The 57671-nt window shown below is 58.9% G+C and carries 52 protein-coding genes and 1 pseudogene (1 of these 53 only partly in view); 28 read left to right on the plus strand and 25 right to left on the minus strand.

Features of this window, described 5'->3' with window-relative positions; translation table 11 throughout:
- Window positions 1-454 precede the first annotated feature (454 nt).
- Entirely contained in the window at window positions 455-745 is a 291-nt protein-coding gene (locus NR126_RS03485; protein ID WP_256829676.1) for a hypothetical protein, read from the plus strand.
- Here the strand turns inward: NR126_RS03485 and NR126_RS03490 are convergent.
- Complete coding sequence (locus tag NR126_RS03490) at window positions 742-1224, minus strand: DUF4231 domain-containing protein (protein WP_256829677.1); 483 nt, start codon at window positions 1222-1224, stop codon at window positions 742-744. The two genes, NR126_RS03485 and NR126_RS03490, sit on opposite strands and share 4 nt — an antisense overlap.
- A 273-nt stretch (window positions 1225-1497) precedes the next feature.
- On the opposite strand from NR126_RS03490, the gene NR126_RS03495 reads away from it, so the two are divergent.
- Complete coding sequence (locus NR126_RS03495; RefSeq protein WP_256829678.1) at window positions 1498-8832, plus strand: CHC2 zinc finger domain-containing protein; 7335 nt, start codon at window positions 1498-1500, stop codon at window positions 8830-8832.
- Between the two features lie 493 nt (window positions 8833-9325).
- Here the strand turns inward: NR126_RS03495 and sutA are convergent, their stop codons facing one another.
- From sutA to glnK, 4 genes are all read right to left on the minus strand, one after another.
- Window positions 9326-9652 (minus strand): transcriptional regulator SutA, encoded by a 327-nt coding sequence (sutA, locus tag NR126_RS03500; protein ID WP_027616847.1) that lies wholly within the window; start codon window positions 9650-9652, stop codon window positions 9326-9328.
- A 101-nt stretch (window positions 9653-9753) separates the two neighbouring features.
- Complete coding sequence (locus tag NR126_RS03505) at window positions 9754-10179, minus strand: secondary thiamine-phosphate synthase enzyme YjbQ (protein WP_256829679.1); 426 nt, start codon at window positions 10177-10179, stop codon at window positions 9754-9756.
- 215 nt (window positions 10180-10394) lie between these two features.
- Complete coding sequence (locus NR126_RS03510; RefSeq protein WP_027616845.1) at window positions 10395-11732, minus strand: ammonium transporter; 1338 nt, start codon at window positions 11730-11732, stop codon at window positions 10395-10397.
- Window positions 11733-11767: 35 nt separating this feature from the next.
- Entirely contained in the window at window positions 11768-12106 is a 339-nt protein-coding gene (glnK, locus tag NR126_RS03515; RefSeq protein WP_002555808.1) for a P-II family nitrogen regulator, read from the minus strand.
- Window positions 12107-12523: 417 nt separating this feature from the next.
- Between glnK and NR126_RS03520 the strand changes: the two genes are divergently transcribed.
- Complete coding sequence (locus NR126_RS03520) at window positions 12524-12784, plus strand: accessory factor UbiK family protein (RefSeq protein WP_027616844.1); 261 nt, start codon at window positions 12524-12526, stop codon at window positions 12782-12784.
- 117 nt (window positions 12785-12901) lie between these two features.
- Window positions 12902-14395, plus strand: coding sequence for a YifB family Mg chelatase-like AAA ATPase (locus NR126_RS03525; RefSeq protein WP_256829680.1), 1494 nt, complete (start codon window positions 12902-12904; stop codon window positions 14393-14395).
- Here NR126_RS03525 and NR126_RS03530 read toward each other — a convergent pair.
- The gene (locus NR126_RS03530; RefSeq protein WP_027616842.1) at window positions 14389-15312 is read right to left on the minus strand and encodes a LysR substrate-binding domain-containing protein; all 924 of its coding nucleotides are present in this window, start codon (window positions 15310-15312) and stop codon (window positions 14389-14391) included. The genes NR126_RS03525 and NR126_RS03530 overlap by 7 nt on opposite strands.
- A gap of 150 nt (window positions 15313-15462) precedes the next feature.
- Here NR126_RS03530 and NR126_RS03535 point away from each other — a divergent pair, with 150 nt between their 5' ends.
- Window positions 15463-16860: a NorM family multidrug efflux MATE transporter gene (locus tag NR126_RS03535; RefSeq protein WP_105753729.1), complete on the plus strand. Its 1398-nt coding sequence runs from the start codon at window positions 15463-15465 to the stop codon at window positions 16858-16860.
- Here the strand turns inward: NR126_RS03535 and NR126_RS03540 are convergent.
- On the minus strand, window positions 16857-18527 hold the full coding sequence (locus NR126_RS03540; protein ID WP_027616840.1) for a bifunctional diguanylate cyclase/phosphodiesterase: 1671 nt from the start codon (window positions 18525-18527) through the stop codon (window positions 16857-16859). The genes NR126_RS03535 and NR126_RS03540 overlap by 4 nt on opposite strands.
- Before the next feature lie 260 nt (window positions 18528-18787).
- On the opposite strand from NR126_RS03540, the gene rep reads away from it, so the two are divergent.
- The gene (rep, locus tag NR126_RS03545) at window positions 18788-20797 is read left to right on the plus strand and encodes a DNA helicase Rep (protein ID WP_105753728.1); all 2010 of its coding nucleotides are present in this window, start codon (window positions 18788-18790) and stop codon (window positions 20795-20797) included.
- Window positions 20798-20854: 57 nt separating this feature from the next.
- Window positions 20855-21427 carry a xanthine phosphoribosyltransferase gene (locus tag NR126_RS03550; RefSeq protein ID WP_027616838.1) on the plus strand — a complete coding sequence of 191 codons (573 nt, stop codon included), beginning with the start codon at window positions 20855-20857 and terminating at the stop codon, window positions 21425-21427.
- On the opposite strand, the gene NR126_RS03555 is transcribed toward NR126_RS03550, so the two are convergent.
- The 6 genes from NR126_RS03555 to dadA form a co-directional block, all read right to left on the minus strand.
- Entirely contained in the window at window positions 21417-23363 is a 1947-nt protein-coding gene (locus NR126_RS03555) for an acetyl-CoA hydrolase/transferase C-terminal domain-containing protein (protein WP_256829682.1), read from the minus strand. The genes NR126_RS03550 and NR126_RS03555 overlap by 11 nt on opposite strands.
- A 135-nt stretch (window positions 23364-23498) precedes the next feature.
- Complete coding sequence (locus NR126_RS03560) at window positions 23499-23912, minus strand: cytochrome c5 family protein (protein WP_033865970.1); 414 nt, start codon at window positions 23910-23912, stop codon at window positions 23499-23501.
- 182 nt (window positions 23913-24094) lie between these two features.
- Window positions 24095-24643, minus strand: coding sequence for a cupin domain-containing protein (locus NR126_RS03565; RefSeq protein WP_027616835.1), 549 nt, complete (start codon window positions 24641-24643; stop codon window positions 24095-24097).
- Window positions 24644-24771: 128 nt separating this feature from the next.
- Entirely contained in the window at window positions 24772-25845 is a 1074-nt protein-coding gene (gene alr / locus NR126_RS03570) for an alanine racemase (RefSeq protein WP_027616834.1), read from the minus strand.
- 89 nt (window positions 25846-25934) lie between these two features.
- Window positions 25935-26288 (minus strand): RidA family protein, encoded by a 354-nt coding sequence (locus tag NR126_RS03575; protein ID WP_027616833.1) that lies wholly within the window; start codon window positions 26286-26288, stop codon window positions 25935-25937.
- Window positions 26260-27564, minus strand: coding sequence for a D-amino acid dehydrogenase (dadA, locus tag NR126_RS03580; RefSeq protein ID WP_027616832.1), 1305 nt, complete (start codon window positions 27562-27564; stop codon window positions 26260-26262). Before dadA ends, NR126_RS03575 begins: the two co-directional genes overlap by 29 nt.
- Window positions 27565-27720: 156 nt before the next feature.
- On the opposite strand from dadA, the gene NR126_RS03585 reads away from it, so the two are divergent.
- Window positions 27721-28209 (plus strand): Lrp/AsnC ligand binding domain-containing protein, encoded by a 489-nt coding sequence (locus tag NR126_RS03585; protein ID WP_003206849.1) that lies wholly within the window; start codon window positions 27721-27723, stop codon window positions 28207-28209.
- Window positions 28210-28218: 9 nt separating this feature from the next.
- On the opposite strand, the gene NR126_RS03590 is transcribed toward NR126_RS03585, so the two are convergent.
- Window positions 28219-28572: a YkgJ family cysteine cluster protein gene (locus NR126_RS03590; protein WP_256829684.1), complete on the minus strand. Its 354-nt coding sequence runs from the start codon at window positions 28570-28572 to the stop codon at window positions 28219-28221.
- A gap of 147 nt (window positions 28573-28719) precedes the next feature.
- On the opposite strand from NR126_RS03590, the gene NR126_RS03595 reads away from it, so the two are divergent.
- Window positions 28720-30030: an FAD-binding oxidoreductase gene (locus NR126_RS03595; protein ID WP_256829685.1), complete on the plus strand. Its 1311-nt coding sequence runs from the start codon at window positions 28720-28722 to the stop codon at window positions 30028-30030.
- Window positions 30031-30039: 9 nt separating this feature from the next.
- Here the strand turns inward: NR126_RS03595 and NR126_RS03600 are convergent, their stop codons facing one another.
- The gene (locus NR126_RS03600; protein WP_027616829.1) at window positions 30040-30285 is read right to left on the minus strand and encodes a DUF1127 domain-containing protein; all 246 of its coding nucleotides are present in this window, start codon (window positions 30283-30285) and stop codon (window positions 30040-30042) included.
- Window positions 30286-30454: 169 nt separating this feature from the next.
- Here NR126_RS03600 and NR126_RS03605 point away from each other — a divergent pair, with 169 nt between their 5' ends.
- A complete protein-coding gene (locus NR126_RS03605; RefSeq protein WP_105753575.1) occupies window positions 30455-31888 on the plus strand; it encodes a PLP-dependent aminotransferase family protein in 1434 nt (477 codons plus the stop codon).
- A gap of 55 nt (window positions 31889-31943) precedes the next feature.
- Window positions 31944-33509, plus strand: coding sequence for a phospholipase D family protein (locus NR126_RS03610; RefSeq protein WP_256829686.1), 1566 nt, complete (start codon window positions 31944-31946; stop codon window positions 33507-33509).
- 2 nt (window positions 33510-33511) lie between these two features.
- Here NR126_RS03610 and NR126_RS03615 read toward each other — a convergent pair whose 3' ends face one another.
- Complete coding sequence (locus NR126_RS03615) at window positions 33512-34654, minus strand: MFS transporter (protein WP_105753573.1); 1143 nt, start codon at window positions 34652-34654, stop codon at window positions 33512-33514.
- 112 nt (window positions 34655-34766) lie between these two features.
- On the minus strand, window positions 34767-36260 hold the full coding sequence (locus NR126_RS03620; RefSeq protein ID WP_027616825.1) for an aldehyde dehydrogenase: 1494 nt from the start codon (window positions 36258-36260) through the stop codon (window positions 34767-34769).
- Window positions 36261-36494: 234 nt separating this feature from the next.
- On the opposite strand from NR126_RS03620, the gene NR126_RS03625 reads away from it, so the two are divergent.
- The 3 genes from NR126_RS03625 (at window position 36495) to NR126_RS03635 (ending at window position 37482) form a co-directional block, all read left to right on the plus strand.
- Window positions 36495-36857 (plus strand): cupin domain-containing protein, encoded by a 363-nt coding sequence (locus tag NR126_RS03625; protein WP_256829687.1) that lies wholly within the window; start codon window positions 36495-36497, stop codon window positions 36855-36857.
- A gap of 84 nt (window positions 36858-36941) precedes the next feature.
- Window positions 36942-37145, plus strand: a complete 204-nt coding sequence (locus NR126_RS03630) for an I78 family peptidase inhibitor (protein ID WP_027616823.1) — start codon at window positions 36942-36944, stop codon at window positions 37143-37145.
- Window positions 37146-37263: 118 nt separating this feature from the next.
- Complete coding sequence (locus NR126_RS03635) at window positions 37264-37482, plus strand: I78 family peptidase inhibitor (RefSeq protein ID WP_027616822.1); 219 nt, start codon at window positions 37264-37266, stop codon at window positions 37480-37482.
- A gap of 81 nt (window positions 37483-37563) precedes the next feature.
- Here the strand turns inward: NR126_RS03635 and rpmG are convergent, their stop codons facing one another.
- Window positions 37564-37719 carry a 50S ribosomal protein L33 gene (gene rpmG, locus NR126_RS03640; protein WP_003177274.1) on the minus strand — a complete coding sequence of 52 codons (156 nt, stop codon included), beginning with the start codon at window positions 37717-37719 and terminating at the stop codon, window positions 37564-37566.
- Window positions 37720-37730: 11 nt separating this feature from the next.
- Window positions 37731-37964, minus strand: coding sequence for a 50S ribosomal protein L28 (gene rpmB / locus NR126_RS03645; RefSeq protein WP_003177273.1), 234 nt, complete (start codon window positions 37962-37964; stop codon window positions 37731-37733).
- Between the two features lie 469 nt (window positions 37965-38433).
- On the opposite strand from rpmB, the gene NR126_RS03650 reads away from it, so the two are divergent.
- The gene (locus NR126_RS03650; protein WP_027616821.1) at window positions 38434-40020 is read left to right on the plus strand and encodes an ABC transporter substrate-binding protein; all 1587 of its coding nucleotides are present in this window, start codon (window positions 38434-38436) and stop codon (window positions 40018-40020) included.
- A gap of 105 nt (window positions 40021-40125) precedes the next feature.
- On the opposite strand, the gene radC is transcribed toward NR126_RS03650, so the two are convergent.
- Window positions 40126-40800, minus strand: coding sequence for a DNA repair protein RadC (radC, locus tag NR126_RS03655; RefSeq protein ID WP_105753570.1), 675 nt, complete (start codon window positions 40798-40800; stop codon window positions 40126-40128).
- A 134-nt stretch (window positions 40801-40934) separates the two neighbouring features.
- Here radC and coaBC point away from each other — a divergent pair, with 134 nt between their 5' ends.
- The 4 genes and pseudogenes from coaBC to argB all read left to right on the plus strand — a co-directional run bounded on the left by coaBC (window position 40935) and on the right by argB (window position 45166).
- Entirely contained in the window at window positions 40935-42143 is a 1209-nt protein-coding gene (gene coaBC / locus NR126_RS03660) for a bifunctional phosphopantothenoylcysteine decarboxylase/phosphopantothenate--cysteine ligase CoaBC (RefSeq protein WP_027616819.1), read from the plus strand.
- A gap of 5 nt (window positions 42144-42148) precedes the next feature.
- Window positions 42149-42604: a dUTP diphosphatase gene (dut, locus tag NR126_RS03665; RefSeq protein ID WP_027616818.1), complete on the plus strand. Its 456-nt coding sequence runs from the start codon at window positions 42149-42151 to the stop codon at window positions 42602-42604.
- A gap of 262 nt (window positions 42605-42866) precedes the next feature.
- Window positions 42867-44243, plus strand: a pseudogene (locus NR126_RS03670) (phosphomannomutase/phosphoglucomutase); the annotation flags it as partial.
- A 17-nt stretch (window positions 44244-44260) separates the two neighbouring features.
- Complete coding sequence (gene argB, locus NR126_RS03675; RefSeq protein WP_027616816.1) at window positions 44261-45166, plus strand: acetylglutamate kinase; 906 nt, start codon at window positions 44261-44263, stop codon at window positions 45164-45166.
- A gap of 108 nt (window positions 45167-45274) precedes the next feature.
- On the opposite strand, the gene pyrE is transcribed toward argB, so the two are convergent.
- Window positions 45275-45919, minus strand: coding sequence for an orotate phosphoribosyltransferase (gene pyrE / locus NR126_RS03680; RefSeq protein WP_027616815.1), 645 nt, complete (start codon window positions 45917-45919; stop codon window positions 45275-45277).
- Window positions 45920-46001: 82 nt separating this feature from the next.
- On the opposite strand from pyrE, the gene NR126_RS03685 reads away from it, so the two are divergent.
- Window positions 46002-46781, plus strand: a complete 780-nt coding sequence (locus tag NR126_RS03685) for an exodeoxyribonuclease III (RefSeq protein WP_003176915.1) — start codon at window positions 46002-46004, stop codon at window positions 46779-46781.
- A 104-nt stretch (window positions 46782-46885) separates the two neighbouring features.
- On the opposite strand, the gene gltS is transcribed toward NR126_RS03685, so the two are convergent.
- The 3 genes from gltS to rph all read right to left on the minus strand — a co-directional run bounded on the left by gltS (window position 46886) and on the right by rph (window position 49591).
- Entirely contained in the window at window positions 46886-48091 is a 1206-nt protein-coding gene (gltS, locus tag NR126_RS03690) for a sodium/glutamate symporter (RefSeq protein WP_105753568.1), read from the minus strand.
- 379 nt (window positions 48092-48470) lie between these two features.
- Window positions 48471-48839 carry a DUF4870 domain-containing protein gene (locus tag NR126_RS03695; protein ID WP_027616813.1) on the minus strand — a complete coding sequence of 123 codons (369 nt, stop codon included), beginning with the start codon at window positions 48837-48839 and terminating at the stop codon, window positions 48471-48473.
- A gap of 29 nt (window positions 48840-48868) precedes the next feature.
- A complete protein-coding gene (rph, locus tag NR126_RS03700; protein WP_027616812.1) occupies window positions 48869-49591 on the minus strand; it encodes a ribonuclease PH in 723 nt (240 codons plus the stop codon).
- A 269-nt stretch (window positions 49592-49860) separates the two neighbouring features.
- Here rph and NR126_RS03705 point away from each other — a divergent pair, with 269 nt between their 5' ends.
- From NR126_RS03705 to NR126_RS03730, 6 genes are all read left to right on the plus strand, one after another.
- Window positions 49861-50724 (plus strand): YicC/YloC family endoribonuclease, encoded by an 864-nt coding sequence (locus NR126_RS03705; RefSeq protein ID WP_027616811.1) that lies wholly within the window; start codon window positions 49861-49863, stop codon window positions 50722-50724.
- Window positions 50725-50736: 12 nt separating this feature from the next.
- Complete coding sequence (gene gmk / locus NR126_RS03710) at window positions 50737-51357, plus strand: guanylate kinase (RefSeq protein ID WP_027616810.1); 621 nt, start codon at window positions 50737-50739, stop codon at window positions 51355-51357.
- Window positions 51358-51525: 168 nt separating this feature from the next.
- Complete coding sequence (rpoZ, locus tag NR126_RS03715; protein WP_003177259.1) at window positions 51526-51789, plus strand: DNA-directed RNA polymerase subunit omega; 264 nt, start codon at window positions 51526-51528, stop codon at window positions 51787-51789.
- Window positions 51790-51846: 57 nt separating this feature from the next.
- On the plus strand, window positions 51847-53952 hold the full coding sequence (gene spoT, locus NR126_RS03720) for a bifunctional GTP diphosphokinase/guanosine-3',5'-bis pyrophosphate 3'-pyrophosphohydrolase (RefSeq protein WP_027616809.1): 2106 nt from the start codon (window positions 51847-51849) through the stop codon (window positions 53950-53952).
- Between the two features lie 24 nt (window positions 53953-53976).
- Window positions 53977-54357 (plus strand): RidA family protein, encoded by a 381-nt coding sequence (locus NR126_RS03725; protein ID WP_003229509.1) that lies wholly within the window; start codon window positions 53977-53979, stop codon window positions 54355-54357.
- A 55-nt stretch (window positions 54358-54412) separates the two neighbouring features.
- A complete protein-coding gene (locus tag NR126_RS03730; RefSeq protein ID WP_027616808.1) occupies window positions 54413-55153 on the plus strand; it encodes a hypothetical protein in 741 nt (246 codons plus the stop codon).
- A 40-nt stretch (window positions 55154-55193) separates the two neighbouring features.
- Here NR126_RS03730 and NR126_RS03735 read toward each other — a convergent pair whose 3' ends face one another.
- Window positions 55194-56054 carry an SDR family oxidoreductase gene (locus NR126_RS03735; protein WP_256829689.1) on the minus strand — a complete coding sequence of 287 codons (861 nt, stop codon included), beginning with the start codon at window positions 56052-56054 and terminating at the stop codon, window positions 55194-55196.
- A gap of 188 nt (window positions 56055-56242) precedes the next feature.
- Between NR126_RS03735 and exbB the strand changes: the two genes are divergently transcribed.
- Both exbB and exbD read left to right on the plus strand, forming a co-directional pair.
- A complete protein-coding gene (gene exbB / locus NR126_RS03740) occupies window positions 56243-57247 on the plus strand; it encodes a tonB-system energizer ExbB (RefSeq protein ID WP_256829690.1) in 1005 nt (334 codons plus the stop codon).
- A gap of 6 nt (window positions 57248-57253) precedes the next feature.
- On the plus strand, window positions 57254-57671 hold the 5' portion of the coding sequence (exbD, locus tag NR126_RS03745; RefSeq protein ID WP_027616805.1) for a TonB system transport protein ExbD. The gene runs 11 nt beyond the window's last position; the window shows 418 of its 429 coding nt (coding positions 1-418); the start codon lies at window positions 57254-57256; its stop codon lies off the right edge, out of view.

Here is a 57671-nt window from a genome sequence, read left to right on the forward strand (position 1 = left end):
TTGTCGCGCTTGAACGCCATTTTCAAAACAGGTTTTTTTTTGGTTTTTTTGGGGGAGGAGGTGTTTTTGCGAGATGAAGTATCTGAGATTTTTCGTGGCTGAGATGGCTGATTTAGAGGGGTTGAGTCGAGATTTGCAGGTTTTCTCTCGGGTCCTTGGTGGTTTCAACATATATCCGCGCAACGCCTCTAGAACGTTGTTTGTAGAAGGTTGTGAATTAGAAATAGTTATATTTCCATTTGCAAGCTATTGGCCAGGCAAAATCAATGTGTGTGCAGTCCTGTAATTTCTAATGAAATCAATGATCTGTGCACTTAGAAAGTGGCAAAATACCGGCCACGGACGTGCGGGTTTTGTGCGCGGCTAGATAAAAAGGTTACTCGCTTGGATTGTGCTTAACTGGCGAGGTGTGGTGAGAAAAACGAAGGCGCCGACAAGGTGTCAGGAGGTGTAAATGCCAGCCCGTAAAACACCGCAACGCCAATGGGAAAAAGACAGGCGCACAGCCACTTTGTTGATGAAGAAGCTGGAGGCATGCATCGACGGGAAAATCGTGCTGACCACATCTCAGGTGGCAGCAATCAAGATCATGCTGAACAAACTGCTGCCGGACCTCAAAGCCATCGAGCACAGTGGCAACCCCGACCATCCGGTAATCACTGAGATTAGGCGCGTGATCATTGATCCGAAGTGCCCTGTCACGGCGCAATCCCACCTGGGTGATCCATCGCGCAAAGTTCATTAGGAGGCTTCGCCCCACTGATTTACCTGTTTAGCCTGCATATGTTCATGCACAGCTTGGGGTATGTGCGGAGACTCTAGTGCCAGAGAATCAATACGGACTCTAAGATCATCGACCTTGGCGGAGCTAACCTCAGGTAGCGCCATCATCAATTCAATTTCTCTGCCAAGGGCATTGTATTTTGCCCCGGCACCACGATGCTTCTCAGCCAGCTCCTGGTAACGAAGAGTCGATTGCAACGCGGTGAGGATTGCAGCCAGTACGCTCATCGCACCTACGACGAACTGTAACCAAAAGGATGATTGCTGCTGAAGCGTCGCGAACACTGCCGTGCCTACTGCTGCTGAGAGTGCCACGGTGGGTAAAGCAATCCAAAAATGCAATCTGGAATACCTAAGTGCCGCCCGGTAGTGCCCTACTGCGACGACTGATGTTCGCTCGTACCATTGAACTAACACTTGTAGCGCATCGTTTTGACTCATCTCTGGAACCATGGCGGTTAGGAATGGATGGACATCCTAAGGGCAGCAAAAGGATTTGGCATCGAGATTCTTAGGGTATGAGTCAAGGAGGCAGGAAAGCATCACTACTTTCCGCAAGGTCCTTTATGGGTCGGCCTCTCTCGGTTACGACAGGCAGAAATCCAGGATCTTGCTACGGCTGGCTGTGGGTAAAAGACTCTTCCTTGACTGGGACTGTTATCCTCTGTGATTTTGAACAATTAGTGGAAATGCTTGCGACAGCTCGGAGGTTGCGTGGACGTATATGACATCAACGAAGTCCTAGACAAGGCCCCGTTGCACGATGTGGCTCGGTCTCTCGGCATGGTGTTGGAGCAGCGGGGAACAACACTAAAGACTGTTTGTCCGTTTCATCAAGACAGTAAGCCATCGCTCAATCTATTCCCTGCGGATGCTCAAGGGCCTGCACACTTCCACTGTTTTGCATGTGGCGCGCATGGCTTTGCGATTGATCTTGTAAAACAAGTCCAAGGAGCTGAATTCCTCCCGGCTGTTCAATGGCTGGCGAAAACGTTCGGAATCCAAAGCAAGCGGCAGAACGTGACTGGCCGTGCCACTGAGAAGAGTGTGACAGAGCACGCGCTTGCATTCGCTCAGAAAACCTTCAATAAGCATCACGATGCAGTGCGCTTCCAAGCATGGTGCGTTGAGCGCTCCTTTGATCCCGAATTCCTTTATCGAGAAGGTCTGCGATGCATCACCCACTCGGTATTGGTTTCAGAACTGGACACGATGTCGCATGGTGTTCGTCTAGAAGTAGTTGATGGGTTATTGTCACTTGGTCTTCTGGTACGACTGCGCAAGCAGACCAACTCAAGCCAGCTGAAATTGACGCTCCCGGATCAGTTTCGGGATTACTTCCACGATGGAAGAATCCTCATCCCAATTCGTAGCGGCCAAGGACTCACCTCAAAAGTCGAAGGGTATGCAGGCCGAAGCCTTGACGCAGTACCAGCCGAAGGTGTCGCCAAATACCTACTAAGCCCGGGTTTGCGCAAAGCAGACCAATTGTTCAATGCACATCAAGCACTCCCCGAGACCGCCAAAGAGCTCAAGGCGGGTCAAGACACCACGCTCTATCTAGTCGAAGGTTTCCTAGACGCCTTGCGCTTTCAGTTTTTGGGATTGCACGCCGTTGCACTCATGGGGACGTCCCTCAGTGATCTTCAGTTTGATCAGCTTAAGCAATTAGTGGAGAGCCTTCCGGCCGGGCAGGAGCAAGCTGAGTTCAACGTCGTCATCATGATGGACAATGATCGAGCCGGCCTTACAGGAGCGGATCGCTTGGTGCGTCGCCTATTGGCTTGGCGTGGGGTGAGATTACGCTGGGTAGGGTTTGATCAAAACGCCGTAAGTAGTTTGGGGAAGGATCCGGATACCTGCCTACAGAAGCAAGTATCAGGAGCAACTGCCAAAGATCTCTTGGATAAATACACCTTACCTGCGGTTGCAGTGCTCTTGGTGGCGGAGCTCGAACGCACCGATGCGACCGAGCTACAAGACGAAAGCTGGACAGCGATGACTCTCTCCCGAAAGGAGCGCGCTTTATTTCGGGTAGCGCGAAGTATTCGTCAATTGGCCGGACGTCAGTCCTTACATCAGCTGCAAGCATGGCTTGATGCCCACTTAAAAGGACATGCCGGGATATGGTGGCAAGATCTCCATGATCTTTTGCTTGATCAAGAGACTGCAAAAGAGCGATTTAAGGCATCCGAAGTATTCCTGAATGGTCAGGCAGAACGTCTACGTCAAGCACGAGTGCTTGCGTATCACGGTGCGCGCCGCGGAGAGTTACCCTGCGACGAAGAAGCCTGGCTTACACTGGACGTGAGCGCGAGGCTGTTTGATCAATTAGCAACCGAGCGGTTGCGGCAGTCACGGTGGGAGTCGGCAGGTCTCTACGATGCTGTGCACTTACCACGTAAGCTCAGCGCGGACGCCAAAGTGCTGGATGACCCCCGCCTAAAGGTCATGCCTCATCCAGCCGACTTGCATTTGCAACAGGTTTTGCTGAACGAGCTTTTAACCCAGCGACATGATCAATTGACCGCTGCGGGCAAGATGTTTTCGGAGTACATCCCGGCCGTCCGCTGGTACTCCTCCCAGCAAAGAGTTGAGGTCACTGGAAACGAGGATGAACTCGTAGCGCTCGAAGGTGAGGTGCCTGCCCTCAGCTTCGGTTACCAAGTAGACATGGATGTCTTAGAAGGTCGACGTCCTCCTTCCGATCAAGGCATGTTCAGGCCTTATGGGCAGTGTTGGCGCGCGTTTATGGAGTCGCTTTACAAACAGAGCAGCGCCATTGGCAATCGCGTGCACGTCTTACGCTTGGACGCGAAACGGTATTACGACTCCATCCAACGCTATGTTGTGCGAGATGCACTGCTAAATCCGGTGAAACAAGCGCTGATTGGGAACGGTACAGATTTCTTTCAAACGTTGCTGGGCACCCCCCAGACAGCAAGCCCCGAATCAGTTGCCGAGCGTTTGGTGGACATGCTGTGCGACAGCTTGTTTGCCTATCGCTACCCGGATCCAGACTCTGGCGACAGCAAGGTTAGCCAAGAATCGATTGGTATACCGCAGGGGCCTGTTATATCGGCATACATCGGCACAATCGCCCTATTTCCGGTGGATTTGGCAGCACGTCGATTCATGCGCGGGCACGTCTATCAAGGGCCAGATCAGAGCCCCCTGCCTCGTCTGGGCTATGCCCGCTATGTTGACGATATCGTATTGCTTGCAGACAGCGAAGAATTGTTAAGCGAGCTGCGCCAAACCTTACAGGTCGCAGCATCGAGACTCGATATTACCTTGTTGCTTAAGGGTGATTCGGTCGAATCCGGCACGCCGGACGAAATCATGCAACAACTAAACGAAGGGCGTGGGTTCGCGGCATCTTTACCCGCCTGGGAGCCTCCATTTGTAGGAGACGGCGAGTCTGGGTGGGGTCTTGGTGGTGATTTGCCGCAAATGGATCGCCAATGCGCTCTACGTCTACTTCGTCATCCTGGTTTGATGGATAACCCCTCAAAAATTCACGAGAAGATCAAGGAGGCCATATTGGCCCCGGATCTGAGACCAACTGATCTTGGACTTTGTGCCCGATGGATATGGTGGGAGGTTGCAACTGAACTGACACAAGATGCCAACCCAGTGAAGGTATGGGACCGGTACTGGCAGCTCTGGCGCTTTGTTTGCGAAGAACATGATTGGGCGTCCGAGTTTGAAGTGCGAGGCTATAGCTGGCTTTATGCAGTTGAAGGACTGGACAAACTTCTTGCCCCGAACCCATGGATGGAGAACGAGCAATCCCAGAGCCAGGTTCCAGAAAATCGCGCAACTCTAAGCACTTTGGCAAGTGTCGTAGGTACAACGAACTTCTTTGATAAATTGCCACCTCACTTGGTAAATCACATTCACGTGCGTCACCGCTCGCGTCTGGTGACGATGAAGGCTCGAAGGCTAGCTCGACCGCACGAAATGCCGCCCGCGTCACCTCCTCAAGGGACTCGTCAGCTGACTCAAATCGAATGGCTTTGTTTTGCTGCGGAGCAGCTTCGCGAGCCCCACGCGAATGCCCATCCAATTAACCCTTTAGCAGGGAGAGAACCTGTAGGGCGCGGGGTTTTAGTTGCCCAGCAAATCTGCGGTCTACTATTGCCGGTCCAAGGCCAAAATGCCTCAGCAGATATGGACGAGGCTCGAGATCTCGCCTTGGACATGGTTATTCGCAACGTTCAGAGCATCAGGCTGAATGATGTTATCCGGCATTTTGGACACCTTCTGAAAATAAACGGCGAAATAGACGCTATCAGCATTTTGCCCAGCCTGCCGCTCAGCGATCAGGAAGCATTTTGGGGCTACTCAGGACGCCCCGAAGAATATTGGTTACATCGATTCTCAAAGGGTGCCCCAACGAAGCAGGCGATCCTTTTTTGCGTGGAGCTTGCAGAGGAAGGAACACCTGTTTCAATGCCGCAAGCTCAGGAACTAGAACATACGAAACTAAATGAACTGCTCACTCGCAGCACTACTAGCGAAACCGTTCCGTGGAAAACATTCGACGCCAGTCAAGTTGGCCGTGCCCGCAGAACCCATCTCGCCGCTAATCTGTTTAGGTCTCTCCTAGCACTGCAACGACAAAGTGAGGACCTTAATGGAAATGTTGCTGTGCCGGTGGTGCAGCATCTATTTGTAAGCACTGAGCAAGACGAGCGAAAAATACTGCATTTGCTAGCAGATCTTGTCCCACATGATGAGCTTGGTGTCAGCGCGTGGCATGGTGACTCAGACGGCCGTCTGCGCGTGGTCAATGTCCCACATACAGGAGCAGACTTCTGGCGTGTTGGATGGGCGGTAGCAGACGCCCTTGGGCTAGCCGAAGATATGGCGGGCGAAGCTGGAGTGCGTGATGAGACCCTGGGCGAAACGAGGACCTCTGTTGAACATTACGTTTTGCGGCAGCAGCTGCGGAAGCTACAGGGAGTCTACCTGTCAGAAGCCCAGATTTGGTCCACAGATCCAGATGGTATACCGAACACAATAAAGCGCGCCCTGGACTTACTTCTAGCATTTGACTCGAAGGCATCTCCCGACCAACAGATCAAACAATTATTCGAAATGGAAGCCGAAACTCGTGCCATGGCATTAAGGCTCCAGCAGTTCGGAGTGGGGCTCCGCCGCCAGCTGCACGAGCTACCATTACGCGTACTGAATCGCCTACCATTATGGGCCTTGCAAGATCTCCACCTATGCAAACAGGAGCCCGGTCTGCGTCCAGACCTCGCTCTGATGCTAGCTCTCGCCTCTGCCATTGATTGCAAAGAGGCAGCTCCCGCCGAACACGCAACGGGAGCGGCGCAAGCCTTGCGAGCCTCGCTGGCTTTGGCCGCGACGGCTGTAGGACTAAGAGGATGTGTCGCCTCCCTTTGGGGACTATCGCGAGAGAGAGGCGCACGACGCATGCCGGATAGGCTACCGATTCCGGCGGATTGGAATCCTCCTGATGCGGTTCACCAAGATCCTCAACCCGACTACACCGCGATACGCAAATGGTTGAACGACGGAGATTGGGCAGCCCTATCAATCGCCAGTCCGTGGCATTGGATGCTGGCACTACTAGGCACGCTAGAAGGTACCTGCCCGCAGGCCTTTGACTTAATGCCTTTGCGAAAGATCTATTCAGTAATCTTGGCCTGGCAGAGCGATCCTTCCACTGTAGGAGAGCAAGCTGTATGGCCGTATGACGGCCTACCCTCGCTACCGGCGGACAGTTGGAGGGAGCTACTTCAAGCCTTACCTGCTGCTGTTAAGGGGTTGGATCAGCTATTGGGAATCCAAGTTGTGAGTGCAACGGCTCCTCAATATCGTCGCAACCCCCACACTGATGAGTTCACGGATGCCCTCAGTGAGGAGTGGTCACTCAGCAAGCCACAATATACCGGCATAGGCGCAGCGGATCGGGTGGCGCGAGTTCGTAGTGGTGCTCGCAATATGAGCATATGGACCGAAGTGCGAAGAAAGACAGATAACGAGCTGCTATCCGTTCATACCCTAGATCGTAAGCTGGCCGATTGTTATGGAATGGCTGCCCCGGCTGGCGAGACCGATGAGCGACTCGATGTAACAGCGGCTGACAGCATAACTTCCGCCCCTCCTGTTTCTGAAACGCAGACAGATCCTGCTACTGGCCAATCTGAGCCAACTAGCGAGGTCGATTCAGTTGAAAAGGATTCTGGCCAAAATAATTCTAGGGATCGCGAGGCCGGCGACGCTGACTTACAAAATTTTGATCGCGAGTTCAGGGAATCACAGAGAAACTCCTGGAAAAAGCGTGGTAAGGCTAAGTCACCCGCGCAAATGCGGGTGGCGCTCTTTCAATGGAAGATCGTTGATACTTACTCCCATCCTCTCGCAGAAGCGGGCTTAGCCGGGCTCGACTTGCCCCGCTGGGTCAAAGATGAGCTCGAAGAACTCTGTGTCGGTGATTTCAAGGAGTTGAGTGAGGCCTCCAAGCAAGGCCAGGAGTCCAAATGGAAGGAACAGCGAAGTGTTGAGAGTTGGCCAGAACACCGACGAAGGGCCCTACTAAAAAAAGCTCTGGAGGCTTGTACCGACCTAGGCGTTGACCTCCTCGTTCTCCCAGAAGTATCAGTCAGACCCGATACGGTGGAATGGTTAAGAGACAAGGCGTTAGCCAACCATAAGAATCTTTGGGTCTTGGCCGGCACTTATAGGAGATTTGAACCGAACAACTCGGATAAACACCTGATGGAGCCGCTCACTCTGCTGTGGCACCCACCAGAAGCCTTGGCACGACAACTAGGAGTGGACGAAGCCAAAACTTTCGAGTTTGTCAGGGGTAAAAAATATCGAGCCGTAGCGGCTAAGGAATTCTTCCAACCACAGTGGGACCCGCTAAAGCCGCTCTTTTCTAAAGAGCGACTGTTGCAGGAAGTCCTTGAAACTGTGGGCTGGGCATCCTTCGGTGACAAAACGTTGGTGGACCTAAAGGCACTTTTGACTGCCCTTGATGAAAAATCACCAGTAATGCAGTACTGCATGGAGCTCATTTGTTCGGAGCTTTTTTTGATGACCAGCCCCGCCAACATTCGGCCACTACAGTACGAAATTGCGGCACTCCTAGAACGCTTTCCCAATAAGCAAGCCGACAAGGCAAGCGAAATTGTTCTGGAGGACTTCAAGGCTCTAGGAGAACTACTCGATGTGGCCCAAATTGAGCGCCCTCGGCGCTCCGTGCTCCTGGTTCCGGCCGCTACGTCTCGGACCAATGACTACTGGCATGCTGGTCAAGCGAGCGTTCTAGCGTCTGGGACAGCAACAGTATTCTGCAATGCGGTTTTGGATAGGGCATTTGTAGGCGGGAGTTGCTTCATTGGCATCGATGCAGTGTCGCAAGCGACAAGACATGCGGGACAAGTAAGTGCTTTAACCCCCTACCACGGGTGGCATAAAGGTATCTATTTGGGGCGTGCATCCGACGCGCTTTCGACAGCAGACCAAGCATTAGTTGTTGTGGATCTAGACCCTATTCACGTCGTCAGCGGAAAACCGCGCCCACAATTGTTGGCCGAACCAATGTCGATGGTGGCTTACCTACCCGTTGTGGAAGTACTGGATCGAGAAAAAAACCGCCTCGAATTAACACGCTTGTTGAGCGGGAAAGTAAATTCACGTTTTCGCGATCGACTTAATGAGCTCATGAAGCATGTGAGCCATCGAACCAAGCAAAGTCCGAAGGGTTTTTACTCTACTCTCGAAAAACTGCTTGAACAGAGAAATAGTCCGCTCCTAGAAAGAGAGGAGCTTGAGGATTTCACGAAATCCTTCTCTGACGATTACTCCGTTCGTGAGCGTCTCATTGCATGGCAAAACGACCGTCACCAGCAGCCAACTTCATTGTCATTCCCTTTGGGCCTAGAGCCTGCATGGCTTGATTATTTAGTCGCGGATTTAACGGTAGGTGGTGACTTGGCTACTGTGACCGTGCCGTCCTGGACCGCCGAAGACACTGGTCATCCTGGAGAAATGATGTCTGAACAATAAGGCAGCACTCGTTTTGCACTTCCATGCAAACGAGCCGCTAGCTCATTAACAATAACAGCTCATAGACTTCCACCTGTGCTCAAAGCATAGGAGGAAGCCTATTTAGGCTGGGTATTCCAAGCACAGGTGTAACTGAATCGTATCGGACAGCTAAAATCGACCGCTCTGCGGTACAAAACGGTACAGCGCCCAGCTTTTACCCATCTAAAGCAATACTTTCAGCTAACTGCACCTGCGCTGAACCACAACGATTTCACAGGGCTTGTAGCGTTTCTAGGCAACTCATAATCCATTAATCCACGGTTGAAGACCATGTGGGCCCACCATATGAAATGGACAACTTAGGTCAAAAAGTAGCTTCACGCGGGCAATAACTGTGGGGGTGAGTGTGGGGCTAGAGGCCTAACTTATCTTAGATCCACGTATTTAGCGGCCTCCAGAATGAAAAAGCCCGCAGCGACGGCGGGCTTTTTCAGCAAGCAAGGAGCAGTCCTTAGATAGGACGGCTGCCGTACTTGTTATCAGGCTTCTTTGGCGGATCCGCCACCACGTTGGCCTCGACTTCCTGAACCTTGCCACCTTTGGCCAGGAACTCTTCCATCGCGCGGGCCAGAGCATCACGCTCTTTGTTCTTGGCTTCGACACTCGGCAGCTCGTCTACCGACACCGCGGCCTTGGCCTTGCCCTTGGCGGTCGGGGCCGGCGTGTCATCACCGCCATCGTCGTCGGCAACGTCTTCGGCTGCCGCTTCAAGGCCTTCTTCGGTCTCGTCTTCGTCGCCTACTTCGAGGTCGTCGTTTTCCAGATCATCGTCGCTCATGTTCTACCTCATGACTTGCGAAAAGCAGATTAGTTATAGCCCAGCCTGGTCGCCTGTCGACGACTGCCAGAAAAAATTCAACATCCACCGGTAACCAGTGGTTATGCCCCTTCACCGTGCAGGGTGACGAGGACTTTGCGAGCACCGCCATGATCGCGGTGCTTGCCCAGATAAACACCTTGCCAGCTGCCTAACGCCAATCGGCCCGCCGTGATGGGCAAACTCAACTGACAGCCTAGCAAACTGGCCTTGAAGTGCGCCGGGAGGTCGTCCAGGCCTTCGTCGTTATGTTCATAGCCGGCTGCGCCTTGTGGGATCAGCCGATTGAAGAACCGTTCGAAGTCGCGACGGACCGCCAGATCGGCGTTCTCGTTGATGGTCAACGACGCCGAGGTATGCTGCAGCCACAAATGCACCAGACCGACCCGGAATGCCTTGAGTTCAGGCAAGCCGGCGAGTAACTCGTCCGTTACCAGATGAAAGCCCCGAGGCCTGGCCCGCAGGGTTATCAGAGTCTGTTGCCACATACAGTTCTCCGCACGTTCGGGGCGCATTCTAGCGCGCTCTGGAAAAAAACAAAGACCCTAATATTCCTTCGTTGCTGTAAGCCATCGCCCCTACAAAAACCTGCAGTAGAAACCCCGGTAAAGGTCCAGGAAAAATCCTTTCAGCCAGCTCTGCAGTGAAATATTCCGGACAAAAAAATGCCCGGCAAGCCGGGCAAGTTTTTTCTGGCGCCAGCTTACAAGTTGTAGCCGCGCTCGTTGTGTTGAGCCAGGTCCAGGCCGACTGCCTCTTCCTCCTCGGTGACACGCAGACCCATGACGGCATCCAGCACCTTGAGGATGATGTAGGTAACGATACCGGTGTAGATCACCGTGAAACCTACGCCTTTGCACTGAATCCAGACTTGTGCGGCGATGTCAGTCACAGTGCCGAAACCGCCCAGGGCCGGTGCTGCGAAGACACCGGTCAGGATCGCGCCGAGGATGCCGCCGATACCGTGCACGCCGAAGGCGTCGAGGGAATCGTCGTAACCCATTTTGCGTTTCAGGGTGGTGGCGCAGAAGAAGCACACCACGCCCGCCGACAGACCGATCACCAGAGCGCCCATTGGGCCCACGGTGCCTGCCGCTGGAGTGATCGCTACCAGGCCGGCTACCACGCCCGAGGCAATACCCAGTGCGCTTGGCTTACCATGGGTCAACCACTCGGCCAGCATCCAGCCCAGGGCTGCAGCAGCGGTTGCGATCTGGGTGACCAGCATCGCCATGCCCGCAGTGCCGTTGGCCGCAGCGGCGGAACCGGCGTTGAAACCAAACCAGCCGACCCACAACATCGCCGCGCCCATCAGGGTGTAACCCAGGTTATGCGGAGCCATCGGCGTGGTCGGGAAGCCTTTACGCTTGCCCAGCACCAGGCAGCAAACCAGGCCAGCGATACCGGCGTTGATGTGCACTACAGTGCCGCCAGCGAAGTCCAGCACGCCCCAGTCCCACATCAGGCCGCCGTTGCCGGACCAGACCATGTGCGCAATAGGTGCGTAGACCAGGGTGAACCAGATACCCATGAAGACCAGCATCGCGGAGAATTTCATGCGCTCGGCGAAAGCACCGACGATCAGCGCCGGAGTGATGATCGCGAAGGTCATCTGGAAGGTGATGAATACCGCCTCGGGGAACAGCGCCGCCGGGCCAGTCAGACTCGCTGGTGTGACACCGGCGAGAAACGCCTTGCCCATGCCGCCAAAGAACGAGTTGAAGTTGACGACGCCCTGCTCCATACCCGTGGTATCGAACGCGATACTGTAGCCATAAATGACCCACAGAACACTGATCAACCCGGTAATGGCGAAGCACTGCATCATCACGGAAAGAACGTTTTTCGAGCGCACCATACCGGCGTAGAACAAAGCCAGGCCGGGAATGGTCATGAACAGCACGAGGGCTGTCGAGGTCAACATCCATGCAGTGTCGCCGGAGTTGAGGACTGGGGCCGCCACTTCGTCTGCCGCCATGGCCAGGCTGGGCATTACGATGGACAACAGGGCTCCTAGCCCTGCGAATTTACGCAGAGTCATATTGTTTTCTCCTGGGGCGTTGGGTTTGTGGCGGCTTAGATTGCGTCGGTATCGGTTTCGCCGGTACGGATGCGAATCGCCTGTTCCAGATTGACCACGAAGATCTTGCCGTCACCAATCTTGCCGGTGTTGGCCGCCTTGGTTATCGCCTCGATAACCCGATCAAGATCCTTGTCGTCAATGGCGACATCGATCTTCACCTTGGGCAGGAAATCGACCACGTATTCCGCGCCGCGATACAGCTCGGTGTGACCCTTCTGCCGACCGAAGCCTTTGACCTCAGTGACGGTAATGCCCTGCACGCCGATCTCTGACAACGACTCGCGTACGTCATCCAATTTGAACGGCTTGATGATGGCAGTGACTAGCTTCATGAAAACTCTCTCCCGAATAGGTGGACTTGCCCCAGGAAAACAAACCCGACTCAAGTCTAAGCGCAGTGCCTGGCTTTGTAACGCATCGTCGGCCGTACCCGCCCGACTGACACCAGTTAACCGCTGCCGGCGAAACTCCCCGTTTCGCCTGCCGCACTGCGTTCGTCACAGCGACTGCATCAGTGCAGGGGTCACAGTGGTCTTAGCAGAAAGCTTGCCATGTCCTGAAAAGCGCGTGATTTCAATCTCTTAACCGTCAAAGCCCGCGAATACGCAGGATTCGGACTGGCGTTACGCACAATAACGGTGCGCCGACGGACGGCAGAATGCGCGAAAAGCGTGCGCAGGCAGCCGCATCAATGAGCCACGAAGCTGCGTGTTACACTGCCCGCCATCCGTTTTAAGGACCTCTCTCCCATGCTTGCACCCAAAGACCTGCTCGACGCCCTCAGCGGCCATGCCTCCCGCCTGTTCAGCGGCGATACGCCGTTGCCGAAAAGCGAAATCGAAAGCCAGTTCAAAGCCCTGCTGCAAAGCGGCTTCAGCAAGCTGGACCTGGTAAGCCGGGAAGAGTTCGACAGCCAGATGGTCGTGCTGGCGCGCACCCGGGCGCGGCTGGAGAGTCTTGAAGCGAAAGTGGCGGAGCTCGAAGCCAGACTCAATCCGAACGCCGAGTAATACCTCTACCTGCAATATTCTGCGAAGGTTTCGCGCCCGCCACCGGGCGCTAAAACACCATTGCCCATCTACCCTTGAACAACCGCAGGAAGCGGCTCTCTCGTTCAAGGAATGATCATGTCCCTATCCATCGTCCACAGCCGCGCCCAGGTCGGTGTCGAGGCGCCTGCCGTTACTGTTGAAGTGCATCTGGCCAATGGCTTGCCGTCGCTGACGATGGTCGGCTTGCCCGAAGCGGCGGTGAAGGAAAGCAAGGACCGGGTGCGCAGTGCGATCATCAATTCCGGACTGCAATTTCCCGCACGGCGCATCACCCTGAATCTCGCACCCGCCGACCTGCCCAAGGACGGCGGCCGGTTCGATCTGGCGATTGCCCTGGGGATCCTCTCTGCCAGTGTGCAAGTCCCGACCCTGACCCTGGATGACGTCGAGTGCCTGGGTGAGCTGGCGTTGTCCGGCGAGGTCCGGGCGGTTCGCGGTGTGCTCCCGGCGGCACTCGCGGCGCGTCAGGCCGGACGCAGCCTGGTGGTGCCCTGGGCCAATGCCGAGGAAGCATGCCTGGCTTCCGGACTGAAGGTGATCGCGGTGCATCACCTGCTCGAGGCGGTGGCGCATTTCAACGGGCACACGCCCATCGAACCTTATGCCTCCGATGGCTTGCTGCATGCCAGCAAACCCTATCCCGACCTCAGCGAAGTACAAGGCCAGGCCGGCGCCAAGCGGGCCCTGCTGGTTGCGGCGGCAGGTGCACATAACCTGTTGTTCTGTGGACCGCCAGGCACCGGGAAGACCTTGCTGGCCAGTCGTCTGCCGGGGCTGCTGCCACCCCTGACCGAAGGCGAGGCACTGGAGGTCGCGGCAATCCAGTCAGTTGCCAGCTGCATGCCCTTGAGCCATTGGCCGCAGCGGCCTTTTCGACAACCGCACCACTCGGCTTCCGGACCGGCGCTGGTGGGCGGCAGCTCTAAGCCCCAGCCCGGGGAAATTACCTTGGCCCATCACGGTGTACTGTTTCTGGACGAGCTTCCGGAGTTCGATCGCAAGGTTCTGGAGGTCCTGCGCGAGCCCATGGAATCCGGGTACATTGTGATTTCTCGAGCCCGCGACCGCGTACGATTTCCGGCACGCTTCCAATTGGTCGCAGCGATGAATCCCTGTCCCTGCGGTTATCTCGGCGAGCCCAGCGGCCGCTGTTCCTGCACGCCCGATATGGTCCAGCGCTACCGCAACAAACTCTCCGGCCCTTTGCTCGACCGCATCGATTTGCACCTGACCGTCGCCCGCGAGGCGACCGCGCTAAACCCTGCCGTAGCGCCCGGTGACAGCAGCGCGAGCGCCGCCGAGCGGGTCGCCCAGGCCCGTGAAATCCAACAGCAGCGCCAAGGCTGCGCCAATGCCTTTCTCGATCTGCCGGGCCTGAAAAGCCACTGCAAGTTATCCACAACTGACGAAAGCTGGCTGGAAAACGCCTGCGAGCGGTTGACCTTGTCGCTGAGGGCTGCGCACCGGCTGCTCAAGGTGTCGCGGACTCTGGCGGACCTTGAGCAAGCCGACACCATCAGCCGCGAGCACCTGGCCGAAGCGCTGCAATACCGACCAGCGAATCAGTGATCGAGACGCTCGACGTTCGGCAGCTCCATCGCGGCTACCTCGGCCTGCAGAAAATCACTGAGTCGACGCAGGCGCTCTCCGCCCGGACGAGTCTTTGGCCATACCAGGTAGTAATTCAAGCCACTCGCCACGGTGGTCGGCCAGGGCAGGCTGAGACGCCCTTGCGCCACATCCTCGGCCACCATCAACAGATCGCCCATCGACACGCCATACCCCCGTGCCGCAGCAATCATCCCCAACTCCAGGGTATCGAACACCTGCCCACCCCTTAGCGATACCTGTTCGGACAGCCCCATGCGCTCCAGCCAACTGCGCCAGTCACGGCGATCGGGCGTGGGGTGGAGCAGTTCAGCGTCGATCAGGCGCTCGACATCCCAGGGCTGATCGTTGAGCAGATTCGGCGCACCCACCGGAATCAACAATTCGGGAAACAACAAGCTGGCCTCCCAGTCAGGGGGGAAATGCCCATTACTGAGCAAGACTGCGCAATCGAACGGTTCGTGATTGAAGTCCACCGAATCGACGTCCATCCAGGCGCTGGTCAACTGCACCTCATTGCCAGGCTGCAGGTGGCGAAACCGACTCAGACGCGCCAGCAGCCAGCGCATGGTCAGGGTCGAAGGGGCTTTCATGCGCAGGATGTCGTCTTCGGCGCGCAAGGTGTTACAGGCGCGTTCCAGCGCGCCAAACCCTTCGCGCACGCCAGGCAGCAATAGCCGAGCGGATTCAGTCAATTGCAAATGACGTCCACTGCGCAGAAACAATCGGCAGGCAAAATGCTCTTCCAGCGTACGAATGTGCCGGCTCACCGCGCTTTGAGTAATGGACAACTCCTCGGCCGCACGGGTGAACGAGCTGTGACGCGCCGCAGCCTCGAAGGCGCGCAGGGCATAAAGCGGAGGAAGACGACGAGACATCAGGAAAATTCCTATAGCGCAGACGGCGAGCCCGATAAACAGCATGAGTTTTAATCATGCGAGCAATCGTTTTTATCCTTTTGTGCAATTGCCTGCAAGCGCCGAAAATCATCGGCTCCCACCCCTTCATGGAAGACGAGCGTGATGATCATGCAGCATCCAGCACGTACCGAACTGCGAGCCATCATGCGGCTGGCGGGGCCGTTGATTGCCTCGCAGTTGGCGCACATGCTGATGGTCCTCACAGACACCCTGATGATGGCCAAAATCAGCCCCGAAGCGCTGGCAGGGGGTGGTCTGGGCGCAGCGAGTTACTCGTTCGTGTCGATTTTCTGTATCGGCGTGATTGCCGCTGTCGGCACCCTGGTATCAATCCGTCACGGTGCGGGTGACATCATCGGTGCCGCACGGCTGACCCAGGCCGGGATCTGGCTGGCGTGCCTGATGGCCGTGGTGGCAGGCCTGCTGCTGTGGAACCTCAAGCCGGTGTTGTTGCTGTTCGGGCAAACCGAAAGCAACGTCACCATGGCCGGCCAGTTCCTGACGATCCTGCCATTCGCCCTGCCCGGTTACCTGACGTTCATGGCATTGCGCGGCTTCACCAGCGCCATTGGCCGGGCAGCTCCGGTGATGGTGATCAGCGTGATCGGCACCGTGGCCAACTTTGTACTGAACTACGCGCTGATAACCGGGATGTTCGGCCTGCCGAAAATGGGCTTGGTGGGCATCGGCCTGGTCACCGCTATCGTTGCCAGCTGCATGGCGTTGGGCCTGGCTTGGCACATTCATCGGCATCCGGCGTACGCGGCCTATCCGTTGCGCAAGGGCCTGTCACGGCTCAATGGCCAGTACCTGCGCGAGCTGTGGCGCCTGGGCCTGCCTATTGGCGGCACTTATGCGGTGGAGGTCGGCCTGTTCGCCTTCGCAGCCTTGTGCATGGGCACCATGGGCAGTACCCAGCTCGGCGCCCATCAGATCGCCCTGCAAATTGTTTCGGTGGCATTCATGGTGCCCGCAGGCATGTCTTATGCGATCACCATGCGCATCGGCCAGCACTATGGCGCAGGGCAATTGCTCGACGCGCGCCTGGCCGGGCGGGTCGGCATTGGCTTTGGCGCGTTGCTGATGCTGGGTTTCGCCATGGTGTTCTGGCTGCTGCCGAATCAACTGGTGGGCTTGTTCCTCGATCACGACGACCCGGCGTTTGCCCAAGTGATCGCCCTGGCAGTGAGCCTTCTTGCGGTGGCCGCATGGTTCGAGCTGTTCGATGGCGTACAAACCATCGCCATGGGCTGCATCCGCGGGCTGAAGGACGCCAAGACCACCTTTCTCGTGGGTCTGGGTTGCTACTGGCTGATTGGTGCACCGGCGGCCTGGTGGATGGCGTTTCATCTCGCCTGGGGGCCTACCGGCGTCTGGTGGGGGCTGGCGCTGGGCCTGGCCTGCGCGGCTGTCAGCCTGACCCTGGCATTCGAGTGGAAGATGCAACGGATGATCCGCCAGGAGCCGTCAGTCCAGGCCGGTTTCAGGATGACTCAGGCGGACTAGACCCGTTCGACCAGCGCCTGCTGGCTGCTGCCGAACGTCAAATACTCCACCAGTTCCGCGAGTGGCAACGGTTTGCTGATCAGGTAACCCTGTACCTGATCGCAACCGAACCCGCGCAGCAAGGCGAGCTGCTCCGGGGTTTCCACACCTTCGGCGACCACCTGCAGATGAAGGTTATGCGCCAGGTTGATCATCGCATGCACCAACTTGCGGTTTTCTTCACGCAACTCCATGCCGCCGACAAAACTCTTGTCGATCTTCAACAGGGCGATCGGCAGGCTGTTGAGGTGCACGAACGAAGAAAATCCGGTGCCGAAGTCGTCGAGGGAAAAACGCACCCCCAGCCGCCCCAGGGCATCCATGGTCTGCTGCACCAGGTCACTGCGGCGCATCACAGCGGTTTCAGTGAGTTCGAACTCCAGCCATTGCGCATCGACTCCACGCTCGGCAATCAGCCGGCTCAAGGTCGACAACAGTTGGCTGTCCTGGAACTGGCGGAACGACAGGTTCACCGCCATGTGCAACGGCGGCAGGCCACGTTCGCGCAGCGCCTGCATGTCGCGCAATGCCCGGGAGATCACCCAGTAACCCAGCGGCACGATCAGCCCGCTCTGCTCGGCCAGCGGCACGAACTCACTGGGTGGTAGCAGGCCGCGCTCGGCATGCCGCCAACGCACCAGGGCCTCCAGGCCGACAATTTGTCCGTCGTGCAGGTCCAGGCGCGGCTGGTAGTGCAGTTCCAGTTCATCCCGACGCAAGGCGCGGCGCAACTCGCTTTCCAAATCGGCCATGCTGCGGGCGTTGCGATTGATCCGCTCGTTGAAAATATGAAAGGTGCAACCCTGGGTGCTCTTCGCCTGCTGCATGGCTATGTGCGCATGCCACATCAGTGGGTCGGCGCCGGCCTGGGCCCGCGCATGGGCGATGCCCAGGCTGGCGCCGAGCAGCAGGCTCTCGCCGTCCACCCAATAAGGTTCGGACAGCACTTCCGTGATGCGTTCGGCCATCCACTCGGCCCGCTGCGGCGCGCGCCGGGTATCGATCAACAAGGCAAATTCGTCGCTGCCCAAGCGTGCCAACTGATCGCCGGCCTCCAGTTGGCTCTTGAGCCGCGAGACGACTTGCAGAATCAGGCGATCGCCGGCCTGATGGCCGAGGGCATCGTTGGCGTACCGGAAGTTATCGAGGTCAAGGTGCCCAAGCGCCAGGCCACGCCCTTCGTTTTCCGCCAGGCGTGCGGCCAGCAACGTCTGAAAGCCCTGGCGATTGGCGATGCCGGTAAGCGGGTCCTGTTCGGCCAGGCGTTGCAAGGTGTTTTCCAGCAGCCCGCGCTCACGCACATGACGCAGGCAACGGCGCAGGACATTGCTGTCGAGGAGATCGCTAACCAGCCAGTCGCTGACACCGTCGGGCGTCGCAACAGGTTCCTGTTCGAGCAACAGGACAGTGGGCAGATTGCACCGACCCGGCTCCGGTTGCAGGGAAGGAACGGTCAGCAGTACCGCGCTGCGGTTGTCGGTAAACAGACTGCTCACCGACTCCCAGGTCGGCGCACTGATCAATACAGCCGAGCTCCCCATGGGGGCCAGACACTCGCGCAACAACGCCGCCCATGCAGGCTCTTCAGCCAGCAGCAGCAAGCGCAAGGGTTCGACAGGCGTAGACAAGCTAGCTCCCTAGACTCTGCAAAGAGGGTGGCAACTGGAATATGACGCGCGTTGGAGCAATGGCCAATGCCAACGAATACCAAACGTACGTAGCGCTTCGGATCGAACATTAGCCGCAAATCCAGCACGCATCCTGCGCGAAAGTAACAAAACCGGCAAATTTAGATCGAGTGCTACGTCACAAGTCGGAGAGAGGCGGCAGAATCCTTGCTTCCTGTTAAAATGCCCGCCCTTTTCGCCAATGACTCCTTTTTAACCTCATGTCCCGACTCAATCCCCGGCAGCAAGAAGCCGTGAGCTACGTCGGCGGCCCTCTTTTGGTGCTCGCCGGTGCTGGCTCCGGCAAGACCAGCGTGATCACCCGCAAGATTGCCCACCTGATCCAGAACTGTGGCATCCGCGCCCAGTACATTGTCGCCATGACCTTTACCAACAAGGCCGCACGCGAAATGAAGGAGCGGGTGGGCACGCTGCTCAAGGGTGGCGAAGGCCGCGGCCTGACTGTGTGTACCTTCCACAATCTGGGCCTGAACATCATCCGCAAGGAGCATGTGCGCCTGGGCTACAAGCCCGGTTTCTCGATTTTCGACGAGACCGACGTCAAGGCCCTGATGACCGACATCATGCAGAAGGAATATTCGGGCGACGATGGCGTCGACGAAATCAAGAACATGATCGGCGCCTGGAAAAACGACCTGATCCTGCCGCCCGAAGCCCTGGAAAATGCGCGCAATCCCAAAGAGCAGACTGCCGCCATCGTCTACACCCACTACCAGCGCACGCTCAAGGCGTTCAACGCGGTGGATTTCGACGACCTGATCCTGCTGCCGGTGAAGCTGTTCCAGGAACACGCCGACATTCTCGAAAAGTGGCAGAACAAGGTCCGCTACCTGCTGGTGGACGAATACCAGGACACCAACGCTAGCCAGTACTTGCTGGTGAAGTTGCTGATCGGCAAGCGCAACCAGTTCACCGTGGTGGGTGACGACGATCAGTCGATCTACGCCTGGCGTGGCGCACGCCCGGAAAACCTGATGCTGCTCAAGGAGGACTATCCGTCCTTGAAAGTGGTGATGCTGGAGCAAAACTATCGCTCTACCAGCCGCATCCTGCGCTGCGCCAACGTGCTGATTTCGAACAACCCCCACGAGTTTGAAAAACAATTGTGGAGCGAGATGGGCCATGGCGACGAGATCCGCGTTATTCGCTGCCGCAACGAAGACGCCGAGGCCGAGCGCGTGGCCGTGGAAATCCTCAGCCTGCACCTGCGTACCGACCGCCCCTACAGCGATTTCGCGATTCTCTACCGGGGCAACTACCAGGCCAAACTGATCGAGCTGAAGCTGCAGCATCACCAAGTGCCGTACCGTCTTTCCGGTGGCAACAGCTTTTTCGGACGCCAGGAGGTCAAGGACCTGATGGCCTACTTCCGGCTGATCGTGAACCCGGATGACGACAACGCCTTCCTGCGGGTGATCAACGTCCCACGCCGCGAGATCGGTTCGACGACCCTGGAAAAGCTCGGTAACTACGCCACCGAACGCAAGATCTCGATGTATGCCGCCACCGATGAAATCGGCCTCGGTGAGCATCTGGACAACCGCTTCACTGATCGGCTGTCACGCTTCAAGCGCTTCATGGACAGGGTCCGCGAGCAATGCGCCGGCGAAGACCCGATCTCGGCCCTGCGCAGCATGGTCATGGACATCGACTACGAGAACTGGCTGCGCACCAACAGCTCCAGCGACAAGGCCGCCGATTACCGGATGAGCAACGTCTGGTTCCTGATCGAGGCGTTGAAGAACACTCTGGAGAAGGACGAAGACGGCGAAATGACCGTCGAGGATGCGATTGGCAAGCTGGTGTTGCGCGACATGCTCGAACGTCAGCAGGAAGAAGAGGACGGCGCCGAAGGCGTGCAGATGATGACCCTGCATGCGTCCAAGGGACTGGAGTTTCCCTACGTGTTCATCATGGGCATGGAAGAGGAAATCCTCCCGCACCGTTCCAGCATCGAAGCCGATACCATCGAAGAAGAACGGCGCCTGGCCTACGTCGGCATTACCCGTGCGCGTCAGACCCTGGCCTTCACCTTTGCCGCCAAGCGCAAGCAGTACGGCGAAATCATCGATTGCTCGCCGAGCCGGTTCCTCGATGAGCTGCCGCCGGACGACTTGGCCTGGGAAGGCAACGACGACACACCGACTGAAGTCAAAGCCGTGCGCGGCAATAGCGCACTGGCAGATATACGCGCGATGTTAAAGCGCTAGAATCGACTACTTTTTAATCTACTTTCGGCGCCCGTTGCGCCAACCGAGGAAGCTGTTGTGGAAGCACTGCACAAGAAAATTCGCGAAGAAGGCATCGTGCTTTCCGACCAGGTCCTGAAAGTCGACGCCTTTCTGAACCACCAGATCGACCCGGCCCTGATGAAGCTGATCGGCGACGAGTTCGCTACGCTGTTCAAGGATTCGGGGATCACCAAGATCGTCACCATCGAAGCCTCGGGTATCGCCCCGGCGATCATGACTGGTCTGAACCTCGGCGTGCCGGTGATTTTCGCCCGCAAGCAACAGTCCCTGACCCTGACGGAAAACCTGCTGTCGGCCACTGTTTACTCGTTCACCAAGAAAGTCGAAAGCACCGTGGCGATCTCCCCGCGCCACCTGACCAGCAGCGACCGCGTGCTGGTCATCGATGACTTCCTGGCCAACGGCAAGGCATCCCAGGCACTGATCTCGATCATCAAGCAAGCTGGTGCCACCGTCGCCGGCCTGGGCATCGTGATCGAGAAGTCGTTCCAGGGTGGCCGCGCCGAACTGGATGCACAGGGTTATCGCGTCGAATCGCTGGCCCGGGTCAAGTCCCTGGAAGGCGGGGTTGTGACCTTCATCGACTGACACTGCTATCCCCTGTAGGAGCTGTGGCTTTCAAGCCGGTGAGCAACAATCGCTGATACAGCTCCTCTTTCAGCCCCTGCGGGCTGGTCAGTTGCATCCGCTCCAGGTGCAGCGGGTATTCACCAGGCTCCGGCGCGTCCAGCGCAGCCTTGCCCAATTGCACGATCTCGGTGAGTTTGAATTTGCTTTTCAGCCAGTTCAGCGCCCGCAATAAATCCCGCTCCTCAGCCGAAAAATCGCTGCCCAGCGGATACTCCGCAAACAATCGCGAATGCCGTGCGGCAATTGCCTGCAAGCGCTGCGGACTGTTGTCAGTGAATCGCGGCTCAAGACTGAAATCCATGGGCAGCTTGCCGGCCTTCTGCGCCTGCTCGATCAAGCCTGGCTGGAAACGCGAGTCGCTGATGTTGAGCAGCGCTTCAATGACCTTGGCGTCGGTCTTGCCGCGCAGGTCGGCGATGCCGTACTCGGTAATCACGATGTCGCGCAGGTGGCGTGGGATCGTGCAATGGCCGTACTGCCAGACGATGTTGGAACTGACCTCGCCGCCGGATTCGCGGTAGCTGCGCAGGATCAGGATCGAGCGCGCGCCTTCAAGGGCGTGGCCTTGGGCAACGAAATTGTATTGCCCGCCTACTCCGCTGAGCACTCGTCCATCTTCCAGCTGGTCGGCCACCCCGGCACCCAATAAGGTCATGGTGAAGGCGCTGTTGATGAAGCGCGCATCGCGACGCTGAAGACGCTTGAGTTCCTCCTGACCGTACAGTTCGTTGATGAAACTGATAGCGGTCATGTTGAATTCGGCGCGCTTGCTGTGGGGCAGCTCGCTCAGGCGCTGGTAGAAACTCCGCGGGCCGAGAAAGAACCCACCGTGGATCGACACACCACCCTGGCTGTTCACCTCATCCAACGTCCCAGCGTTGGCTTGATGTTGCAGCTCCACGCTGGGGTAGACCTTGCGCCGCACAATACCAGCGTCGGCCAGCGCCAGCAGGCCGTTGACGAACATTTCGCTGCAGCCGTAAAGGCCCTGGGCGAAAGGCTCGATGCCGCCTTCTCGGCTGATCAGTGGCGCCCAGTAATGGGCGTCGAGATCCGTCAACAAGGCACGATAGGTCTCGTTATCCGCCTGGCGCGCCAGCAAGGCGGCGGTCAGTGCATCGCCCATGGAGCCGATGCCGATCTGCAAGGTGCCGCCGTCACGCACCAGGGTGCTGGCATGCAGGCCAATAAAATGGTCCTGAAAACCCACGGGCATGTTGGGCGTGGAAAACAGTGTGCTGCCCTCCTCCTCATTGATCAGCCACTCGAATGCGCTGCGTTCGACTTCCGAATCGCCAGGCATATACGGCAGATCGCTGTGCACCTGGCCGAGCAGCAGGATGGTTTCGCCCGCTGCTCGGCGCTTGGCGATCATCGGCAGCAGGTCGAGGGTGATATCCGGGTTGCAGCTCAGGCTCAGACGTTCCGGTTGTTGCGGATCATGGGCAACCAGTTGCGCAATCAGGTTCAGGCCTGCTGCATTGATGTCCCGGGCAGCGTGGCTGTAGTTACTGCTGACGTAGTCTTGCTGCGCCGCCGCACTGTGCAGCAGGCTGCCGGGCTGCAGGAAAAATTGCTGAATACGGATATTCGGCGCCAGGCTGTCTTTGTGCAGGTCGGCGAGGTAGTCCAGCTCCGGGTAGTCACCAAATACCCGCTCGACGAAGGGCTCGAGGAAGCGCCGCTGCAAGCCATCGCCCAAAGACGGGCGCCCGAGGCTCAGGGCGGTGTAGATCGTCAGCTGGCGCTCGGGCAACTGCGCAATGCGCTGGTAGAGCGCGTTGACGAAACGGTTGGGTTTACCCAGCCCCAGGGGCATTCCCAGGTGAATGTGTGCGGGTAACCGCGCGAGCACATCTTCCACTGCCTGTTCGATTGAAACCGACTGCACCATCAGAGCCTCCCGACCTGTCCATGAGTTGCGGTCACTGGAGCTTGCCGTCTCCTGCTCGTCATGACCAGCCTTGCGGGTCAAATCTCAGTCACAAAAAAACCGCTCGCAAGCGGCTTTTTCGCTGAAGATGGGCGCTTATTTCAAGCCAGACATCTTCTGGATTGCACCTTTGAGGTCGTCATCGGAGCAATCGGCGCATGTGCCTTTAGGTGGCATCGCGTTAATACCGGTGATGGCCTTGGCCAGGATGCCGTCAAGGCCGCCCTGGTGATCGGCGCGCTCTTTCCAGGCTGCGGTGTCACCGATTTTCGGTGCGCCCAACAGGCCGCTGCCGTGGCAAGCGTTGCAATGTTTGGCAATGATCTCGTCAGGGGTTTTCGCCCCACCGCCGCCTGCCGAAGCAGCGACTTCCATCCCCTTGCACTCTTGACCTTGTACACAGACCTGGCCGACGGGTTCAAGGCGTTTGGCAATATCGTCGTTGGTTGCAGCTTGAGCGCTGGCTGCCCATAGGGCCAATACGGTTGCTGGTGCGGCCAGCATTTTCATAATTAGATTCACGCGTACACCCTCAATGGTGGCTAGTCACGCCCACGGCCACGGTTTCGCGGGCGGGCGCAAGTATAACGGTTAGCCCGCCAGTCTGAAACAACCCTAAAGTCCTAGGGGTATTAAGACCTGGCGAAAAACAGCTTGGGCGCCTCACAAAACCTCGGCTGACGCCTCTTTTCCTAGAAATTCGCCGGTGTAGCTGCGCTGATTAGTCGCGCCGGAGCATCAAAGGGATTACGAAATCGATGGGGCTTGGTGCTTTCAAAGTAGTAGCTGTCACCGGCTTCGAGGATAAATGTCTCAAGGCCGACCACCAATTCCAGGCGACCCTCCAGCAAAATCCCGGTTTCCTCGCCGTCATGGGTGAGCATCTCTTCACCGGTATCGGCACCCGGCGGATAGATTTCACTAAGAAACGCGATGGCCCGGCTCGGATGCGCCCTGCCCACCAGTTTCATGGTCACGGCACCATCGGAGATATCAATCAGCTCATTGGCTTTATAGACGATCTGCGTCGGGTTTTCCTGGAGGATCTCCTCGGAAAAGAACTCGACCATGGACATGGGGATGCCGCCAAGCACCTTCCTCAGCGAACTGATGGAGGGGCTGACGCTGTTTTTCTCGATCATCGAAATGGTGCTGTTAGTCACGCCCGCACGTTTGGCGAGTTCGCGCTGGGACAGACCTTTCAGTTTACGGATCGATTGCAGTCGTTCGCCGACGTCCAATGCATTAGCCTCCCAGGATTCAGGTTATGTAGATAGTGAGCGTTATCATGGCGACAGCGTTCAGTATTTACAACACTTGAGCCCGAGTCCTGTTCGGCTTATCGATCGCAGCGTTGCCGCCTGCCCCGTCAGCCCTCTGAATAGAGGCGCGGCACCCGACGCAGGTTGCAGAAGATCTGATAAGGAATGGTGCCCGCAGCCATTGCTACATCGCTGGCGAGGATGTTTTTGCCCCACAACTCGACGGTCGAGCCAAGACCGGCCTGCGGCACGTCGGTCAGATCGATGCACAGCATGTCCATCGAAACCCGGCCCAGCAACTGACTGCGCTGGCCGGCGACCAGTACCGGCGTGCCGGTAGGTGCCTGACGCGGATAGCCATCGGCATAGCCCATGGCGACCACACCAATGCGCATCGGCTTTGGCGTAATGAACCTGGCGCCGTAACCCACAGGCTCGCCGGCTGGCAGCTCGCGCACGCTGATCACTTTCGATTCCAGGGTCATCACCGGTTGCAAGCGCGCCGCCAGGGCGTTGGCTTCTTCAAACGGGGTCGCACCATACAGCATGATCCCCGGACGCACCCAGTCGCTGGGCACCTGTGGCCAACCCAGCAGCGCCGGCGAGTTGCGCAGGCTAACTTGGGCTGACAGCCCTTGGCGCGCCGCCTCGAACACCGCCACTTGCTCGCTGGCGCTGCTGCTGTTGAGTTCATCAGCGCGGGCGAAGTGGCTCATCAGGACAATTTTGGCCACCTTGCCACTGGCCAGCAGCCGTTGGTACGCCGCCTGATAATCCGCCGGGTGCAGGCCAACGCGGTGCATGCCCGAGTCGAGCTTGAGCCAGACGGTGATCGGCTTGCCCAACGTTGCTTGCTCAATCGCCTCGAGTTGCCAAAGGGCGTGCACCACACACCATAGGTCGTGCTCGACGATCAACGCCAACTCATCGGCCTCAAAGAAACCTTCCAGCAGCAGAATCGGTGCGCGAATGCCGGCAGCGCGCAGCTCCAGGGCCTCTTCGATGCACGCCACGGCGAAACCATCGGCCTCGGCTTCCAGAGCCTGGGCACAGCGCACGGCACCATGGCCGTAGGCGTCGGCCTTGATCACGGCGAGCGCGCGAGCCCCCGAGCTTTCACGAGCCAGTTGGTAGTTGTGACGCAGGGCTTGAAGATCAATCAGGGCGCGAGCAGGACGCATGGCGGCAGGCTTCCAGGCGGTGGACGGGGAATAAAAAACCGGCGCTGGCTGGCAGCGTGAATCGCCATGAGCGCCGGGAGAGGGAGTATTTAAGGCAGAGCAGCCACGATCGAGATTTCGACCAGGATTTCCGGCTCACAGAGCTTGGCTTCAACCGTCGCCCGGGCCGGGGCAACGCCGTGTGGCAGCCAGCTGTCCCAGATACTGTTCATGCCTTCGAAGTCGGCATCAATGTCTTTCAGGTAGATGGTTGCCGACAGCAGGCGGGTTTTGTCGGTACCCGCCAGATCCAGCAAACGCTCGATGTTGGCGAGGGTTTCACGAGTCTGCTGCGCAACTCCGGCACTCATGTCGTCGCCGACCTGGCCCGCCAGATAGACGGTACCGCTGTGGACGACGATCTGGCTCAAACGCTCATTGGTGAGCTGGCGCTGGATTGACATGTTTTGCAGCCTCCTGGTTGCTGTTGCTGTAACGAGAAATATCGAGGCCTTCGGCGCTGATTTGCGGAGTCTTCTTCGCCATCAGATCTGCCAGCAGGCGGCCGGAGCCGCAGGCCATGGTCCAACCCAGTGTGCCGTGACCGGTGTTCAGGAACAGGTTCTTGAACGGCGTCGCACCGACGATGGGCGTGCCATCCGGGGTGGTCGGACGCAGGCCGGTCCAGAAGCTCGCCTGGGCCAAGTCACCGCCCTGAGGATAGAGATCGTTGACGATCATCTCCAGCGTTTCGCGTCGACGCGGATTCAGCGACAGGTCAAAACCGGCGATTTCAGCCATGCCGCCGACCCGAATGCGGTTATCGAAACGGGTGATCGCGACCTTGTAGGTCTCGTCGAGAATGGTCGAGGTCGGAGCCATGGCCGGATTGGTGATCGGCACTGTCAGCGAGTAACCCTTGAGCGGATACACCGGGGCCTTGATGCCCAGCGGCTTGAGCAACTGCGGCGAGTAGCTGCCAAGGGCCAGGACATAACGGTCGGCGGTTTCCAGCTTGCCGTCGATCATCACGCCATTGATTCGGTCACCGGCGTAATCCAGGCGTTGGATATCCTGGCCGAAGCGGAATTCGACACCCAGTTTGACTGCCATTTCAGCGAGGCGTGTGGTGAAGATCTGACAGTCGCCTGTCTGGTCGTTCGGCAGGCGCAGGGCACCGGCGAGGATGTCAGTGACGCTGGCCAGGGCTGGTTCGACGCGGGCAATGCCGGCGCGGTCTAGCAGCTCAAAAGGAACGCCTGACTCCTTGAGTACGGCGATGTCCTTGGCGGCGCCATCGAGTTGCGCCTGAGTGCGGAACAGCTGGGTAGTACCCAGGCTGCGGCCTTCGTAGGCAATCCCGGTTTCGGCGCGCAGTTCGTCGAGGCAGTCACGGCTGTACTCGGACAGGCGGACCATGCGCTCCTTGTTCACCGCATAACGATTGGCGGTGCAGTTGCGCAGCATCTGCGCCATCCACAGGTATTGGTCGATGTCGGCAGTGGCCTTGATCGCCAGCGGTGCGTGGCGCTGCAGCAGCCATTTGATGGCTTTGAGCGGTACGCCTGGTGCAGCCCAGGGCGACGCATACCCAGGCGATACCTGGCCGGCGTTGGCGAAACTGGTTTCCATGGCAGCGGCTGGCTGACGGTCGACCACCGTCACTTCAAAGCCGGCCCGAGCCAAATAGTAGGCACTGGCGGTACCGATGACGCCGCTACCCAAGACCAGAACGCGCATTTTTTATCCCTCATCGCGGCATGCCGCTGACGTGTGTTGTGTACGAGCATTGATGGGCGCAGTGTAAAAAACATTTGCCAGTGCTTTTCACTATATAAACGCCTATATTTGGCGACAATTCTCGGCAAAATCCCTTTTCACGGAGGCGCATCCCCTATGCGTACCAACACCCAGACCAAACGTGAGCTGGATAAGATCGACCGCAACATCCTGCGGATCCTGCAAGCGGACGGACGGATTTCGTTCACCGAACTGGGGGAAAAGGTCGGTTTATCGACCACGCCCTGCACCGAGCGAGTGCGGCGCCTGGAGCGCGAGGGGATCATCATGGGCTACAACGCCCGGCTCAACCCGCAACACCTCAAGGGCAGCCTGCTGGTGTTCGTCGAGATCAGCCTCGACTACAAATCCGGCGACACCTTTGAAGAGTTCCGACGCGCCGTACTGAAATTGCCCCATGTATTGGAATGTCACCTGGTGTCCGGCGACTTCGATTACCTGGTAAAGGCGCGGATTTCCGAGATGGCCTCGTACCGCAAATTGCTGGGCGACATCCTGCTCAAGCTGCCTCACGTGCGTGAGTCCAAGAGCTATATCGTGATGGAAGAAGTAAAGGAAAGCCTGAACCTGCCGATCCCGGATTGATCCGAATCGCTAAACCAGAACCTGCCGTGTGCTGGCCATATAGGCGTGAATCTGTTTCTCGACCCGCGGGTGAATCAGCTCCACAGGGCCACGGCCGTTGGGGCATGGCAGGCTCGGTGTAGTACCGAACAGACGACAGATCAGCGGGCGTTCGTCATACACAGTGCAGCCTTCAGGACCCAGGTGCACGCAGTTGAGTTCGTCCATGGCGGCGTCCTGCTCGGCGCGGGTCTTGCGCGGCAGTCGCGACATTTCTTCCGGAGAAGTGGTCACCGGGCCGCAGCAATCATGGCAGCCGGGCACACACTCGAATGAGGGAATCTGCTGACGCAGTGTGCGGACGGTCTGGCGGTTGCAGCTCATCGAAACGAATACCGAAATAGGACAGGCCGGAATTTTGCCTTAAATACACGACACCATACAGCCGCAACCGACCAATGTTGCCCAGGCTGAAAGGTCCGGCTTATGCTCCGTAAAATTTACTCAACACCCGACTATCAGGATCGCCCCATGACTGTCCGCGTTCAGCCACCGGCGCCGAGCAACCACACCGCCTCCTATTACGCTGCCACGAGCCTGGCGCAGCCGGATTATCCGGTGTTGCAAGGCGAACAATTGGCTGACGTCTGCGTGGTCGGCGGCGGCTTTTCCGGCTTGAACACAGCGATCGAATTGGCCCAGCGCGGCTTCAGCGTGATCCTGCTCGAAGCCCGCAAGATCGGTTGGGGTGCCAGTGGGCGCAATGGCGGGCAATTGATTCGCGGCGTCGGCCATGGCCTCGACCAGTTCGCCCCGGTGCTGGGCGCCGAGGGTGTGCGCCAGATGAAGCTGATGGGACTGGAAGCGGTGGACCTGGTCCGCCAGCGCGTCGAACAGTTCCAGATCGCCTGCGACCTGACCTGGGGCTACTGCGACCTGGCCAACAAGCCCCGCGACCTTGAAGGTTTTGCCGAAGACGCGGCAGAGCTGCGCAGCCTTGGCTATCGCCATGAGACTCGCCTGCTGCAGGCTGACGAAATGCGCAGCGTGGTGGGGTCGGACCGCTATGTCGGTGGCCTGATCGATATGGGCTCCGGCCATCTGCACCCGCTGAACCTCGCGCTGGGCGAAGCCGCCGCCGCCACGCAACTGGGCGTGCGATTGTTCGAACAATCCGCTGTCACGCGCATCGACTATGGCCAGGAGATCAAAGTCCACACAGTTCAGGGCACGGTTCGCGCCAAAACCCTGGTGCTGGGCTGCAATGCCTATCTGAATAACCTCAACCCGGAACTCAGCGGCAAAGTGCTTCCGGCCGGCAGCTACATCATCGCCACCGAGCCCTTGAGTGAAGAGCAGGCACACGCCGTCCTGCCACAGAATATGGCAGTGTGCGACCAGCGTGTGGCACTGGACTACTACCGTCTTTCGGCGGACCGACGCCTGCTGTTTGGCGGCGCCTGTCACTACTCCGGCCGCGATCCGGCGGACATCGCCGCCTATATGCGACCAAAGATGCTCGAGGTATTCCCGCAACTGGCAAGCGTGCGGATCGACTATCAGTGGGGCGGAATGATTGGTATCGGCGCCAATCGCCTACCACAAATCGGCCGCCTCAAGGATCAACCGAATGTGTATTACGCCCAGGCGTATTCAGGCCATGGGGTGAATGCCACTCACCTGGCCGGCAAGCTGCTCGGCGAAGCCATCAGCGGCCAGCAAGGCGGCGGCTTTGACCTGTTCGCCAAGGTCCCGCACATCACGTTCCCTGGCGGTCGACACTTGCGCTCTCCGCTGCTGGCCTTGGGCATGCTGTGGCATCGCCTTAAAGAGTTGGTCTGACCGGATCGATCACAAGCGCCAGAACGGCTTCAGGCCTTCAGCCCGCGCCTGCTCCCGGCTCAACCCAACATCGCGCAACTGCTCAGGCGTCAGCTCGAGCAAGGTCTTGCGCGTGTGCAGACGATGCCAGAACAGGCCCCAGCGGCCCAGGCAGGACGGGGCATTGCGCAGCGCTTGCGCACCCATGCCCCACTCACGCCCTGCCTCCAGTTCCTGACTGTGTAACGTCAACCGCACATCGCTCAAGCCGTTCATTTCGCATGCTCCTGTTTACTTGGGTAGCCAGAGATTCCATGATGCGCGGAGCAGAAAAACCGTTACAGATTCAATAGAGCTGTATTACTTCCATACAGTTTTTCCGAATTCCCGGCTGAATCACGGTTTTTCCACGCATCTGTACTGGTACCCACCCTGAGGCTGCGCCATGACGCTTTACGTCAACCTCGCCGAATTGCTCGGCACCCGCATCGAACAAGGCTTCTACCGCCCCGGCGACCGCCTGCCCTCGGTGCGGGCCTTGAGCATTGAACACGGCGTCAGCCTGAGCACCGTGCAACAGGCTTATCGGGTACTGGAGGACAGCGGACTGGCGCGGCCCAAGCCGAAGTCCGGCTATTTCGTGCCGGTCGGGCGCGAACTGCCCGAGCTGCCGGTAGTGGGGCGTCCCGCTCAGCGCCCGGTGGATATTTCGCAGTGGGATCAGGTGCTCGAACTGATTCGCGCCGTGCCGCGCAAGGACGTGGTGCAGTTGGGCCGCGGCATGCCCGACGTCACTACGCCGACCATGAAACCGCTGCTGCGCAACCTGGCGCGCATCAGTCGCCGACAGGACATGCCCGGACTGTATTACGACAACATCTACGGCACCCTCGAACTGCGCGAACAAATTGCCCGGCTGATGCTCGACTCCGGCAGCCAGTTGAGCGCCAACGACCTGGTGATTACCACCGGTTGCCACGAAGCCCTGTCCACCAGCATTCGCGCAATCTGTGCGCCGGGTGACATCGTGGCGGTGGATTCGCCGAGCTTTCACGGGGCCATGCAGACCCTCAAGGGCCTGGGGATGAAAGCCCTGGAAATCCCCACCGACCCGCTCACCGGGATCAGCCTCGAAGCGCTGGAATTGGCTCTGGAACAATGGCCAATCAAGGCCATACAGTTGACGCCAAACTGCAACAACCCACTGGGCTACATCATGCCGGAGTCGCGCAAACGCGCGTTGTTGACGCTCGCCCAGCGCTTTGACGTGGCCATCATCGAAGACGATGTGTATGGCGAACTCGCCTATACCTATCCTCGACCCCGCACCATCAAGTCTTTCGACGAGGACGGTCGCGTGCTGTTGTGCAGTTCGTTCTCCAAGACGTTGGCCCCCGGCCTGCGCATTGGCTGGGTGGCGCCGGGACGGTACCTGGAGCGAGTGCTGCACATGAAATACATCAGCACCGGCTCGACCGCGCCACAACCGCAGATCGCCATTGCCGAATTCCTCAAAGGCGGCCATTTCGAACCTCATTTGCGGCGGATGCGCACTCAATACCAGCGCAATCGCGATCTGATGCTGGATTGGGTCAGTCGCTATTTTCCGGCCGGCACCCGCGCCAGCCGCCCTCAGGGCAGCTTCATGCTGTGGGTGGAATTGCCGGAGAGTTTCGACACCCTCAAGCTCAATCGGGTCTTGCTCGACCAGGGCGTACAGATCGCCGTCGGCAGTATCTTTTCCGCCTCGGGCAAGTACCGAAATTGCCTGCGCATGAACTACGCGGCCAAACCGACGCCTCAGGTCGAAGAGGCGGTGCGCAAGGTCGGTGCGGCGGCGATCAAGCTGCTGGCCGAATGCCCCGACGACGACCGCTGAACATCGGCAAAGCCGTGCCATACTTCGAGCCTGGTCATTTGCGGGAAACTTCGTCTTGCGCCCACGACACGCCCTCCTCTGTGCGTTACTCGTCACGCTGATCAGCGGCTGCGCCACCCTGAATGTGCCACGCGAGGCCAGCCAGGCATTGCCGGCGGCCGAGTCGGCGTTCGGCCGCTCGATCCAGGCCCAGGCGGCCGAACACCAGGGACGCTCCGGTTTTCGCCTGCTTTCGGACAGCAGCGAAGCCTTCGCTGCCCGGGCCGAGCTGATCCGCAACGCGCAACGCAGTCTCGACTTGCAGTACTACATCGTCCATGACGGCATCAGCACCCGGCTGCTGGTGAGTGAACTGCTCAAGGCTGCCGACCGCGGCGTGCGTGTTCGCATCTTGCTCGACGACTTCACCAGCGATGGCCAGGATCAGACCATCGCCACCCTCGCCGCCCATCCGCAGATCCAGATTCGCCTGTTCAACCCCCTGGCCCTGGGCCGCAGCACCGGTGTCACGCGGGCCATGGGCCGGCTTTTTGATCTGTCGCTGCAACACCGGCGCATGCACAACAAGCTGTGGCTGGCTGACAACAGCGCGGCGATTGTCGGCGGGCGCAATATTGGCGACGAATACTTCGATGCCGAGCCCAAGCTCAACTTCACCGATATCGATTTGCTGGGGATCGGCCCGGTCGCTGAACAGCTCGGGCACAGCTTCGATCAATACTGGAACAGCGCCTTGAGCAAGCCCATTGCCGAAGTCGTCTCCAGTCAGCCCGACACCGGCGACCTGGCCAGGAGCCGCGAACGGCTGCAGGCGTCCCTCGACGAGACCCGCCGACAGAACCATGCGCTTTACCAGCAACTGAAGACCTACCAGACCGATCCGCGCCTGGACCTCTGGCGAAGCGAGCTGATCTGGGCCTGGAACCAGGCGTTGTGGGACGCGCCGAGTAAAGTCCTGGCCAGCGGCGAGCCCGATCCGCAGCTGTTGCTGACCACCCAACTGGCACCCGAGATGCAACGCGTCAGCAAGGAACTGGTGATGGTCTCCGCCTACTTCGTGCCCGGCCCGCCTGGCCTGGTCTACCTGACCGGACGCGCGGATGCCGGGGTAGCGGTCAGCCTGCTGACCAACTCTCTCGATGCCACCGACGTGCCCGCGGTCCACGGCGGCTACGCGCCCTACCGCAAAGCCTTGCTGGAGCACGGTGTGCGCCTGTTTGAATTGCGCCGGCAGCCGGGCGACGGCGGTGGTAGCGGTCCGAACCTGTTCCGCAGCTCAACCTATCGCGGCTCCGATTCCAGCCTGCACAGCAAGGCGATCATCTTCGACGGGCAAAAGGCATTCATCGGCTCGTTCAATTTCGATCCGCGTTCGGTGCTGTGGAACACCGAGGTCGGGGTTCTGGTCGACAGCCCGGAACTGGCCGGGCGGGTGCGCGAACTGGCCTTGCAAGGCATGGCGCCGACCTTGAGCTACGAAGTGCGACTGCAGGACGGCGCGGTGGTCTGGGTCACTGAAGACAATGGTCAACTGCATACCCTGACGCGTGAGCCAGGCAATTGGTGGCGACGTTTCAATGCCTGGCTCAGCAACACTGTGGGTCTGGAGCGCATGCTTTAGCCTCAGGCCGGCTGCGCCTCACCAAACGCGCCCTGACGCACTAGCAGGATCACCAGACCAAAGGCCCCCGCCGCCATCAACAGCGGCAAGGCGTGGCCGCTGACCCACTGGCTGCCAGCGCCCGCAGCGAGCGGCCCGATCAGGCAACCGATACCCCACAGTTGTGCGACATGGGCGTTGGCACGCACCAGGGCATCGTCACGGTAACGCTCGCCAATCAGGATCAGCGACAAGGTGAACAGCCCGCCGGCGCTGGCCCCGAACAATACCCAGAGCGGCCAGATCAGCAGAGTATCGAGCAGCATCGGAATCGCCAGGCTCGAGAGCATGAGGATCACCGCACAGCCGGTGAACAAGGCGCGTCGCGACAGATAGTCCGCCAAGGCACCAATTGGCAACTGCAGCAATGCATCCCCTACGACCACTGTGCTGACCATCGCCAGGGCGACTTGCTCAGTGAACCCCTGTTGCAGGCAATATACCGGCAACAAAGTAAGAATCATCGCCTCGAAGGCCGCGAATAACGACACCCCCCAGGCAATCGCTGGCAGGCCGCGGCAAAATCCCAGCAAGTCCCTGAAAGTCACGCTCATCGCCTCACTGCTCGGTGCACCGCTGCGCCCCAACAGCACCAACGGTGAAATCATCAGCAACGCGACGCCGACCCAGAACCCCATATCGTTGGCAGTGCCCAACACCCCCAGCAACAGCGGACCGGCCAATTGGCTCAAGGCGTAACTGCAGCCATACAGCGCTACCAGGCGGCCGCGCCATTGCTCGACCACCAATTGATTGATCCAGCTTTCACCGAGAATGAACACGATGGTCAGGATGACCCCAATCATCAGCCGTAGCAGCAGCCACACCGGGTAGCTGGGCAGCAGTGCCAGCAAGCCGATGGACAGCGCGCCGGCCCACAAACACAGGCGCATCAGGTTGGCAGTGCCCAGCCGGGCTGCCAAGCGACTGGAGACTTTCGCCCCCAGCAGCACCCCCACCGCCGGCATGGCCGCCATGACCCCGATCGCAAACGAGCCATAGCCCCAGCTTTCCAGGCGGAAAGACACCAGCGGCATGCTGACGCCCAGGGCCAGGCCGACACTCAGGACTGACGCCAAAACGGCGAAATAGGTGCCCCAACGCATGTTCCACGCTCCTGTGGATAATTTTTATGGCAGAGACAACACAGCCGGACCTTCTTGCGAAGAGCCCGGCTGCGAGTGGATCAAGGCGGGCGTCGAACGCCCGCCAGAGGCGTTACAGCTTGATCCAGGTCGCCTTCAGTTCGGTGTACTTGTCGAACGCGTGCAGCGACTTGTCACGGCCGTTGCCCGACTGCTTGAAGCCGCCGAACGGTGCGGTCATGTCGCCGCCATCGTACTGGTTGACCCACACGCTACCGGCGCGCAGGGCCTTGGCGGTCAGGTGTGCCTTGGAGATGTCCTGAGTCCATACCGCTGCGGCCAGGCCGTAAGGAGTGTCGTTGGCGATCGCAACGGCTTCTTCGGCGCTGTCGAAAGTAATCACCGACAGCACTGGGCCGAAGATTTCTTCCTGGGCGATTTTCATCGCGTTGCTCACGCCGTCGAAAATGGTCGGCTCGACGTAGGTACCACCGGTTTCCTCGAGGATACGCTTGCCGCCGGCAACCAGTTTGGCGCCATCGCTGTGCCCGGACTCGATGTAGGACAGGACGGTATTCATTTGCTGGGTATCGACCAGCGCACCCACGGTAGTGGACGGATCCAGCGGATTGCCCGGCTTCCAGGTTTTCAGCGCCTCGATCACCAGCGGCAGGAATTTGTCCTTGATCGAACGCTCCACCAGCAGGCGCGAACCGGCGGTGCACACCTCGCCCTGGTTGAACGCGATGGCGCCGGCTGCGGACTCGGCAGCGGCTTGCAGGTCCGGCGCATCGGCGAACACGATGTTCGGGCTTTTGCCACCGGCTTCCAGCCACACCCGCTTCATGTTCGACTCACCGGAATAGATCATCAGTTGCTTGGCGATCTTGGTCGAACCGGTGAATACCAGGGTATCGACGTCCATGTGCAGGGCGAGCGCCTTGCCGACGGTGTGACCGTAGCCTGGCAGCACGTTGAGCACGCCTTTCGGGATGCCCGCTTCGACAGCCAGTGCGGCGATACGGATGGCGGTCAGCGGCGATTTTTCGGACGGTTTGAGGATCACCGAGTTACCGGTGGACAGCGCCGGACCCAGCTTCCAGCACGCCATCATCAACGGGAAGTTCCACGGCACGATGGCGCCAACCACACCTACCGGCTCGCGGGTCACCAGGCCCAACTGATCATGAGGGGTTGCGGCCACTTCGTCGTAGATCTTGTCGATGGCCTCGCCGCTCCAGCTCAGCGCCTGGGCTGCGCCAGGAACGTCGATGTACAGGGAGTCGCTGATGGGCTTGCCCATGTCCAGGGTTTCAAGCAAAGCCAGCTCTTCGGCGTGCTGCTTGAGCAGGCCGGCAAAACGGATCATGGTGGATTTGCGCTTGGCCGGCGCCAGGCGCGACCAGACGCCGGAGTTGAACGTGGCGCGAGCGTTTTCCACGGCGCGCTGGGCATCGGCGGCGTCACAGCTGGCGATCTTGCCCAGCAGACGACCATCGACCGGGCTGATGCACTCGAATGTCTCGCTGGAGACCGCATCGGTGTATTCGCCATTGATGTAGGCGCGGCCTTCGATTTTCAGGTCGCGGGCACGTTGTTCCCAGTCGGCACGAGTCAGGGTGGTCATGCGAGTGTCCTCCTCTTATTGAATACGTCGCCCACACTGTTCGCGGACGCTGTCAGGAATTGGGCCCGGCCAGCCTGTAATCGGCCCGAGGCACCCACCACCCTAAACCAGCCGCACCTCAAGTTTCAATATATTTGACAAATGCTCAACAAACGGCCTTGCGATGTTCATTTTAATAAACATAGACTCGGCGTTTTCCAACCACTCGCGTCGCATTCACGGGGGATTACAAGAATGAGCATCCAGGACATCGTCGACTTCAGCCATGCCACCACTGCCGCCGAGCGCTATCGCCCGGATCCGGCCAAAGTCCTCAAGGGCGATCCGGAGCAGACCGTCTTCAACCATTACAACAGCCCTTGTGGGCAGTTGAACGCGGGGGTGTGGGAGGGTGCGGTCGGACAATGGACGGTGAATTTCACCGAGCATGAATACTGCGAAATCGTCCAGGGCGTTTCTGTTCTGCGCGACCAGGACGGCAATGCGAAGACCCTGCGCGTTGGCGATCGGTTTGTCATCCCCGCCGGCTTCAAAGGCACCTGGGAAGTGCTGGAACACTGCCGCAAGATCTATGTGGCGTTTGAGGCAAAAGCCTAACTATTTACCGCATCGCGGGTCATTTTCCGGAGGAGGATTGCCCTGTCCATTCGGACATCTCACTTCATTAACGGAATAATGAACATGACCAACGAACAAGCACTGCAAGCACTGCAACACCTGATCGGCCAGCCTTACACCACTTCCGTGAAGGCTACTGTCAGCCAACTGACCGGCCGTGACCGCGTTGTAGGTGCCGGCGAAGTCGCGACCAAAGAGATGGATGCTGCGCGCATTCATATCGTTGCCAATGCCAGCGGCAACATTGAAGCATTCCGCTTCGGTTGAGACGCGTTGCACCGCTAAGCGCACAATGAAAAAGGCCCGTCTCTCGTGAGACGGGCCTTTTTCTATATCAACGGGAGCGCACAGGACGTCCGCCACCCGAAACCTGCAAGGAGGCACCATGCCTGATACACAAGACTTGTGCGATGTTTCGATCGCCCAATACACAGTAGGCCAGACGTTCACCCCGCAACTGCTCGAAGAGGTTCGCGCCAGGGCCAATGGCGCACCGGTACGGGTCACCGGCCCGCGCTATGCCTCGGATCGCAAGCGAGTGCCGAATCGCATCAGCCTGCTGACCAATGCCGACAGAGTCATCGTCAGCATTCAGTGCGGTTGACTGCCTGACGGCTGTTCGCGGCGCAACAAAAAAGGCCCGTATCTCGCGATACGGGCCTTTTTCGTAAGAGGGAAAAATCAATTACTTGATTTTGCCTTCCTTGTAGATCACGTGCTTGCGAACAACCGGATCATATTTCTTGATCTCGATTTTGTCCGGGGTAGTACGCTTGTTCTTGTCGGTAGTGTAGAAGTGACCAGTACCGGCGCTCGAGATCAAACGAATCAATTCACGCATGATTAGCTCCCTTAAACCTTGCCATCGCGACGAAGTTCGGCCAGCACGACGCTGATGCCGCGCTTGTCGATGATACGCATGCCTTTGGCGGATACGCGCAGACGCACGAAACGTTTCTCTTCTTCAACCCAAAAGCGGTGATGCTGCAGGTTCGGCAGGAAACGACGACGGGTTTTGTTGTTTGCGTGGGAAATGTTATTCCCGGTTACCGGACCCTTACCGGTAACTTGACATACTCTAGACATGCCTCAGCCCTCTAAAACCACATGCCCAACCCGGCATGGGTTGGCCGCTTAATCTCTAGTCATTGTGGCGCCAGGCGCCGCGTTTCTTTAGAGGTCTTACCGGCTACACCTACAGTGAAGGAACCGGGCCCCTAGAAAAGAGCGCTGCTTTATACCAGAAAGACCTCAGGGCAACAACTATTGGTGTAAATAGAGTTTTCCAAAAGCCCGGTTTTACGGCGCCAGGCGCTTTGGATAAAGGCTATCAGTGGGAAAGACCACTCGTCGCAGAACATCGACAAAGCGGCTCACCCTCAAGCTACACCGGCGCTACTTTACGCTAATTCGCAGCATGGCGGGACCTTGCCCGCCTATTAGAAGCACCGACAAATTGAAAAAGGGGATAGTCATTTGCAAGACAGGCCACTAGGGTAAGCCTTTTCCAGACTGCACTCGCAGATGGGCCTTCGATCTGCAAAGGAATCCACACATGCGCCTCGCTGCCCTACCGCTGTTGCTCGCCCCACTCTTGCTGAGCCCACTGGCCCAGGCTGCCGCCCTGAGCGTCTGCACCGAGGCCAGCCCGGAGGGCTTCGATGTCGTTCAATACAATTCGCTGACCACCACCAACGCATCGGCCGACGTATTGATGAATCGCCTCGTGGACTTTGACACCCGCAGCGCCAAGGTGATCCCGAGCCTGGCCGACAGCTGGGAAGTCTCGGCCGATGGCCTGACGTACGTGTTCAAACTGCACCCGCAGGTTAAGTTTCACCGCACCGACTATTTCAGTCCGACCCGCGAAATGACCGCTGAAGACGTGAAATTCAGCTTTGATCGCATGCTCGATCCGGCCAACCCCTGGCACAAAGTCGCCCAAAGCGGCTTCCCCCATGCCCAGTCGATGCAGCTGCCCGCATTGATCAAGAAAATCGACGCCCTTGACCCGCTGACCGTGCGCTTCACTCTTGACCACGCCGATTCAACCTTCCTCGCGACCCTGAGCATGGGCTTCGCTTCAATCTATTCGGCGGAATACGCGGATCAGTTACTCAAGGCCGGCACCCCGGAAAAGCTCAATAGCCAACCGATCGGCACCGGCCCCTTCGTTTTTGCGCGCTTCCAGAAAGACGCTTCAATTCGCTACAAGGCCAACCGCGACTACTTCGCGGGCAAGCCTGCAGTCGATCCCCTGATATTCGCTATCACCCCGGATGCCAACGTGCGCCTGCAAAAACTGCGGCGTAACGAGTGCCAGATTGCCCTGTCGCCCAAACCGCTGGATGTCCAGGCCGCCGCCCAGGAGCCCACGCTCAAGGTCGAGAGCACGCCGGCATTCATGACCGCCTTCGTGGCGATCAACAGCACTCACCCACCTCTGGACAAGCCGGAAGTGCGCCAGGCGATCAACCTCGCGTTCGACAAGCCGAGCTATCTGAAGGCAGTCTTCGAAGACACTGCGCAAGCCGCAAACGGGCCTTACCCGCCCAATACCTGGAGCTATGCCAAAGACCTGCCCGACTATCCCAAAGACCTGGCCAAGGCTCGAGCGTTGATGACCAAGGCCGGCCTCAAGGAGGGTTTCCAGACCACCATCTGGACGCGCCCCTCCGGCAGTCTGCTCAATCCCAACCCGAGCCTGGGCGCCCAACTGCTGCAGGCTGACCTGGCGGAAATCGGCATTCAGGCAGAAATCCGCGTGATCGAATGGGGCGAGTTGATTCGTCGCGCCAAGGCCGGCGAACATGATCTGCTGTTCATGGGTTGGGCCGGCGACAACGGTGATCCGGACAACTTCCTGACACCGCAATTTTCCTGCGCCGCAGTCAAGTCGGGTACCAACTTTGCGCGGTATTGCGACCAAGGCCTGGATAAGCTGATCAGCGCCGGCAAGACCACCACCGAGCAAGGCGTGCGCAGCAAGCTCTATGAACAGGCCCAGGCGCAGATTCATCAGCAGGCCCTTTGGCTGCCACTGGCCCACCCTACTGCCTATGCCCTGACGCGCAAGGACGTTCAGGGTTATCAAGTCAGCCCGTTTGGCCGCCAGGACTTTTCCAAGGTCAATATCAAGTAACCCGCAGAACCTGTAGGAGCAAGCCTGCTCGCGATGGCGTCGTGTCAGTCATCTTGTGTGCGTTGATCGCGAGCAGGCTCGCTCCGATTACAGGGGGCTCGGCGCTCACATCCAGCCGTATTCGGCCATCGACAAGGGATCACCGTCTCCCACGATAAAGTGGTCAAGCACCCGCACGTCAACCAACTCCAGCGCCTCCTGCAGGCGCTTGGTGAGCATTCGGTCAGCCTGGCTGGCCTCCGCATGCCCGGAAGGATGGTTGTGGCACAGGATCAATGCTGCCGCGTTGTGTGCCAATGCGCGCTTGACCACCTGGCGTGGATGGACGCTGGTGTTATCGATCGAACCGCGAAACAGCGTCTCGAATGCCAGCACCCGATGCCGGGTATCCAGAAACAGACAGCCAAACACCTCATGCGGCTCGTGCCGCAACATGGCTTTGAGGTAGTTGCGCACGTCATCCGGACTCTTGAGCACCGATTCAAGGCTCAAGCGCTCCGCCAGGTGACGGCGAGCCATCTCGAGCACTGCCTGCAACTGGGCGAACTTTGCCGGGCCCAGCCCCAACTGGCTGGCGAATGCCTGCTGGTCCGCCTCGAACAGACTGCGCAGGCTGCCAAATTGCTTCAGCAGGTGCCGCGCAAGGTCGACGGCACTTTTCCCAGCGACCCCGGTGCGCAGGAAAATAGCCAGAAGCTCAGCGTCCGACAGGCTCGCCGAACCCAGTTCCAGAAGTTTCTCTCGCGGCCGTTCCGTCGCCGGCCAATCCCGAATGCTCATAGCACCTCCCTGTATGTGGGCGCCGCTGTTCCGTTGCGGTCGCTGTGATATCGTAGCCCATCTTTTTTGCAGGCGATTTCACCCTGGGGAGGGGGTTTCGCCATGCAGTCATCAACGAAATGAAAGGCAGACCTATGCAGCGGCTGTATCGGAAACGCATCGTTCTGGGCGTCGGCGGCGGCATTGCGGCCTACAAGAGCGCCGAACTGGTTCGCCGCCTGATCGACCAGGGCGCAGAAGTGCGCGTGGTCATGACCCGTGGCGGCAGCGAGTTCATTACCCCGCTAACCATGCAGGCGCTCTCCGGGCACCCGGTGCACCTGGACCTGCTGGACCCGGCCGCCGAAGCCGCGATGGGCCACATCGAACTGGCCAAATGGGCAGACCTGGTGCTGATCGCACCGGCCACCGCGGACGTGATCGCCCGCCTGGCCCAGGGCATCGCCAACGACCTGCTGACCACCCTGGTACTGGCCACCGACGCCATCGTCGCCTTGGCACCCGCCATGAACCAGGCCATGTGGCGCGACCCGGCTACCCAGGCCAATACCCAATTGCTCGAGAGCCGGGGTCTCAAGGTCTTCGGCCCGGCGTCAGGTAGCCAGGCCTGCGGCGACGTGGGCATGGGCCGCATGATGGAAGCCGATGACCTGGCCCAATGTGCCGCCGACTGCTTCCAGCGCCAGGCATTGACTGGCCGCCACGTCCTGATCACCGCCGGCCCGACCCAGGAAAACATCGATCCGGTACGCTACATCACCAACCACAGCTCCGGAAAAATGGGTTTCGCCCTGGCTGAAGCCGCTGTCGAAGCGGGCGCCCGCGTCACCTTGATCACCGGTCCGGTGCATTTGCCGACGCCAGATCGAGTCACGCGCATCGATGTGGTCAGCGCTCGCGACATGCTCGCCGCCTGTGAAGCCGCGATCCCGTGTGATCTGTTTATTGCCTCCGCCGCGGTTGCAGACTACCGCCCGGAAGTCGTTGCGCCACAAAAACTCAAGAAAGACCCTACGACCGGCGATGGTTTTGTCCTGCAAATGGTGCGTAACCCAGACATTCTGGCCACCATTTCCACCCGCCCCGATCGTCCGTTCAGCGTCGGCTTCGCCGCCGAGACCGAACACCTGCTCGATTACGCCGCACGCAAGCTCAAGGACAAGAACCTCGACTTGATCGTCGCCAATGACGTGGCCAACCCCAGCATTGGCTTCAACAGCGAGGAAAACGCTTGCAGCGTGATCGACCGTGAACTGCAAGCCACCCTTTTCGCCCAGACCAGCAAGGGCAAGATTGCCCGCCAGCTGATCACTTTTATCGCCGAACGTCTGAACCAGGTTTAACTCGTATGCACGCTTTGCAAGCCAAAATCCTCGACCCACGCATCGGCCGCGAATTCCCGCTGCCCCAGTACGCCACCCCTGGCTCCGCCGGCCTTGACCTGCGGGCCATGCTGGACCAGGACACGGTGATCAAACCGGGTGAAACCCTGCTGATCCCCACCGGCCTGTCGGTGTACATCGGCGATCCGGGCCTGGCGGCACTGATCCTTCCGCGTTCGGGCCTGGGCCACAAACACGGCATCGTACTGGGCAACCTGGTTGGCCTGATCGACTCCGACTACCAGGGCCCGCTGATGGTGTCCTGCTGGAACCGTGGCCAGACTGATTTCACCATGACCGTCGGCGAGCGCCTGGCGCAGCTGGTGTTGGTGCCGGTTGTGCAAGCGCACTTCGAAATGGTTGAGGAATTCGTTGAAACCGAGCGCGGCGCTGGCGGTTTCGGCCACTCCGGGACCCAGTAACCGGGAAAAACCCGTCATGGCGAGCAGGCATTCCTCGCCATGAATTTCAGATTGTCATCTGCAAGGTTTAGCGCCGGAATTCAAGGCATTGGCGAGCCAAAGCCACGCCAGACAAGGCGTCATGGCCCTTTCATACCACGAACTCTGGGTGGAAAACGCCGTCATACCCTTCAGTTTGAGCCTGCCGTCGAATTGAATCGCCGGCGTGTCCCGCCACTTTCGAGATGGAGCATTTGTGCAGATGAGCAGCCCCGCCCCTGTCGCCCCGACGCTACCCGACAGCATCTTCCGCGCCTACGACATTCGCGGCACGGTGCCTGAATTCCTCAATGCCGAAACCGCCTACTGGATCGGCCGCGCCATCGGCTCGCAGAGCCTGGCCCAAGGCGAGCCGAACATTTCCGTCGGCCGTGATGGTCGTTTGTCCGGCCCCGAGCTGGTTGCCGAACTGATCCGCGGCATCGCTGAAAGCGGTTGCCATGTCAGCGACGTCGGCCTCGTGCCGACACCCGCGCTGTACTACGCCGCCAACGTGCTGGCTGGCAAGTCCGGGGTGATGCTCACTGGCAGCCACAACCCGTCGAACTACAACGGTTTCAAGATCGTCATTGCCGGCGACACCTTGGCCAATGAGCAAATCCAGGCGCTGCACGAGCGCCTGAAAACCAACAATCTGACCAGCGGTCAGGGCAGCGTGACACGGGTTGAAATCCTCGACCGCTATACCACTGAAGTCGTCCAGGACATCAAGCTGGACCGACGTCTGAAAGTGGTGGTCGATTGCGGTAACGGCGCCGCGGGCGTCATTGCCCCGCAATTGATCGAAGCGCTGAATTGCGAAGTCATTCCGTTGTTCTGCGAGGTCGACGGCAATTTCCCCAACCACCACCCGGACCCGGGTAAACCGGAAAACCTGGTCGATTTGATTGCCAAGGTCAAGGAAACCCAAGCTGACATCGGCTTGGCCTTCGACGGCGACGGCGACCGCGTCGGTGTGGTGACCAACACCGGGACCATCGTCTTCCCTGATCGTCTGCTGATGCTGTTTGCTCGCGACGTGCTGGCCCGCAATCCGGATGCGCAGATCATTTTCGACGTCAAATGCACCCGCCGTCTGATCCCGCTGATCAAGGAATATGGCGGCCAGTCGCTGATGTGGAAGACCGGTCACTCGCTGATCAAAAAGAAAATGAAGCAGTCCGGCGCTTTGCTGGCCGGCGAAATGAGCGGCCATATCTTCTTCAAGGAGCGTTGGTTCGGTTTCGACGACGGCATCTACAGCGCCGCACGCCTGCTGGAAATCCTCAGCCAGGAAAAATCCAGTGCTGAAGAGCTGTTCGCGACCTTCCCGAACGATATTTCCACGCCGGAAATCAATATCCATGTGACCGAAGAGAGCAAATTCAGCATCATTGATGCACTGCACGACGCCCAGTGGGGCGACGGTGCCGACCTGACCACCATTGACGGTGTGCGAGTCGACTATGCCAAAGGCTGGGGCCTGGTACGCGCCTCCAACACCACACCGGTGCTGGTACTGCGCTTCGAGGCCGATGACGAGGCTGAATTGCAGCGCATCAAGGATGTGTTCCACACCCAACTGAAGCGTGTTGCACCTGATCTCCAACTACCGTTCTGATTCACCCGGAGCCCTGAATGACCCTCGAACGCGAAGCCGCCGCCCACACCGCCCAGGTCCTGTCCGAAGCGTTGCCCTACATCCGACGTTATGTCGGCAAGACCCTGGTGATCAAATACGGCGGCAACGCGATGGAAAGCGAGGAGCTGAAAACCGGCTTCGCCCGCGACATCGTCTTGATGAAAGCCGTGGGTATCAACCCGGTGGTCGTTCACGGCGGCGGCCCGCAGATCGGTGATCTGCTCAAGCGCCTGTCGATTGAAAGCCACTTTGTCGACGGCATGCGCGTCACCGATGCTGCGACCATGGACGTCGTAGAAATGGTCCTCGGCGGCCAGGTCAACAAGAGCATCGTCAACCTGATCAACAGCCACGGTGGCAGCGCCATTGGCCTGACCGGCAAAGACGCCGGGCTGATTCGTGCGAAGAAGCTCACCGTGACGCGCCAGACCCCGGAGATGACCCAACCGGAAATTATCGACATCGGTCAGGTAGGCGAAGTGACGGGCATCAACACCGAACTGCTGAACCTGTTGGTCAAGGGCAACTTCATTCCGGTGATCGCGCCAATCGGCGTAGGTGACAATGGCGAGTCTTACAACATCAACGCCGACCTGGTGGCCGGCAAGGTGGCCGAAGCGCTGAAAGCCGAGAAGCTGATGCTGCTGACCAACATCGCCGGCCTGATGGACAAGTCCGGGCAAGTCCTGACCGGCCTGACCACCCAGCAAGTTGACGAACTGATCGCCGACGGCACCATTTACGGCGGCATGCTGCCGAAGATCCGTTGCGCACTCGAAGCGGTGCAGGGCGGCGTGGGTAGCTCGCTGATCATCGACGGTCGCGTGCCGAATGCGATCCTGCTGGAAATCTTCACCGACACCGGTGTCGGCACCCTGATCAGCAATCGCAAGCGTCCGTAAGCAACAGCGCAGACAAAAAGACCCCGCTCAGCCTGGCTAAGCGGGGTCTTTTTTATTCAGCGAACAACCTGTGGGAGCGGGCTTGCCCGCCCCCACACAGATTTATGGTCAAACGCCGAACTGTGCGCGGTACGCTTCCACGGCTGGCAGATGCTGCTTGAGCTGCGGATCGTCTGCAAGGAATTCCAGCACCTGGTTCAGCGAAACGATGCTGATCACCGGAATCCCGAAATCGCGCTCCACTTCCTGGATCGCCGACAATTCACCATTGCCGCGCTCCTGGCGGTTCAGCGCAATCAACACGCCGGCGGCCTTGGCACCGTCCTGGGAAGCAATGATCTGCATCACTTCACGGATTGCCGTGCCCGCCGTGATCACGTCGTCGATGATCAACACTTCACCGGTCAACGGCGCGCCCACCAGGCTGCCGCCCTCGCCGTGGGCCTTGGCTTCCTTGCGGTTGAAGCACCAAGGCAGATCACGATCGTGATGCTCGGCCAGCGCCACCGCAGTGGTGGCCGCCAAAGGAATGCCCTTGTAGGCCGGGCCAAACAGAACATCAAAGGAAATACCGCTCTCGGCGATGGCCGCGGCGTAGAAACGCCCCAGCTGCGCCAGCGCCGAACCCGAGTTGAACAGGCCAGCATTGAAGAAGTAAGGACTGGTACGCCCGGACTTCAGGGTGAACTCACCGAAGCGCAAAACGCCGCGATCGATGGCAAAACGAATGAAATCGCGTTGATACGCTTGCATGCAAAAAACCCCAAATACCACGGATTTAGCTAATTAGCTTGACGCCGTGTATCATACACGCACGCGATTTTTGGGGCCATTTATGCGGATCATCAGTGTGAACGTCAATGGTATTCAGGCGGCAGTCGAGCGCGGTTTGCTCAGTTGGCTGCAAGCCCAGAATGCCGACGTCATCTGCTTGCAGGACACCCGCGCCTCCGCCTTTGAACTGGACGATCCAGCCTTCCAACTGGACGGCTACTTCCTTTATGCCTGCGATGCCGAAGTTCCCGCCCAAGGCGGTGTGGCTTTGTATTCGCGGCTGCAACCGAAGGCGGTCATCAGCGGTCTCGGTTTCGAGACGGCAGACCGCTACGGGCGCTACCTGCAAGCCGATTTCGACAAGGTCAGCATCGCGACCTTGCTGCTCCCTTCGGGGCAGAACGGCGATGAAGACTTGAACCAGAAGTTCAAGCTAATGGACGATTTCGCCCGTTATCTCGATAAACAGCGGCGCAAGCGGCGCGAGTACATCTACTGTGGCTCGCTGTACGTGGCGCAACAGAAGCTGGATATCAAGAACTGGCGAGACAGCCAGCAATCCCCGGGCTTCCTGGCGCCTGAGCGTGCCTGGATGGACGAGATTGTCGGTAACATGGGTTACGTCGACGCCCTGCGCGAAGTCAGCCGTGAAGGCGATCAGTACAGCTGGTGGCCGGACAACGAACAGGCTGAGATGCTCAATCTGGGCTGGCGTTTCGACTATCAGTTGCTGACCCCGGGCCTGCGTCGCTTTGTGCGCAGCGCACGCCTGCCACGTCAACCGCGGTTCTCGCAACACGCGCCGTTGATCGTGGACTATGACTGGACGCTGACGATCTAAGCAGCCGATCACTGACGGTCTAAAAGACGATCACGAAAATGCCCGTATCGCAGGATACGGGCATTTTTTTGCGCTTTACCCAAGTGTTTCCCGCGCGCCACACTTCAAGCTGCGGTAAAAAACGGCAACGCCAGATACAACTTGATCACGATGACATTGACAATGTCGATGAAGAAAGCGCCGACCATTGGCACCACCAGGAACGCTATCTGCGAAGGGCCGTAACGTTGCGTTACCGCTTGCATGTTAGCGATGGCCGTTGGCGTGGCACCCAGACCGAAACCGCAATGCCCTGCCGACAATACCGCCGCATCATAATTACTGCCCATGATCCTGAACGTCACAAAAATGGCGAACAGTGCCATGACCAGCGTTTGCACAGCCAGAATGATAAATATCGGCAATGCCAATGCAGCCAGGTCCCACAGTTTAAGTGACATAAGTGCAATCGCCAGGAACAGCGACAAACTGACATTTCCCAGCACAGAAACTTCACGCTCAAATACCTGATACATGCCAAGCGCTGAAAGTCCGTTTCTTAAAAGCACGCCGACAAACAAAACACACACAAAGGTCGGTAACTCAAACGCAGTTCCCAGCAGCAGGCCATTGAGCAGAGTACCCGCCAAAAGACTGACCGCAATCAGAGCCAGGGTTTCGATAAACGAAAATGGCGTAATTGCACGCTCCTTGTTTGGCTGCTCAAAGCCTTTTGGACACTGCGGCTTTCCATGGTCTAGACCCGGAGTTTTGACGCGACCAATGAGCAGGCGCGCAACAGGACCACCAATCAAGCCGCCCAGCACCAAGCCAAAGGTCGCGGATGCCATCGCCAGTTCAGAGGCGGAGGCCAGGCCGTACTTTTCACTGAAGGTCGCCCCCCACGCAGCGCCGGTACCATGGCCGCCTGCCAATGTAATAGAGCCTGTCAGCAGGCCCATCAACGGATCGAGCCCCAGCGCCTTGGCAAGTCCGATACCCATGGCATTTTGTACAACCAGAAGCCCGGTAACCGCCAGCAGGAAGATCCCCACCACCCGGCCACCTTTCTTCAAACTCGCGAAGTCGGCACTCAAGCCAATGGTGGCAAAAAACGCCAGCATCAACGGCGTTTGCAGCGAAGTATCAAATCGAACTTCGATATCCAGTACACGCAAGATCAAAAGAAATAGAGCAACTACCAGTCCGCCTGCTACAGGTTCAGGAATATTGTAAGTGCGCAGAAATCCGAAACGGGCAACGAGACCACGCCCTAATAACAGCACTAAAGAAGCGGCGACAAGCGTCCCATAAAAATCGAGCTGAAGCATTTGTAAGTTCTTTATCATATATCCAGAGGCGAACTGTTTACCTGGACACGCCTCTTGAACAGGTTGATTCGTCTCAACACCGGCTAGCTTTTAATTCAACGACCGTCAATGGCCCGAATATATCGAAATATTTCTGAGCGAATATTACGTGGCGCAACTTTATCAATCGTCAAATCCAATTGCCAAGCTTACAAGGCATTGCAGCTTGTAACTGGATATTTGATATATCAGCCATTTATTGGAATGAGTTTTATTTACCTGGCCACCATCGAGCAATATGACAGAAGAACCCAACCGCAGAAAAACAAATGCCCCGACAGGTCGGGGCATTTTCTTTATCTGCAGTGGACCGCGCTTCCTTCAGCGGCAGCGCCCTGGCTTACTTGATCAACCGCCAGGTGAACGGATACCGATAAGGCACCCCTTCATTGGCTTTCACCCCGGCAATGATCGTCAGTACTAACGCACCGATGGCCACTAGGCCGAACAGGAAAAAGCCGATTACCACTACCATCAACAGCAGGCAGATGGCCGAAGCGATGGCCACGCTGATCTGGAAATTCAGTGCCTCTTTGCCCTGATCGTCGATGAATGGGTCAGTTTCCCGCTTCATCTGCCACAGAATCAGCGGCCCGATCAGAGAACCAAAGGGTACCCAGATCCCCAGCAAGGCCGAGAGATGGCAGAACATCGCCCACTGGCGAACCTGACGGCTCGGCACGGGCAGTGGAAGTTGCTCATCACTCATGACGCTCTCCTTGCCGGCAACGGGATCTATCAGTCCGCCAGCGCGGCTTGTTGCAGGGCGAAGATTTCGCCCATGCCTTTCTTCGCCAACTCGAGCATCGCGGTCAGCTCTTCCGGCTGGAACGGCGCGCCTTCGGCAGTGCCCTGGACTTCGATGAAGCCACCAGTGCTGGTCATCACCACGTTCAGGTCGGTCTCGGCAGCGGAGTCTTCGAGGTAGTCGAGGTCCAATACCGGCTCGCCCTGGTACATGCCGACCGAAACCGCGGCAATCATTTGCTTGAGTGGATCGCCGCCCTTCAGGCCGCCGCGCTTCTTGATCACTTTCAGTGCATCGACCAGGGCCACCATGGCGCCGGTGATCGAGGCAGTACGGGTACCGCCGTCAGCTTGGATGACATCGCAATCGACGTACAGGGTCACATCGCCCAGTTTGGACATGTCCAGCGCGGCGCGCAGGGAGCGGCCGATCAGGCGCTGGATTTCCAGGGTGCGACCGCCTTGCTTGCCGCGGCTCGCTTCACGCTGGTTACGCTCGCCGGTGGCGCGCGGCAGCATGCCGTACTCAGCGGTCAACCACCCTTGGCCCTGGCCCTTGAGGAAACGCGGCACGCCGTTCTCGACGCTGACGGTGCAGATCACCTTGGTGTCACCGAACTCGACCAGTACAGATCCCTCGGCGTGTTTGGTGTAGTTGCGGGTGATGCGGATCGAGCGGAGCTGATCGGCAACGCGACCACTTGGACGTTTCATAGAGGAACACCTGTACAGAGGACGGAAAACTACCGGGCATTATAGGTCGCCCGCGCCCGCCTGGGCACTTCTAAAAAAAACCGGCGACGAGCGAAGGCTCTACAACGCATGCCGCAACGCACTGTCGGGCTTTGACACGCGTCCGGTTTGGGAGCATCCACTGCACTGCGCTACAATCCTGCGCCTTTACAGCCTGTGGGCTTTAATTCATTCAATCAGGAGCGTCGAACCTCATGGTTTGGCGCCGACCTGTATCGCGAGGTACCTCCATGGTGCACAGCATGACCGCCTTCGCCCGCGTCGAAAAAGCCGGCAGCCAGGGCACCCTGAGCTGGGAGCTGCGCTCGGTCAACAGCCGCTACCTCGAGCCGCACCTGCGCCTGCCGGAGTCATTCCGCGACCTCGAAGGCAATGTGCGCGAGGCGCTGCGCCAGGGCCTGTCGCGCGGCAAGCTGGAGTGCACACTGCGCTTTACCGAAGAAAGCACCGGCAAGACGCTGCAGATTGACCAGGCACGCGCTGCGCAACTGATTGCCGCCGCCGAGACGGTCGCCAGCCTGATCACCAATCCCGCCGCCCTCAACCCGCTGGAGGTGCTGGCGTGGCCTGGCGTTCTGGTGGGCGATGCGACTGACCCGCAAGCCTTGAATGCCGAGGCGCTGGCGCTGTTCAACCAGGGCCTGAAAGAACTCAAGGCCGGCCGTGAGCGCGAAGGTGCGGAACTGGCACGCCTGATCAACGAGCGCCTGACCTCGATTGAACAAGACGTCGTGACCCTGCGGGAACTGGTGCCACAAATGCTCGCCACCCAGCGCCAGAAAGTCCTCGACCGCTTTGCCGACATGCAGGCCGAGCTCGATCCGCAGCGTCTCGAGCAGGAAATGGTGATGCTCGCGCAAAAGAGCGACGTCGCCGAAGAACTGGACCGCCTGAGTACCCATATCATTGAAGTCCGCCGCGTACTCAAGTCCGGTGGCGCCGCCGGCCGACGCCTGGATTTCCTGATGCAGGAACTCAACCGCGAAGCCAACACCCTGGGCTCCAAGGCCTTCGACCCGCGCAGCACCCAGGCGGCAGTCAACCTCAAAGTGTTGATTGAGCAAATGCGCGAACAAGTGCAGAACATAGAGTAAGGCTACCCCGACATGACCCACAGCACCGGCACCCTGTACATCATTTCCGCACCTTCGGGCGCGGGCAAAAGCAGTCTGGTCAAGGCCCTGACCGACGCCGACCAGGAGATTCGCGTTTCCGTTTCCCACACCACCCGCGCCATGCGCCCCGGTGAAGTGAACGGCGTGAACTATCACTTCGTCGAGCGCAGCGAGTTCGTCAAGATGATCGAGCATGGCGACTTTCTCGAGCGCGCCGAAGTGTTCGGCAATCTCTACGGCACGTCGCAAAGCCACCTGCAGCAGACGCTGGATGAAGGCCACGACCTAATCCTGGAAATCGACTGGCAGGGCGCCGAACAGGTGCGCAAACTAATGCCCCAGGCCCGCTCGATCTTCATTTTGCCGCCGTCACTGCAGGCCTTGCACCAGCGCCTGACCAACCGCGGCCAGGACAGCGACGAGATCATCGATGGCCGCATGCGCGAAGCGGTCAGCGAGATGAGCCACTACGTCGACTACGACTACCTGATCATCAACGACGACTTTGCCCACGCCCTGCACGACCTGAAAGCGATTTTCCGCGCCAATCAGTTGCATCAAAAACGCCAGCAGCAGCGTCACGGCAAATTATTGGCCGAACTGCTGGGTTGAAACAGCACTTCCCAAAACAGCTGCAAGGGCTTTACATTGGTACTTGCAGCGCGTTGAAGGGCTTGGTTAAAAAATCAGCGCTTCCCTAATCGCTGGTGATTTTTTAAACTGTTGAGTCCGCTCGCCCAACCGGGCAGCGCGCATATTGCATTCGCTCCGAGGAATACCATGGCCCGCGTAACCGTTGAAGACTGCCTAGAACACGTGGAAAACCGCTTTGAGCTGGTCATGCTCTCTACCAAGCGTGCCCGTCAACTGGCCACCGGCGGCAAAGAGCCACTGGTCCAGTGGGAAAACGACAAGCCTACCGTAGTCGCCTTGCGCGAAATCGCCGAAGGCCTGATGAGCTACGAGTTCATCGCCAATGCTGAAATCGTCGAAGACGAACCGCTGTTCGCAGCGTTCGAGGACGAGTCCAACGAGGCCGTCTAAGCCTATGCCTGGTCGACGTAGCACGGCGCGGGATCACAGCTTGTGGCAGGAGACATCATGCCCAGCATAGACGCCCTCGCCGATCGCTTATCGACCTACCTCGGCAATGACCAGGTCAATCTGGTCCGCCGAGCGTACTTCTACGCCGAACAAGCCCACGACGGCCAACGCCGCCGTAGCGGCGAGGCGTACGTCACGCATCCTCTTGCCGTGGCCAATATTCTTGCCGACATGCACATGGACCATCAGAGCCTGATGGCCGCGATGCTGCATGACGTGATCGAAGACACCGGGATCGCCAAGGAAGCGCTGCAAGCGCAGTTCGGCGAAACCGTGGCCGAATTGGTCGATGGGGTCAGCAAACTGACCCAGATGAACTTCGAGACCAAGGCCGAAGCCCAGGCCGAAAACTTCCAGAAAATGGCCATGGCCATGGCTCGCGACATTCGCGTGATCCTGGTCAAGCTGGCCGACCGCCTGCACAACATGCGCACCCTGGAAGTACTGTCCGGTGAAAAGCGCCGACGCATCGCCAAGGAAACCCTGGAAATCTATGCCCCCATTGCCAACCGGCTGGGCATGCACGCCATCCGCATAGAATTCGAAGACCTCGGTTTCAAGGCCATGCACCCGATGCGCTCCGCGCGGATCAATCAGGCGGTCAAACGCGCCCGGGGCAACCGCAAAGAAATCGTCAACAAGATCGAAGAGTCCCTGGGCCATTGCCTGGCGATCGACGGCATCCAGGGCGAAGTCAGCGGTCGGCAGAAACACCTGTACGGCATCTACAAGAAAATGCGCGGCAAGCGTCGGGCCTTCAACGAGATCATGGACGTGTATGCGTTCCGGATCATCGTCGACAAGGTCGACACCTGCTACCGCGTGCTGGGTGCCGTGCACAACCTGTACAAGCCTTTGCCAGGACGCTTCAAAGATTACATCGCAATCCCCAAGGCCAACGGCTACCAGTCGCTGCACACCACGCTCTTCGGCATGCATGGCGTACCGATCGAAATCCAGATCCGCACCCGTGAAATGGAAGAGATGGCCAACAATGGCATCGCCGCGCACTGGCTGTACAAGTCCAGTGGCGACGAGCAGCCAAAAGGCACCCACGCCCGCGCCCGTCAGTGGGTCAAGGGCGTGCTGGAAATGCAGCAGCGTGCCGGCAACTCGCTGGAATTCATCGAAAGCGTGAAGATCGACCTGTTCCCGGACGAGGTCTACGTGTTCACGCCCAAAGGCCGGATCATGGAGCTGCCCAAAGGCTCCACGGCGGTCGACTTCGCCTACGCGGTGCACACCGATGTGGGCAATAGCTGTATTGCCTGCCGGATCAATCGCCGTCTCGCGCCGTTGTCCGAACCGCTGCAGAGTGGTTCCACCGTCGAGATCGTCAGCGCTCCCGGGGCACGACCGAACCCGGCCTGGCTCAATTTTGTGGTCACCGGCAAGGCCCGCACACACATTCGCCATGCCCTGAAACTGCAGCGCCGCTCCGAGTCCATCAGCCTTGGCGAACGCCTGCTGAACAAGGTTCTCAACGGTTTCGACAGTTCGCTGGAGCAAATCCCGGCCGAACGCATCAAGGCGATGCTTGCCGAGTACCGCCTGGAGCTGATCGAAGACCTGCTGGAGGACATTGGCCTGGGCAACCGCATGGCCTATGTCGTGGCGCGCCGCCTGCTTGGCGAAGGCGAACAACTGCCAAGCCCCGAGGGCCCGCTGGCGATCCGCGGCACCGAAGGCCTGGTGCTCAGTTATGCCAAATGCTGCACGCCGATCCCGGGCGACCCGATTGTCGGCCACCTGTCCGCAGGCAAAGGCATGGTCGTGCACCTGGACAACTGCCGCAATATCAGCGAAATCCGCCACAACCCGGAAAAATGCATCCAGCTCTCGTGGGCCAAGGATGTCACCGGCGAATTCAATGTCGAGTTGCGCGTCGAGCTGGAGCACCAGCGCGGTTTGATCGCGTTGCTGGCCAGCAGCGTCAACGCCGCCGACGGCAATATCGAGAAAATCAGCATGGACGAGCGCGATGGTCGCATCAGCGTGGTTCAACTGGTGGTCAGCGTGCACGACCGCGTACACCTGGCCCGCGTGATCAAGAAACTGCGCGCCCTGACCGGGGTGATCCGCATCACCCGCATGCGTGCCTAAGCCATTTATTACAAGGAGTCATATATGACCAAGACCGTTATCACCAGCGACAAGGCCCCGGCTGCCATCGGCACCTACTCCCAGGCAATCAAGGCTGGCAACACCGTCTACATGTCCGGTCAGATCCCGCTCGATCCAAAAACCATGGAACTGGTCGAAGGCTTTGAAGCCCAGACCGTTCAGGTATTCGAGAACCTCAAGGCCGTTGCCGAAGCCGCTGGCGGCTCGTTCAAGGACATCGTCAAACTGAACATCTTCCTCACCGACCTGAGCCACTTCGCCAAGGTCAACGAGATCATGGGCAAGTACTTCGACCAGCCTTACCCTGCCCGCGCCGCCATCGGTGTGGCTGCCCTGCCGAAGGGCTCCCAGGTAGAAATGGACGCCATTCTGGTCATCGAGTAACACGCCCGGCGCAACCTCCACGGTTGCGCCAGCTCCGCCCCCAAAGGATTTCCTCATGCGCAAAGCGCTAGCTCTCTCATTGCTTGCGGTGTTTCTGGGCGGCTGTGCCAGTGACCCTGCAGACCGCGACATCAGCGGCACCTGGATCAACCAGGCGGCAATCGATGCGGCCGCCAAGGGCGTTCCACTGCGTGAAGCACTGCAAGCCAACGGCCCGAACCTGGAATGGGACGTCAATACCAGGGCCAGTCAGGCGCGCTACACCAACGGTTTTGAGAATGTCGAAGGCAAGGTCCTGGGCGAGCAATCCGGCGCCTGGAAGATCGAGATCTATGGCAGCTCCGGCACCGAATTGAAACGTGACGGCAAGCAACTGCAACAGGTGGCCAACGACAACGAGCCAGAGCAGCTGTTTGACCGCCCCAAAGACGTCGTTCCGGAAGGCGCGCCGCTGGGTGCCAGCTTCGAGCGCGCCCTGTACGCCGCGTACCTGGGTGGCAGCTGGAAGATCGTCGACGGCCAGGGCCAGGGCAACACTGTGCAGTTCCAGGCTGATGGCGCCGTCCAGGGCTTGCCTGGAGCCGATCGCTACGCCCTGTGCCTGGCAGGCGACTGCGCCTCAATGAGCGGCGGCAACGACACCATTTGGCTGCAACTCAACGGCCAGGGCAATCCGTGGATCTTTACCCGCAAGGGTAACGACCTGGAGATCTTCCAGGCAGTGAACCGGGCGCAGGCCGACGAAGTACCGTCGTTCGCCCCGGGCAATCGTCAATGGACACTGGAAAAGCAGTGATCCTCGCCGCAGCAGGAGCGAGTGTGCTCGCTCCTGTCATTCACTGAGGCCGATCTGCCAATATCGCCGCATAGCCCTCACGGAAGCTCGGATACCTGGGCTCCCAGCCCAACGCCTTGATCCGCGCATTACTGCAGCGCTTGCTGCCCGTACGACGCACGCTGGAATCTTCCGCCCATTCGGTAACGCCCAGATACTCGCGTAGCCAGGCCACGACCTCTGCCAGGGGGGCCGGCGCATCGTCGACACCGATATAGCAATCTTCCAGCTTGCGCCCGTGCTGATTGGCCTCAAGCAGAAAGGCCAGCAAGCCAGCAGCGTCATCGGCATGAATACGATTGCCATACAACGGCGGATCGACCGCCACCCGATAGCCTCTGCGCACCTGAGTCAGCAACCACTCGCGCCCCGGACCATAAATACCGGTCAAACGCACCACGCTGGCCGGAATCCCACTGCCGAGTGCCACTTGCTCGGCCTCGCGCATGATGCGCCCGGAGTACGCCAACGGCTGGGCTGGCGAACTCTCATCGATCCATGAACCATCCTTTTGCTCATAGACGCTGCTGCTGGAGACGAACAACAAGCGCTCCGGCACCTGACCGTAATCCTCGAGCCAACCCAGCACATGGCGCAGGCCCTGAATATAAGCCGCACGGTAGCCGGCCTCATCGTGATCGGTGGCGGCAGCGCAATACACCAGGTAATCCACCGCACCCACGGGCCAGTTTTCTGGACAGTCCTCGCTGAACAAATCACCAGCGACGCCGATCACCCCTGCGGGCAAGCGCGCGACGTTGCGGCGCAAACCGTAGACCTGCCAGCCTTTTGCCAGCATTTGCTCGGCCAAACGGCTGCCGACATCGCCACAACCAGCGATCAAAACAGTAGGCGCTGACATCGAAAATCCTCTCAAACAAAGGCACAGACTAGCGCCAGCAATAGACGAGCGGCTAGCAATGGAAGAAAAAAAGAGACGCTATTACTTCTGTTAACAAGAATTAATTGCAATAATGCCCGCCACTTTGTTCTCGGCCCCACGAGGCCTGGAAGGACATTAACCCTCTTTTTCTCTCAGGTCCGGCCAGCATGACACGCAATCCACTCTCCGCTTCGCCTACCACGCCCGCTCGTCCACTTCGCGCTTTGAGTGCTGCGGCCGCCCTGCTATTCAGCCTGTTGCTGGCGCCAACCGCTGCCTTTGCTGACGAGACAACCACGGCTGCTACACCCGCTGCTGCCACCGCGCCGGCTGCGGCCGACGCTGCCCACGGCAGTGCCGATCATGGCGTGCCTGCCGTGACGCCGGTGTCTGCCGATCCGGTCCAAACCATTGACGGCGTCGACGCCGACCAGCCGGAAGTGCTGGAAGCCGACAACACCCTGGGCATGGCTCACGACCTGTCGCCATGGGGCATGTACCAGAACGCAGACATCATCGTGAAAATCGTGATGATCGGCTTGGCAATTGCCTCGATCATCACCTGGACCATCTGGATTGCCAAAGGCTTCGAGCTGATGGCCGCCAAGCGCCGCCTGCGTACCGAGATCGCGCACCTGAAGAAGGCCACCACCCTCAAGGAAGCCAGCGCCACTGCAACCAAGCCTGGCACCCTGGCCAACCTGCTGGTCCATGACGCACTGGAAGAAATGCGCCTGTCGGCCAACAGCCGCGAAAAAGAAGGCATCAAGGAACGCGTCAGCTTCCGTCTGGAGCGCCTGGTCGCTGCCTGCGGTCGTAACATGAGCAACGGCACTGGCGTGCTGGCAACCATCGGTTCAACCGCGCCGTTTGTCGGCCTGTTCGGTACCGTGTGGGGCATCATGAACAGCTTCATCGGTATTGCCAAAACCCAGACCACCAACCTCGCCGTCGTTGCTCCCGGCATCGCTGAAGCCCTGCTGGCTACCGCACTGGGCCTGGTCGCAGCGATCCCTGCTGTGGTCATCTACAACGTTTTCGCACGCTCCATCGCTGGCTACAAGGCTCAGGTTTCCGACGCTTCGGCTGAAGTCCTGCTGCTGGTCAGCCGTGACCTCGATCACCTGCCAAGCGAGCGTTCCGCGCAACCGCACATGGTTAAAGTAGGGTAAGCGACCATGGGCCTGCATTTGAAGGAAGGTGCGAGCGACGACCTCGCCGAGAACCACGAAATCAACGTCACGCCGTTCATCGACGTGATGCTGGTGCTGTTGATCATCTTCATGGTGGCCGCCCCGTTGGCCACCGTCGACATCAAGGTTGACCTGCCCGCCTCGACCGCCAAGCCGGCACCGCGGCCGGAGAAACCGGTGTTCCTCAGCGTCAAGGCCGATCAACGCCTGTACCTGGGCGAAGACGAGGTCAAGGCCGAGAGCCTCGGCGCGACCCTGGATGCACGCACCCAGGGCAAGAAGGACACCACCATCTTCTTCCAGGCCGATAAAGGCGTGGACTACGGCGACCTGATGCACGTAATGGATGCCCTGCGGGCAGCCGGTTACCTGAAAGTCGGCCTGGTCGGACTCGAGACGGCAG

Source organism: Pseudomonas sp. Pse1, assembly GCF_024519635.1.
In the GTDB taxonomy this organism is placed as follows: Bacteria; Pseudomonadota; Gammaproteobacteria; order Pseudomonadales; family Pseudomonadaceae; genus Aquipseudomonas.

What these genes read in the sequence shown, in the direction of transcription:
- glnK (WP_002555808.1), bottom strand. Translation starts at nt 12,106, where the DNA reads ATGAAGCTAGTCACTGCCATCATCAAGCCGTTCAAATTGGATGACGTA.
- NR126_RS03635 (WP_027616822.1), top strand. Translation starts at nt 37,264, where the DNA reads ATGCCTGATACACAAGACTTGTGCGATGTTTCGATCGCCCAATACACA.
- alr (WP_027616834.1), bottom strand. Translation starts at nt 25,845, where the DNA reads ATGCGTCCTGCTCGCGCCCTGATTGATCTTCAAGCCCTGCGTCACAAC.
- dadA (WP_027616832.1), bottom strand. Translation starts at nt 27,564, where the DNA reads ATGCGCGTTCTGGTCTTGGGTAGCGGCGTCATCGGTACCGCCAGTGCC.
- NR126_RS03615 (WP_105753573.1), bottom strand. Translation starts at nt 34,654, where the DNA reads ATGCGTTGGGGCACCTATTTCGCCGTTTTGGCGTCAGTCCTGAGTGTC.
- NR126_RS03620 (WP_027616825.1), bottom strand. Translation starts at nt 36,260, where the DNA reads ATGACCACCCTGACTCGTGCCGACTGGGAACAACGTGCCCGCGACCTG.
- rpmB (WP_003177273.1), bottom strand. Translation starts at nt 37,964, where the DNA reads ATGTCTAGAGTATGTCAAGTTACCGGTAAGGGTCCGGTAACCGGGAAT.
- rep (WP_105753728.1), top strand. Translation starts at nt 18,788, where the DNA reads ATGTCCCGACTCAATCCCCGGCAGCAAGAAGCCGTGAGCTACGTCGGC.
- argB (WP_027616816.1), top strand. Translation starts at nt 44,261, where the DNA reads ATGACCCTCGAACGCGAAGCCGCCGCCCACACCGCCCAGGTCCTGTCC.
- pyrE (WP_027616815.1), bottom strand. Translation starts at nt 45,919, where the DNA reads ATGCAAGCGTATCAACGCGATTTCATTCGTTTTGCCATCGATCGCGGC.
- NR126_RS03600 (WP_027616829.1), bottom strand. Translation starts at nt 30,285, where the DNA reads ATGAACGGCTTGAGCGATGTGCGGTTGACGTTACACAGTCAGGAACTG.
- NR126_RS03730 (WP_027616808.1), top strand. Translation starts at nt 54,413, where the DNA reads ATGCGCAAAGCGCTAGCTCTCTCATTGCTTGCGGTGTTTCTGGGCGGC.
- NR126_RS03725 (WP_003229509.1), top strand. Translation starts at nt 53,977, where the DNA reads ATGACCAAGACCGTTATCACCAGCGACAAGGCCCCGGCTGCCATCGGC.
- radC (WP_105753570.1), bottom strand. Translation starts at nt 40,800, where the DNA reads ATGAGCATTCGGGATTGGCCGGCGACGGAACGGCCGCGAGAGAAACTT.
- NR126_RS03605 (WP_105753575.1), top strand. Translation starts at nt 30,455, where the DNA reads ATGACGCTTTACGTCAACCTCGCCGAATTGCTCGGCACCCGCATCGAA.
- NR126_RS03490 (WP_256829677.1), bottom strand. Translation starts at nt 1,224, where the DNA reads ATGAGTCAAAACGATGCGCTACAAGTGTTAGTTCAATGGTACGAGCGA.
- NR126_RS03735 (WP_256829689.1), bottom strand. Translation starts at nt 56,054, where the DNA reads ATGTCAGCGCCTACTGTTTTGATCGCTGGTTGTGGCGATGTCGGCAGC.
- NR126_RS03595 (WP_256829685.1), top strand. Translation starts at nt 28,720, where the DNA reads ATGACTGTCCGCGTTCAGCCACCGGCGCCGAGCAACCACACCGCCTCC.
- gltS (WP_105753568.1), bottom strand. Translation starts at nt 48,091, where the DNA reads ATGCTTCAGCTCGATTTTTATGGGACGCTTGTCGCCGCTTCTTTAGTG.
- NR126_RS03695 (WP_027616813.1), bottom strand. Translation starts at nt 48,839, where the DNA reads ATGAGTGATGAGCAACTTCCACTGCCCGTGCCGAGCCGTCAGGTTCGC.
- NR126_RS03685 (WP_003176915.1), top strand. Translation starts at nt 46,002, where the DNA reads ATGCGGATCATCAGTGTGAACGTCAATGGTATTCAGGCGGCAGTCGAG.
- NR126_RS03705 (WP_027616811.1), top strand. Translation starts at nt 49,861, where the DNA reads ATGGTGCACAGCATGACCGCCTTCGCCCGCGTCGAAAAAGCCGGCAGC.
- rpmG (WP_003177274.1), bottom strand. Translation starts at nt 37,719, where the DNA reads ATGCGTGAATTGATTCGTTTGATCTCGAGCGCCGGTACTGGTCACTTC.
- NR126_RS03630 (WP_027616823.1), top strand. Translation starts at nt 36,942, where the DNA reads ATGACCAACGAACAAGCACTGCAAGCACTGCAACACCTGATCGGCCAG.
- coaBC (WP_027616819.1), top strand. Translation starts at nt 40,935, where the DNA reads ATGCAGCGGCTGTATCGGAAACGCATCGTTCTGGGCGTCGGCGGCGGC.
- NR126_RS03525 (WP_256829680.1), top strand. Translation starts at nt 12,902, where the DNA reads ATGTCCCTATCCATCGTCCACAGCCGCGCCCAGGTCGGTGTCGAGGCG.
- sutA (WP_027616847.1), bottom strand. Translation starts at nt 9,652, where the DNA reads ATGAGCGACGATGATCTGGAAAACGACGACCTCGAAGTAGGCGACGAA.
- NR126_RS03485 (WP_256829676.1), top strand. Translation starts at nt 455, where the DNA reads ATGCCAGCCCGTAAAACACCGCAACGCCAATGGGAAAAAGACAGGCGC.
- NR126_RS03520 (WP_027616844.1), top strand. Translation starts at nt 12,524, where the DNA reads ATGCTTGCACCCAAAGACCTGCTCGACGCCCTCAGCGGCCATGCCTCC.
- spoT (WP_027616809.1), top strand. Translation starts at nt 51,847, where the DNA reads ATGCCCAGCATAGACGCCCTCGCCGATCGCTTATCGACCTACCTCGGC.
- NR126_RS03535 (WP_105753729.1), top strand. Translation starts at nt 15,463, where the DNA reads ATGCAGCATCCAGCACGTACCGAACTGCGAGCCATCATGCGGCTGGCG.
- rph (WP_027616812.1), bottom strand. Translation starts at nt 49,591, where the DNA reads ATGAAACGTCCAAGTGGTCGCGTTGCCGATCAGCTCCGCTCGATCCGC.
- NR126_RS03560 (WP_033865970.1), bottom strand. Translation starts at nt 23,912, where the DNA reads ATGAAAATGCTGGCCGCACCAGCAACCGTATTGGCCCTATGGGCAGCC.
- dut (WP_027616818.1), top strand. Translation starts at nt 42,149, where the DNA reads ATGCACGCTTTGCAAGCCAAAATCCTCGACCCACGCATCGGCCGCGAA.
- rpoZ (WP_003177259.1), top strand. Translation starts at nt 51,526, where the DNA reads ATGGCCCGCGTAACCGTTGAAGACTGCCTAGAACACGTGGAAAACCGC.
- NR126_RS03575 (WP_027616833.1), bottom strand. Translation starts at nt 26,288, where the DNA reads ATGTCAATCCAGCGCCAGCTCACCAATGAGCGTTTGAGCCAGATCGTC.
- NR126_RS03625 (WP_256829687.1), top strand. Translation starts at nt 36,495, where the DNA reads ATGAGCATCCAGGACATCGTCGACTTCAGCCATGCCACCACTGCCGCC.
- NR126_RS03650 (WP_027616821.1), top strand. Translation starts at nt 38,434, where the DNA reads ATGCGCCTCGCTGCCCTACCGCTGTTGCTCGCCCCACTCTTGCTGAGC.
- NR126_RS03530 (WP_027616842.1), bottom strand. Translation starts at nt 15,312, where the DNA reads ATGTCTCGTCGTCTTCCTCCGCTTTATGCCCTGCGCGCCTTCGAGGCT.
- NR126_RS03555 (WP_256829682.1), bottom strand. Translation starts at nt 23,363, where the DNA reads ATGGTGCAGTCGGTTTCAATCGAACAGGCAGTGGAAGATGTGCTCGCG.
- NR126_RS03510 (WP_027616845.1), bottom strand. Translation starts at nt 11,732, where the DNA reads ATGACTCTGCGTAAATTCGCAGGGCTAGGAGCCCTGTTGTCCATCGTA.
- NR126_RS03590 (WP_256829684.1), bottom strand. Translation starts at nt 28,572, where the DNA reads ATGAGCTGCAACCGCCAGACCGTCCGCACACTGCGTCAGCAGATTCCC.
- gmk (WP_027616810.1), top strand. Translation starts at nt 50,737, where the DNA reads ATGACCCACAGCACCGGCACCCTGTACATCATTTCCGCACCTTCGGGC.
- NR126_RS03505 (WP_256829679.1), bottom strand. Translation starts at nt 10,179, where the DNA reads ATGTGGCAACAGACTCTGATAACCCTGCGGGCCAGGCCTCGGGGCTTT.
- exbB (WP_256829690.1), top strand. Translation starts at nt 56,243, where the DNA reads ATGACACGCAATCCACTCTCCGCTTCGCCTACCACGCCCGCTCGTCCA.
- NR126_RS03585 (WP_003206849.1), top strand. Translation starts at nt 27,721, where the DNA reads ATGCGTACCAACACCCAGACCAAACGTGAGCTGGATAAGATCGACCGC.